The organism is Kitasatospora sp. NPDC087271, assembly GCF_044744605.1.
Classification (GTDB): Bacteria; Actinomycetota; Actinomycetes; order Streptomycetales; family Streptomycetaceae; genus Kitasatospora.
The window spans coordinates 1-55,533 of the sequence record NZ_JBIUYQ010000008.1; the positions used below are offsets into that span (position 1 = coordinate 1).

The 55,533-nt window shown below is 72.8% G+C and carries 53 protein-coding genes (1 of these 53 only partly in view); 33 read left to right on the forward strand and 20 right to left on the reverse strand.

What is annotated here, in order from left to right:
* Window positions 1-273: 273 nt before the first annotated feature.
* Both ACIO9K_RS15555 and ACIO9K_RS15560 read left to right on the forward strand, forming a co-directional pair.
* Window positions 274-1,566 carry a glycosyltransferase family 39 protein gene (locus ACIO9K_RS15555; RefSeq protein WP_400330156.1) on the forward strand — a complete coding sequence of 431 codons (1,293 nt, stop codon included), beginning with the start codon at window positions 274-276 and terminating at the stop codon, window positions 1,564-1,566.
* Window positions 1,567-1,629: 63 nt separating this feature from the next.
* A complete protein-coding gene (locus ACIO9K_RS15560; protein ID WP_363579938.1) occupies window positions 1,630-2,121 on the forward strand; it encodes a MarR family transcriptional regulator in 492 nt (163 codons plus the stop codon).
* A gap of 65 nt (window positions 2,122-2,186) precedes the next feature.
* Here the strand turns inward: ACIO9K_RS15560 and ACIO9K_RS15565 are convergent, their stop codons facing one another.
* Complete coding sequence (locus tag ACIO9K_RS15565) at window positions 2,187-2,816, reverse strand: hypothetical protein (protein ID WP_371518320.1); 630 nt, start codon at window positions 2,814-2,816, stop codon at window positions 2,187-2,189.
* A 292-nt stretch (window positions 2,817-3,108) separates the two neighbouring features.
* On the opposite strand from ACIO9K_RS15565, the gene hemL reads away from it, so the two are divergent.
* The 7 genes from hemL to ACIO9K_RS15600 all read left to right on the forward strand — a co-directional run bounded on the left by hemL (window position 3,109) and on the right by ACIO9K_RS15600 (window position 10,165).
* Complete coding sequence (gene hemL / locus ACIO9K_RS15570) at window positions 3,109-4,437, forward strand: glutamate-1-semialdehyde 2,1-aminomutase (protein WP_363579939.1); 1,329 nt, start codon at window positions 3,109-3,111, stop codon at window positions 4,435-4,437.
* A gap of 88 nt (window positions 4,438-4,525) precedes the next feature.
* Complete coding sequence (locus ACIO9K_RS15575; RefSeq protein ID WP_079136296.1) at window positions 4,526-5,173, forward strand: histidine phosphatase family protein; 648 nt, start codon at window positions 4,526-4,528, stop codon at window positions 5,171-5,173.
* Between the two features lie 162 nt (window positions 5,174-5,335).
* Window positions 5,336-5,941: a TlpA disulfide reductase family protein gene (locus tag ACIO9K_RS15580; protein ID WP_363617831.1), complete on the forward strand. Its 606-nt coding sequence runs from the start codon at window positions 5,336-5,338 to the stop codon at window positions 5,939-5,941.
* Window positions 5,938-6,711, forward strand: coding sequence for a cytochrome c biogenesis protein CcdA (locus ACIO9K_RS15585; protein WP_363579941.1), 774 nt, complete (start codon window positions 5,938-5,940; stop codon window positions 6,709-6,711). The genes ACIO9K_RS15580 and ACIO9K_RS15585 overlap by 4 nt, the downstream gene beginning before the upstream one ends.
* 2 nt (window positions 6,712-6,713) lie before the next feature.
* Complete coding sequence (locus tag ACIO9K_RS15590; protein WP_363617833.1) at window positions 6,714-8,510, forward strand: cytochrome c biogenesis protein ResB; 1,797 nt, start codon at window positions 6,714-6,716, stop codon at window positions 8,508-8,510.
* Window positions 8,511-8,513: 3 nt separating this feature from the next.
* On the forward strand, window positions 8,514-9,638 hold the full coding sequence (ccsB, locus tag ACIO9K_RS15595) for a c-type cytochrome biogenesis protein CcsB (RefSeq protein WP_063348874.1): 1,125 nt from the start codon (window positions 8,514-8,516) through the stop codon (window positions 9,636-9,638).
* A gap of 140 nt (window positions 9,639-9,778) precedes the next feature.
* A complete protein-coding gene (locus ACIO9K_RS15600) occupies window positions 9,779-10,165 on the forward strand; it encodes a hypothetical protein (protein ID WP_363579943.1) in 387 nt (128 codons plus the stop codon).
* A 54-nt stretch (window positions 10,166-10,219) separates the two neighbouring features.
* Here ACIO9K_RS15600 and ACIO9K_RS15605 read toward each other — a convergent pair whose 3' ends face one another.
* Window positions 10,220-11,338, reverse strand: coding sequence for a ScbA/BarX family gamma-butyrolactone biosynthesis protein (locus ACIO9K_RS15605; protein WP_363629287.1), 1,119 nt, complete (start codon window positions 11,336-11,338; stop codon window positions 10,220-10,222).
* A 350-nt stretch (window positions 11,339-11,688) separates the two neighbouring features.
* Here ACIO9K_RS15605 and ACIO9K_RS15610 point away from each other — a divergent pair, with 350 nt between their 5' ends.
* Entirely contained in the window at window positions 11,689-12,351 is a 663-nt protein-coding gene (locus ACIO9K_RS15610; protein WP_363617837.1) for a ScbR family autoregulator-binding transcription factor, read from the forward strand.
* 72 nt (window positions 12,352-12,423) lie between these two features.
* Here ACIO9K_RS15610 and ACIO9K_RS15615 read toward each other — a convergent pair whose 3' ends face one another.
* From ACIO9K_RS15615 to ACIO9K_RS15630, 4 genes are all read right to left on the reverse strand, one after another.
* Complete coding sequence (locus ACIO9K_RS15615) at window positions 12,424-13,041, reverse strand: ScbR family autoregulator-binding transcription factor (protein WP_350878465.1); 618 nt, start codon at window positions 13,039-13,041, stop codon at window positions 12,424-12,426.
* 226 nt (window positions 13,042-13,267) lie between these two features.
* On the reverse strand, window positions 13,268-13,477 hold the full coding sequence (locus ACIO9K_RS15620) for an acyl-CoA carboxylase subunit epsilon (RefSeq protein WP_063348879.1): 210 nt from the start codon (window positions 13,475-13,477) through the stop codon (window positions 13,268-13,270).
* 83 nt (window positions 13,478-13,560) lie between these two features.
* Entirely contained in the window at window positions 13,561-15,162 is a 1,602-nt protein-coding gene (locus tag ACIO9K_RS15625) for an acyl-CoA carboxylase subunit beta (protein ID WP_063348880.1), read from the reverse strand.
* Window positions 15,163-15,613: 451 nt separating this feature from the next.
* Window positions 15,614-16,021, reverse strand: coding sequence for a PLD nuclease N-terminal domain-containing protein (locus tag ACIO9K_RS15630; protein WP_363579946.1), 408 nt, complete (start codon window positions 16,019-16,021; stop codon window positions 15,614-15,616).
* A 90-nt stretch (window positions 16,022-16,111) separates the two neighbouring features.
* Between ACIO9K_RS15630 and ACIO9K_RS15635 the strand changes: the two genes are divergently transcribed.
* Entirely contained in the window at window positions 16,112-17,569 is a 1,458-nt protein-coding gene (locus tag ACIO9K_RS15635) for a menaquinone biosynthesis decarboxylase (protein WP_363579947.1), read from the forward strand.
* A gap of 82 nt (window positions 17,570-17,651) precedes the next feature.
* Entirely contained in the window at window positions 17,652-18,548 is an 897-nt protein-coding gene (gene mqnP / locus ACIO9K_RS15640; protein WP_363579948.1) for a menaquinone biosynthesis prenyltransferase MqnP, read from the forward strand.
* Window positions 18,549-18,596: 48 nt separating this feature from the next.
* Here the strand turns inward: mqnP and ACIO9K_RS15645 are convergent, their stop codons facing one another.
* The 6 genes from ACIO9K_RS15645 to ACIO9K_RS15670 form a co-directional block, all read right to left on the reverse strand.
* Window positions 18,597-18,854 (reverse strand): hypothetical protein, encoded by a 258-nt coding sequence (locus ACIO9K_RS15645; RefSeq protein WP_400330169.1) that lies wholly within the window; start codon window positions 18,852-18,854, stop codon window positions 18,597-18,599.
* Window positions 18,851-19,201, reverse strand: coding sequence for a hypothetical protein (locus ACIO9K_RS15650; RefSeq protein WP_363579950.1), 351 nt, complete (start codon window positions 19,199-19,201; stop codon window positions 18,851-18,853). The genes ACIO9K_RS15645 and ACIO9K_RS15650 overlap by 4 nt, the downstream gene beginning before the upstream one ends.
* A 36-nt stretch (window positions 19,202-19,237) precedes the next feature.
* Complete coding sequence (locus tag ACIO9K_RS15655) at window positions 19,238-20,029, reverse strand: hypothetical protein (RefSeq protein WP_400330172.1); 792 nt, start codon at window positions 20,027-20,029, stop codon at window positions 19,238-19,240.
* Window positions 20,030-20,236: 207 nt separating this feature from the next.
* Window positions 20,237-20,632: a glycine cleavage system protein GcvH gene (gcvH, locus tag ACIO9K_RS15660; RefSeq protein WP_400330175.1), complete on the reverse strand. Its 396-nt coding sequence runs from the start codon at window positions 20,630-20,632 to the stop codon at window positions 20,237-20,239.
* A gap of 116 nt (window positions 20,633-20,748) precedes the next feature.
* On the reverse strand, window positions 20,749-21,504 hold the full coding sequence (locus ACIO9K_RS15665) for an alpha/beta hydrolase (protein ID WP_363579953.1): 756 nt from the start codon (window positions 21,502-21,504) through the stop codon (window positions 20,749-20,751).
* Between the two features lie 65 nt (window positions 21,505-21,569).
* Window positions 21,570-22,796 (reverse strand): FAD-dependent oxidoreductase, encoded by a 1,227-nt coding sequence (locus ACIO9K_RS15670; RefSeq protein ID WP_400330178.1) that lies wholly within the window; start codon window positions 22,794-22,796, stop codon window positions 21,570-21,572.
* Between the two features lie 102 nt (window positions 22,797-22,898).
* Here ACIO9K_RS15670 and ACIO9K_RS15675 point away from each other — a divergent pair, with 102 nt between their 5' ends.
* The gene (locus tag ACIO9K_RS15675; RefSeq protein ID WP_350878474.1) at window positions 22,899-23,672 is read left to right on the forward strand and encodes a TetR/AcrR family transcriptional regulator; all 774 of its coding nucleotides are present in this window, start codon (window positions 22,899-22,901) and stop codon (window positions 23,670-23,672) included.
* A 113-nt stretch (window positions 23,673-23,785) separates the two neighbouring features.
* Here ACIO9K_RS15675 and ACIO9K_RS15680 read toward each other — a convergent pair whose 3' ends face one another.
* From ACIO9K_RS15680 to ACIO9K_RS15690, 3 genes are all read right to left on the reverse strand, one after another.
* Entirely contained in the window at window positions 23,786-25,846 is a 2,061-nt protein-coding gene (locus ACIO9K_RS15680; protein WP_400330181.1) for a hypothetical protein, read from the reverse strand.
* Window positions 25,847-26,094: 248 nt separating this feature from the next.
* A complete protein-coding gene (locus ACIO9K_RS15685) occupies window positions 26,095-26,805 on the reverse strand; it encodes an MOSC domain-containing protein (RefSeq protein WP_400330184.1) in 711 nt (236 codons plus the stop codon).
* Between the two features lie 128 nt (window positions 26,806-26,933).
* Window positions 26,934-27,677, reverse strand: coding sequence for a cyclase family protein (locus ACIO9K_RS15690; protein ID WP_400330187.1), 744 nt, complete (start codon window positions 27,675-27,677; stop codon window positions 26,934-26,936).
* A gap of 66 nt (window positions 27,678-27,743) precedes the next feature.
* Between ACIO9K_RS15690 and ACIO9K_RS15695 the strand changes: the two genes are divergently transcribed.
* From ACIO9K_RS15695 to ACIO9K_RS15720, 6 genes are all read left to right on the forward strand, one after another.
* On the forward strand, window positions 27,744-28,418 hold the full coding sequence (locus ACIO9K_RS15695) for a UbiX family flavin prenyltransferase (protein ID WP_350878478.1): 675 nt from the start codon (window positions 27,744-27,746) through the stop codon (window positions 28,416-28,418).
* Window positions 28,419-28,537: 119 nt separating this feature from the next.
* A complete protein-coding gene (locus tag ACIO9K_RS15700) occupies window positions 28,538-28,996 on the forward strand; it encodes an Lrp/AsnC family transcriptional regulator (RefSeq protein WP_063348891.1) in 459 nt (152 codons plus the stop codon).
* A 3-nt stretch (window positions 28,997-28,999) separates the two neighbouring features.
* Window positions 29,000-30,007 (forward strand): threonine/serine dehydratase, encoded by a 1,008-nt coding sequence (locus ACIO9K_RS15705; protein ID WP_363617859.1) that lies wholly within the window; start codon window positions 29,000-29,002, stop codon window positions 30,005-30,007.
* A 121-nt stretch (window positions 30,008-30,128) separates the two neighbouring features.
* Complete coding sequence (gene mqnE, locus ACIO9K_RS15710) at window positions 30,129-31,292, forward strand: aminofutalosine synthase MqnE (RefSeq protein WP_063348893.1); 1,164 nt, start codon at window positions 30,129-30,131, stop codon at window positions 31,290-31,292.
* 111 nt (window positions 31,293-31,403) lie between these two features.
* Window positions 31,404-32,651: a L,D-transpeptidase family protein gene (locus ACIO9K_RS15715; protein WP_363617861.1), complete on the forward strand. Its 1,248-nt coding sequence runs from the start codon at window positions 31,404-31,406 to the stop codon at window positions 32,649-32,651.
* 285 nt (window positions 32,652-32,936) lie between these two features.
* Window positions 32,937-33,881, forward strand: coding sequence for a beta-ketoacyl-ACP synthase III (locus ACIO9K_RS15720; RefSeq protein ID WP_363579960.1), 945 nt, complete (start codon window positions 32,937-32,939; stop codon window positions 33,879-33,881).
* 215 nt (window positions 33,882-34,096) lie between these two features.
* On the opposite strand, the gene ACIO9K_RS15725 is transcribed toward ACIO9K_RS15720, so the two are convergent.
* Entirely contained in the window at window positions 34,097-34,744 is a 648-nt protein-coding gene (locus ACIO9K_RS15725) for a TetR family transcriptional regulator (protein WP_030055725.1), read from the reverse strand.
* 436 nt (window positions 34,745-35,180) lie between these two features.
* Here ACIO9K_RS15725 and ACIO9K_RS15730 point away from each other — a divergent pair, with 436 nt between their 5' ends.
* Window positions 35,181-37,592, forward strand: a complete 2,412-nt coding sequence (locus tag ACIO9K_RS15730; RefSeq protein ID WP_400330194.1) for a PQQ-binding-like beta-propeller repeat protein — start codon at window positions 35,181-35,183, stop codon at window positions 37,590-37,592.
* Between the two features lie 49 nt (window positions 37,593-37,641).
* Here ACIO9K_RS15730 and galE read toward each other — a convergent pair whose 3' ends face one another.
* On the reverse strand, window positions 37,642-38,628 hold the full coding sequence (gene galE, locus ACIO9K_RS15735; protein WP_400330197.1) for a UDP-glucose 4-epimerase GalE: 987 nt from the start codon (window positions 38,626-38,628) through the stop codon (window positions 37,642-37,644).
* 209 nt (window positions 38,629-38,837) lie between these two features.
* On the opposite strand from galE, the gene ACIO9K_RS15740 reads away from it, so the two are divergent.
* Window positions 38,838-39,923 (forward strand): S1C family serine protease, encoded by a 1,086-nt coding sequence (locus ACIO9K_RS15740; protein ID WP_400330504.1) that lies wholly within the window; start codon window positions 38,838-38,840, stop codon window positions 39,921-39,923.
* A 120-nt stretch (window positions 39,924-40,043) separates the two neighbouring features.
* Here ACIO9K_RS15740 and ACIO9K_RS15745 read toward each other — a convergent pair whose 3' ends face one another.
* On the reverse strand, window positions 40,044-41,213 hold the full coding sequence (locus ACIO9K_RS15745; RefSeq protein WP_363618047.1) for a sensor domain-containing protein: 1,170 nt from the start codon (window positions 41,211-41,213) through the stop codon (window positions 40,044-40,046).
* Between the two features lie 429 nt (window positions 41,214-41,642).
* Here ACIO9K_RS15745 and ACIO9K_RS15750 point away from each other — a divergent pair, with 429 nt between their 5' ends.
* The 11 genes from ACIO9K_RS15750 (at window position 41,643) to htpX (ending at window position 52,773) form a co-directional block, all read left to right on the forward strand.
* A complete protein-coding gene (locus ACIO9K_RS15750) occupies window positions 41,643-41,984 on the forward strand; it encodes an NADH-quinone oxidoreductase subunit A (protein ID WP_371522778.1) in 342 nt (113 codons plus the stop codon).
* Window positions 41,975-42,610: an NADH-quinone oxidoreductase subunit B family protein gene (locus ACIO9K_RS15755; protein ID WP_363579962.1), complete on the forward strand. Its 636-nt coding sequence runs from the start codon at window positions 41,975-41,977 to the stop codon at window positions 42,608-42,610. Before ACIO9K_RS15750 ends, ACIO9K_RS15755 begins: the two co-directional genes overlap by 10 nt.
* On the forward strand, window positions 42,607-43,818 hold the full coding sequence (locus ACIO9K_RS15760; protein ID WP_400330200.1) for an NADH-quinone oxidoreductase subunit C: 1,212 nt from the start codon (window positions 42,607-42,609) through the stop codon (window positions 43,816-43,818). The genes ACIO9K_RS15755 and ACIO9K_RS15760 overlap by 4 nt, the downstream gene beginning before the upstream one ends.
* Entirely contained in the window at window positions 43,815-44,774 is a 960-nt protein-coding gene (nuoH, locus tag ACIO9K_RS15765; RefSeq protein ID WP_371518357.1) for an NADH-quinone oxidoreductase subunit NuoH, read from the forward strand. The genes ACIO9K_RS15760 and nuoH overlap by 4 nt, the downstream gene beginning before the upstream one ends.
* The gene (locus tag ACIO9K_RS15770; protein ID WP_400330203.1) at window positions 44,771-45,340 is read left to right on the forward strand and encodes a NuoI/complex I 23 kDa subunit family protein; all 570 of its coding nucleotides are present in this window, start codon (window positions 44,771-44,773) and stop codon (window positions 45,338-45,340) included. The genes nuoH and ACIO9K_RS15770 overlap by 4 nt, the downstream gene beginning before the upstream one ends.
* Entirely contained in the window at window positions 45,337-46,044 is a 708-nt protein-coding gene (locus ACIO9K_RS15775; protein ID WP_363617869.1) for an NADH-quinone oxidoreductase subunit J, read from the forward strand. The genes ACIO9K_RS15770 and ACIO9K_RS15775 overlap by 4 nt, the downstream gene beginning before the upstream one ends.
* Window positions 46,044-46,415: an NADH-quinone oxidoreductase subunit NuoK gene (gene nuoK / locus ACIO9K_RS15780; protein ID WP_350876976.1), complete on the forward strand. Its 372-nt coding sequence runs from the start codon at window positions 46,044-46,046 to the stop codon at window positions 46,413-46,415. The genes ACIO9K_RS15775 and nuoK overlap by 1 nt, the downstream gene beginning before the upstream one ends.
* Entirely contained in the window at window positions 46,412-48,478 is a 2,067-nt protein-coding gene (locus tag ACIO9K_RS15785; protein WP_400330207.1) for an NADH-quinone oxidoreductase subunit L, read from the forward strand. Before nuoK ends, ACIO9K_RS15785 begins: the two co-directional genes overlap by 4 nt.
* 62 nt (window positions 48,479-48,540) lie before the next feature.
* Entirely contained in the window at window positions 48,541-50,121 is a 1,581-nt protein-coding gene (locus ACIO9K_RS15790) for a NuoM family protein (RefSeq protein ID WP_400330210.1), read from the forward strand.
* A gap of 56 nt (window positions 50,122-50,177) precedes the next feature.
* Entirely contained in the window at window positions 50,178-51,749 is a 1,572-nt protein-coding gene (locus ACIO9K_RS15795) for an NADH-quinone oxidoreductase subunit N (protein WP_363617875.1), read from the forward strand.
* 160 nt (window positions 51,750-51,909) lie between these two features.
* Window positions 51,910-52,773, forward strand: coding sequence for a zinc metalloprotease HtpX (gene htpX, locus ACIO9K_RS15800; RefSeq protein ID WP_350876984.1), 864 nt, complete (start codon window positions 51,910-51,912; stop codon window positions 52,771-52,773).
* A gap of 27 nt (window positions 52,774-52,800) precedes the next feature.
* Here htpX and ACIO9K_RS15805 read toward each other — a convergent pair whose 3' ends face one another.
* Entirely contained in the window at window positions 52,801-54,255 is a 1,455-nt protein-coding gene (locus ACIO9K_RS15805) for a PLP-dependent aminotransferase family protein (RefSeq protein WP_400330215.1), read from the reverse strand.
* Here ACIO9K_RS15805 and ACIO9K_RS15810 point away from each other — a divergent pair.
* Window positions 54,254-55,159, forward strand: coding sequence for a DMT family transporter (locus tag ACIO9K_RS15810; RefSeq protein ID WP_400330218.1), 906 nt, complete (start codon window positions 54,254-54,256; stop codon window positions 55,157-55,159). The two genes, ACIO9K_RS15805 and ACIO9K_RS15810, sit on opposite strands and share 2 nt — an antisense overlap.
* A 31-nt stretch (window positions 55,160-55,190) precedes the next feature.
* On the opposite strand, the gene ACIO9K_RS15815 is transcribed toward ACIO9K_RS15810, so the two are convergent.
* Window positions 55,191-55,533, reverse strand: the 3' portion of a protein-coding gene (locus ACIO9K_RS15815) for a hypothetical protein (RefSeq protein ID WP_400330221.1). The gene runs 197 nt beyond the window's last position; only the last 343 of its 540 coding nucleotides appear in the window; its start codon lies beyond the right edge, outside the window; the stop codon is at window positions 55,191-55,193.

Sequence of the window (55,533 nt, forward strand, 5' to 3'; positions counted from 1 at the left end):
CGCCTGCGCCTGCTCCTTCGTCCGAGCCCGCTCCCGCTCCGGCGCCGCAGCCGGCGCCGTCGACCGGCCAGCCGCCGGCCGATCAGGCGCCCGCCCCCCCCCCCCCCCCCCCCCCCCCCGCCCCCCCCCCCCCCCCCCCCGCCCCCCCCCGCCACGGGGTTTTCGGGGCGGGCGGGCGTTCGCGGGGCAGGTGGGGACGTGCCGTAGGCTCACCTGAAATCGCTGCGCCGTAGCCGCGCGGACCACCAGCGTGGCGGGGAGTACCCAGAGCAGATGAGCACGGCATCGAGCACCGAGTCGTCCAGCACCGAGCCCGGCGCGCCCGCGGCGCCGGAGGCGGAGCGGCCCGCGGAGCGCTCCGAGGAGCGGGCGGGCCGGCGGCCCGGGCGGTTCGGCACCCTGGTGGAGCGCTTCGCGCCCGCGCTCGGGGCGTACGCGGTGGTCAAGGCCATCGGCCTCACGGTCTTCATGCTGCTGCTGTCGCACACCGGGGACTACCTCAAGAAGAACCCGGGCCGCGGCGGCGGCGCCCAGCCGTGGGACGTGCTGGGCACCTGGGACGGCGTCTGGTACCAGCGGATCGCCGAGAACGGCTACGACCCGCAGCTGCTCCCGATGCACGGCTGGCCGCTGGCCTCCTACTACGAGAACTCGGCCGCCTTCTTCCCGCTCTACCCGTGGCTGATGCGGCTGGTCGGCGCGGTCACCGGGCTCGGCCCGTACGGCTCCGGGATCGCCGTCTCGGTGATCGCCTCGCTCGTCGCGGCGGCGGGGATCTTCGCGATCGCGGAGCGGCTCGGCGGCTTCCGGGCGGGCGTGATCGCCGCGGTGATCTGGGGCCTGTTCCCGGGTTCGGGGGTGGAGTGGGCGGTCTACTCGGACTCGCTGTTCGTCGCGCTGTCCGCCTGGGCCTGCTACTGCGTGATGACCCGCCACTGGCTGACGGCCGGCGCGCTGGCGCTGGTGGCGGGCCTCAACCGGCCGACCGCCGCCGCGCTGATCGCCGCGGTGTCGATCGCCGCGCTGGTGGCGCTGATCCGGCGCACCGACGGGGTGGCCCGGCCGCTGACCGCGATGCTGATCACCCCGTGGGGCCTGATCGGGTACGTCGTCTGGGTCGGCTACCGGATGGGCGACTGGGGCGGCTACTTCAAGCTCCAGCGGGGCGCCTGGAACCGCTACTTCGACGGCGGCGCCTCCACGGTCCGCACCGTCATGGACGTGATCACCGGGCACTGGAACTTCTGGCAGTCCAACCCCACCCCGGACCTGATCGCGATCGCCCTGCTGATGGCCCTGCCCGGACTGCTGGTGCTGCTGTGGCGCACCCGGCCGCCGCTGGTGCTGGTGGTCTACACGGTGCTCACCATCGCCACCGCGCTGAGCAGCAACCAGATCTTCGGCAACATCTCGCGCTACCTGCTGCCGGCCTTCCCGCTGTTCATCGGCCTGGCGGTGGCACTGCGCCGGGTGCGGACGTCCTCGCTGGTCGGCCTGCTCGCGATGCCGGTGGTGGCGGCGGGCTGGTACGCGGGGTATGCGCTGTTCGAGTTGGGCATCCCGTAGACCCGGAGTTGGTTGCCAACGGGATCATCCGGCAGCGGACGGGCCGTTGCTAATCTCGGACGTATGACGACGACCCCGCCCGTGCGCCAGATCCGTGACATCTCCGGCCTGCTGGACCACGCGAGCCACGTGCTGGCGACCCGGATGGCGGCCGCCTTCACCGAGCTCGGGATCACCCCCCGCGCGTACTCCGTGCTGTTCCACGCGCAGGAGACCGAGCGCACCCAGATCCAGCTGGCCGAGCTGTCGGACCTGGACAAGACCACCATGGTGGTCACCGTGGACGAGCTGGAGAAGGCGGGCCTGGCCGAGCGCCGCCCGTCCGCGACCGACCGCCGGGCCAGGATCATCTCCGTCACCGAGGCGGGCGAGCGCGCCGTCGAGCGGGGCACCGCGATCGCCGACCGGGTGCACCGGGAGGTGCTGGAGTCGCTGCCCGGCCCGGAGCGGGACGTGTTCGTGTCGGCGCTGACGCGCCTGGTGGACGGGCCGCTGGCGGAACCGGTGGAGAGCGAACGGGCGGTACGGCGGGCGCGCCGCGCCCGGACGAGCTGACGCGAGGTCACATCCCTTCGTCCCGGCCGCCGTTCGGCGGGCGGGGCGAAGGATTCCGGGAAGTCCTACGGCCAGACCAGGCAGTACAGCTGGTGCCCGGCCTCGTGGAGGCGGTTGGCGAAGTCCTGCCACTCGTGCAGCATGCTGTAGATCACGAAGGCGTCGCGCGGTCCGCGCCGGTCGGGGACGGTGGACCAGATGAAGGCGGCGGCGCCGAGTTCGGTCTCGTCGGCCTTGCGGAGCGGTTCGACGACGTTCTGCGGGAGTTGGACGACGGCGTAGTCGGGGTGCAGCACGACGAGTTCCAGCGGCGGGACCTGGTGCAGCGGGACGCCCTGGATGCCGGTGAGGACCATGGCGCTCATGGTCTCCGGCTTGATCTTGGTGGAGAGGTGGCCGTTGGGGGAGCCGCTGGTCTCCATCAGGTCGCCGAGCCGCCCGAGCGAGCCGAGTTCGCCGGCGTCCAGGCCGAGCCCGCCCGGTCCGAGGGCGGTGGGGACTCTGGCGGCGGTGGCGCGGTCCGGTGCGCCGAAGTACTTGTACGTCACCCCCACGCGTCCCTCACCCCGCCTCTCGCCGCCGCGGCGGCCACGACCCGTGCCCGCTCCCTTACCCCCGCGTGCGGTTTCGGCGGGCCTGCGGGAGCCCCCCGCAGCCTCGTCGTAGCCGTCCTGCGCCTCGGACACTCGGACCATCCTCACCGGAATTCGCCGGAATCGACAGACCCCCGCACGTCCGGCGTCCCTCCGGACGTGCTCCTTACCCGTCATGCGCCGCCGTACCCACTCGCGGTACGCGGCAGTCCTCTCCACACCCCTGCACACAACCGGAACACTTGCGCACTCTGAGTGCACAGTCTGACTGGTCCGTGCTCCGGAGCAGTCAGCGGCCCCGTCTGTACGGACCACCGTACAGACAACGGTGCCCGGATCATCGTTCCAGATGATCGGGTCCGACATGCAGAGCTCAAGGACACGATTTGAGACCATGTCTCCCGTGAGCTACCCCTACGAAGCCCCCCAGTCCCAGTCGCTGTTCGACCGCGCCTCCGTCGTGACGCCCGGCGGCGTCAACTCCCCGGTGCGCGCCTTCCGCGCGGTCGGCGGCACGCCGCGCTTCATGGTGTCCGGCACCGGCCCCTACCTCACCGACGCCGACGGCCGCGAGTACGTCGACCTGGTGTGCTCGTGGGGCCCGATGATCCTCGGCCACGCGCACCCCGCGGTGATCGACGCCGTCCAGCAGGCGGTCACCCGCGGCACCTCCTTCGGCACGCCCGGCCAGGGCGAGGTCGAGCTGGCCGAGGAGATCGTCGGCCGGGTCGCCCCGGTCGAGCAGGTCCGCCTGGTCTCCTCCGGCACCGAGGCCACCATGTCCGCGATCCGGCTGGCCCGCGGCTTCACCGGGCGCGCGAAGGTGGTGAAGTTCGCCGGCTGCTACCACGGCCACGTGGACGCCCTGCTGGCCGCCGCCGGTTCGGGCGTGGCCACCTTCGGCCTGCCGGACACCCCGGGCGTCACCGGCGCCCAGGCCGGCGACACCATCGTGCTGCCCTACAACGACCTGGCCGCCGTCGAGCAGGCCTTCGCCGCCCACCCGGGCGAGATCGCCTGCGTGATCACCGAGGCCTCGCCCGGCAACATGGGCGTCGTCCCGCCGCTGCCCGGCTTCAACGCGGGCCTGGCCCGGCTCTGCCGGACGAACGGCGCGCTGTTCGTCTCGGACGAGGTGATGACCGGCTTCCGCGTCTCCAAGGCCGGCTGGTACGGCCTGGAGGCGGCGAACGAGGGCTGGGCGCCGGACCTGCTGACCTTCGGCAAGGTCATGGGCGGCGGCTTCCCGGCCGCGGCCTTCGGCGGGCGCGCCGACGTGATGGCCCACCTGGCCCCGGCCGGCCCGGTCTACCAGGCGGGCACCCTGTCCGGTAACCCGATCGCCACCGCGGCCGGCCTGGCCCAACTGCGCGGCTGCACCGACGAGGTGTACGCGACCGTGGACAAGGTCGCCGCCGAGATCTCCGGCCTGGTGTCGGAGGCGCTCACCAAGGAGGGCGTGACGCACCGGCTGCAGACCGCCGGGAACATGTTCTCGGTGTTCTTCACCGAGGCCGCCGTCACCAACTACGACGAGGCCAAGACCCAGGAGGCGTACCGTTTCACCGCCTTCTTCCACGCGATGCTCGCCGAGGGTGTCTACCTGCCGCCGTCCGCCTTCGAGTCCTGGTTCGTCTCGGCGGCCCACGACGAGCGGGCGATCGAGCGGATCGCCGCCGCCCTTCCGGCCGCCGCCCGCGCGGCCGCCGCGGCCACGGTCTAGGCCGGACAGGACCCAGGCCCCGATCCATCCCTGCGAGCCCCAGGAGTACTGAGAAGTGAGCGCCAAAGAGATCACCGTCGTCCATCTGATGCGGCACGGTGAGGTGCACAACCCGGAGGGCATCCTGTACGGGCGCCTGCCGGGCTACCGGCTGTCCGAGCTGGGCCGGGAGATGGCCGAGCGGGTCGCCGAGGACCTGGCCGGCCGGGACATCACCCACGTGGTGGCGTCCCCGCTGGAGCGGGCCCAGGAGACCGCCGGGCCGATCGCCAAGGCGCACGGCCTGGACGTCGCGGCGGACGAGCGGCTGATCGAGGCGGACAACATCTTCGAGGGCAAGACCTTCGGCGTCGGCGACGGCTCGCTGCGGAACCCGGGCTACTGGAAGTACCTCACCAACCCGTTCAAGCCCTCCTGGGGCGAGCCCTACCTCGACCAGGTGGTGCGGATGATGGGCGCGCTCGGCGCCGCCCGGGACGCCGCGCGCGGGCACGAGGCGGTCTGCGTCAGCCACCAGCTGCCGATCTGGATCGTCCGCTCCTTCGTCGAGCGCCGCCGGCTCTGGCACGACCCGCGCCGCCGGCAGTGCTCGCTGGCCTCGCTGACCAGCTTCACCTTCGAGGGCGACAAGATCGTCTCGGTCGGCTACCGCGAGCCGGCCCGCGACCTGCTGCCCGCGCACCTGATCGGCAAGGGCGGCAAGGACAAGCCGGTGGGCAAGAGCTTCGGCGCGTGAGCCCGCGGGGCCGTTGGTAAACCCCGCGTAAGTATGGGATCGGGCCGCCCGGCGAGAGCCGGGCGGCCCGACTCCGTCACAGGTCAGAGGGGGTGCGACGCGCTAGGGAGGACCCCGGCGAACCTGCCCGGAACTCCATGCGAAACTTTTCACATGTCTGCCATGGCGCGCCCCCGTCCCCGTGTCGCCGCAGCTGCCGCCACTGTCGCCGCCGCTGCGCTCGTCCTCACCGGCTGTTCGTCCTCGGGCTCGTCGGGCAGCGGCGAAGGCCAGGTCGGCTTCGTCACCGTCAAGGGGACCAACCTGTCGAAGGTGGACACCGGCAAGCGCGGGAGCGCACCGGACATCTCCGGGGAGACCCTGGACGGCGGCCAGACCAAGCTCTCGGACTACCACGGCAAGGTCGTGGTGCTGAACGTCTGGGGCTCCTGGTGCGGGCCGTGCCGGGCCGAGGCGAAGAGCCTCCAGGCCGTCTCGGAGAAGTACAAGGACCAGGGCGTCCAGTTCCTCGGCGTCAACACCCGGGACAGCGACAAGACCAACGCCGTCCGCTTCGAGCAGGAGCAGGGCGTCACCTACCCGAGCATCTTCGACCCGGCGGGCACCCAGCTGCTCAAGTTCCCCAAGGGCAGCCTCAGCCTGCAGTCGCTCCCGACCACCCTGATCGTCGACCGCGACGGCAAGCTGGCCGCCCGCGCCGTCGGCGGCACGACCCAGGACGCGCTGGAGTCCATCCTCCAGCCGGTGGTCGCGGAGCCGAAGCAGTGAGCCTGCCGCTACAGCTCGCCGACAACACCGGGACCCTCCAGAGCGGGGCACTGCTGGTGGCCGCGCCGATCGCGCTGGCGGCCGGGCTGGTGTCGTTCTTCTCGCCCTGCGTGCTGCCGCTCGTCCCCGGCTACCTGTCGTACGTGACCGGCTTCTCCGCCGCCGACCTCGCGGACGCCCGCGGTGCGCGGCGCGGCCGGATGCTGCTCGGGGCGACGCTGTTCATCCTCGGCTTCACCGCGGTCTTCGTCTCGGGCGGGGCGCTGTTCGGCCAGTTCGGCGACACCCTCCAGGCGCACAAGCGGGTCATCTCGATCGTGCTCGGCGCGCTGACCATCGTGATGGGCCTCGCCTTCATGGGCCTCGTCCCTGGCCTGAGCATGCGCGAGGTGCGCTCCCACCGCCGCCCGGCGGTCGGCCTGCTGGGCGCCCCGCTGCTCGGCATGGTGTTCGGCGTCGGCTGGACGCCCTGCATCGGCCCGACCCTGGCGACCGTCCAGAACCTGGCCCTGAACCAGGCCGACGCGGAGCGCGGCGCCCTGCTGATGACCTTCTACTGCCTGGGACTGGGCGTACCGTTCATCGTGGCCGCGCTGGCCTTCCGCCGGGCCCTGGGTGCCTTCGGCTGGGTCAAGCGGCACTACCCGCTCGTCATGCGGATCGGCGGCGGCATGCTCGTCGCGGTCGGTCTGCTGCTCGTCACCGGCATCTGGGACTCGACGATGAGCGAACTGCAGTCCTGGACCGCCGACTTCTCGATCGGAATCTGACCGTGAGCAAGACCACGACCGAGGCCGAGCTGCCCCCGGCGCCGGACGACGCGGCCGCCGAGCGGCTCAGCAGCGCGCCGGTCGAGTCCGAGGGCCCGACCGGCATAGGGGTGTTGGGCTGGGCGCGCTGGATGTGGCGCCAGCTGACCTCGATGCGGGTCGCGCTGATCCTGCTCTTCCTGCTGTCGCTGGCCGCCATCCCGGGCTCGCTGATCCCGCAGTACCAGAACGGCCAGGGCCTGCTCAAGGTCGAGGCGTGGAAGACGCACCACACCACGGTCGCGCCGATCTACGAGAAGCTCCAGCTGTTCGACGTCTACAGCTCGGTCTGGTTCTCCGCGATCTACATCCTGCTGTTCGTCTCGCTGGCCGGCTGCATCGTCCCGCGCACCTGGCAGTTCGTCGGCGTGCTGCGGGCCCAGCCGCCGGCCGCGCCGCGCAACTTGACCCGGATGCCGGTCTACGCGGCCTGGCGCACCGAGGCGGACGCCGACGCGGTGAACGCCGCCGCCCACCGGCTGCTGCGCAAGCGCCGGTTCCGCGCCAACCTGGCCGGCGGCTCGGTGGCCGCCGAGAAGGGCTACCTGCGCGAGGTCGGCAACCTGCTCTTCCACATGTCGCTGTTCGCGCTGCTCGGCGGTTTCGCCTGGGCCAGCCTGGCGTCCGGCACCGGCGGCAAGCTGATGGTCGAGGGCGAGGGCTACTCCAACACCATCACCCAGCTCGACGACTTCAACGGCACGCGGTTCTACGGCACCGAGGACCTCGACCCCTTCTACCTGAAGCTGAACGGGTTCACTGCCAAGTTCCAGGACAAGGGCGACCAGATCGGCGCCGCCCGGCAGTTCACCGCGAACGTCGAGTACACGGCGGGCGAGGACACCTCGAAGCTCAAGCAGGGCACGATCGAGGTCAACCACCCGCTGGAGATCGGCGGCAGCAAGGTCTTCCTGATCGGCCACGGCTACGCCCCGGTCATCACCGTCAAGAACGGCAAGGGCGACGTCGTCTACCGGGGTGCCGTGCCGTTCCTGCCGCAGGACAGCAACCTGACCTCGACCGGTGTCGTGAAGGTCTCCGACTACGGCGCTGGCCCGGACGGCAACCCGACCCAGATGGGCTTCTCCGGCTTCTTCCTGCCGACCGCGCCGCTGAGCTTCGAGGGCACCGGCCCGGTCTCGCTCTACCCCGGCGACGCCGCCCCCGAGCTGGTGCTGAACGCCTTCGCGGGCGACCTGGGCACCGACTCCGGCCTGCCGCAGAACATCTACCAGCTCAACGACCGCAAGCTGACCCAGCTGACCCAGGACGGCCAGCCCGCCAAGGCCCGGCTCAAGCCCGGCCAGGCCTGGGACCTGCCGGACGGCTACGGCAGCGTCACCTTCGAGGGCTACAAGCAGTGGGCCAGCTTCAACGTCTCGCACCGCCCGGGCAACACGATCGCCCTGACCGGTGCGGTGCTGGCGATCCTCGGCCTGATCGGCTCGCTGTTCGTGCAGCGCCGCCGGATCTGGGTGCGCGCGGTCGCCCTGCCGGGCGGCGGCACCCAGGTGGAGCTGGCCGGTCTGGCCCGCAGTGAGTCGGCGAAGATCGCCGAGGAGCTGGCCGAACTCGCGGTGGACCTCCAGGACGACGCCCCGGCGTCGGAGGACGAGGACGACGCCGCACCCGAAGGCCCCGCGCCCGAGGATCCCGCAGCCGAGGATCCCGCAGCCGAGGCCCCCGGACCCGAGGCCGCCGCGGCTTCGGACGCACCCGCAGAACCCGCAGTCCCTGCCGACCAGAACTCCAAGGAGTAGACGGTGCATCTCGCCTCGGGGGTCGACCCACAGCTGGCCGACCTCTCCAACAAGCTGATCTATTCGGCGATGGTGGTCTACACGCTCGCCATGTTCGCCCACATGATCGAGTGGACCTTCGGCAGCAAGGGCGCCGTCGCCGTCCGCTCGACGGAGCAGTCGGGCAGCCTGTCCGAGACCGTCGCCGGGACGAAGGGCGCGAAGAAGGTCACCGTCACCGTGGCGGGGGCCGGCGGCGGCACCACCACGCTCACCCGCACCGCCCTGGCGGGCGAGGGCGCGACGGTGGTCACCAGCGGGCGCGGCGCGGACGAGGAGGACGGTCCGGGCGCGGCCGGCAACAGCACCCGGGCCGACCTGGCCGGCCGGATCGCGGTCTCGCTCACCGTGCTGGGTGCCCTGCTGCACGCCGGCGGCATCGTCACCCGCGGCCTCTCGGTCTCCCGCTGGCCGTGGGGCAACATGTACGAGTTCTCCTGCGCCTTCGCCTTCGCCATGACGGCGGCGTACCTGGTGCTGCTGGCCTCGAAGAAGAACGTCCGCTGGCTCGGCCTGCCGGTCGTGCTCGCGGGGCTGCTGACCCTCGGCATCGCCACCACGGTGCTCTACACCGACTCCGAGCAGCTCGTCCCGGCGCTGCACTCGCCGTGGCTGGCGATCCACGTCTCGACCGCGATCTTCTGCGGCGGCGCCTTCTACGCGGCGTTCATCGCCACGCTGCTCTACCTCGGCAAGGACTCCTTCGACAAGCGGATCGCGGCCGGCCTGACCACCGGCCCGCTGGGCACCCCGGCGTCGGTCTGGCGCCGGCTGCCCGCCGCGTCCACCTTCGACAAGCTGTCCTACCGGATCAACGCCCTGGTCTTCCCGCTCTGGACCTTCACCATCATCGCGGGCGCGATCTGGGCCGAGGCGGCCTGGGGCAAGTACTGGGAGTGGGACCCGAAGGAGACCTGGTCGTTCATCACCTGGGTCGCCTACGCCTGCTACCTGCACGCCCGCGCGACGGCCGGCTGGAAGGGCCGCAAGGCGGCCTACCTGGCGCTGGCGGCCTTCGCCTGCTGGCTCTTCAACTACTACGGCGTGAACATCTTCGTCACCGGCAAGCACTCCTACGCGGGGATCTGACCGGGGCACACAGTCACCCACCGGCCCGGCTCTCCGCAGAAGGTAGCCGGGCCGAGGTGCGACAGGGGTAGTTCGTGCCGGCCGCCGGCCGGCACGGGGAGGAACGAGGAGGAAATCGCGCAATGGAGTGCGACGAGGTCATGCTGACCGTCCGAATCACCGCCGCCGAGCGCACGTTGCTCCGCCGGCTCGCCCAGGGACACCGCAGCGACGTGTCCGAGGTGGTGGCCGACGGCCTGCTGGACATCATCCCCACGCTCAGCTCGCCGGTGGACGCCTACCGCCTGCTGGGCGCCCTGGCGGCGCCGGCGCCGTGCGCGCTGACGGTCTGGCTGCCGACCCCGCTGGCCGACCTGCTGGTGCCCGGCGCGGCACGGATCGCGCAGGTCACCGAGGTCCGGATCGAGTCGGCCAGCGCGATGCTGGGCGCGGCGCTGCGGCTCTGGCTGGCCCAGGACCCGGTCCGGCTGGCCACCAACCTCAGCGTGATGCACGCCGGTCGGCCGTCGGCGCTGGTCGCCGCCTAGCGGGCGGTCGAGGGAGCCCAGGGGGTGCTCAGGGGGCGCTCGGGGGAGGCCGGTTCAACTGGCCAGTGGCAGCCGGGGGCTGCCGATGCCCTGGCCGGCGGGGCGGTCGTCGAAGGCCTCCCGCCGGGCGGGCACCGTCGGCGGCTCTCCCGGTCTGTCGCCCGGTCTGTCACCCCGCCTGTCGGCCGGCCTGTCCGCCGATCCGTCGGCGGGCCCGTCGATCGGTTCGGTGAGCAGCCGGCAGTCGGCCGCCGTCCGCCCGTCCTGGACCAGCAGCACCCGGACGGGCAGCCGGCGGCCGTCCGGCGCCTGCTCGTGGACCGCCTGGACGAGGCAGGGCCGGTCCAGCTCGATGTAGCGGTCGAAGGACGTCACCAGCTCGACCGGCACCACCGGTTCGGGGTGGCGCAGCCGCTGGGCGGCCTGCCGGGCGGCCTCCAGCACCAGCATCCCGGGCACGTGGTCCAGCTCGTGGTCGAACAGCACCGGGTGCCCGGCGTCGGTGCGCAGCAGCCAGGTGTCGGGCCGCAGGGTGGGGCTGAGCACGACGTCCGTGGGCTGTGCGCGGCCGACCAGTTCGGGCGCGGTGGGCGCGGGCGGCCGGGGCAGGGTGGCGGCCCGCCGCTCGGGGCCGCGCAGCCGGGCGTAGGAGGCGGGGGAGACGACCCGCAACTGGCCGGAGCCGTGGCCGATTGGGTGGCCGTCCCGGGATATGTCGATGTGCACCCGCAGCGAGACCAGCCGCCCGTGCCGCATCCGGACGTCCTCGCAGCCGACCGCGAGCATCAGCGAGGCCGGTCCGGTGGTGACGGCCAGGCCGCGCAGGCCGTCCGGGCCGAGCGCGTAGGAGAGGTCCTCCATGACGAAGTGGTGGCCGCGCGGCACTCCGAAGCCGGCGTGGCCGATCAGCAGTCCGGCCTGCCGGATGGTCTCGGCCATCAGCACCGGGTCGTGGAAGCGGTCCCCGGGCAGGCGGTAGAAGGCGTGCAGCCGGGGCCACTGGGCGCCGAGCAGGAAGTCGTACGGACCGGTGGCCTGCCAGCCGGTGAGGAACACCTCGGACACCGAGGTGCGGTGCACCAGGTGGCGGGAGACGGTCCGCTCGTGGAAGTCGTAGCCGGGACCGGGGTGGGCGTACGGACCGTGGGCGTCCGGCTCTACGATCAATGGCATGACGGGCCCTACTCCAGGGTGGCGGTCGAGCGGCCGGTACGGCCGCCTGAAAGAAAACATACAGACCACCCGGTTTCTCTTCTGCGTCTGGGGTGGCCCCTGCCGCGCAGCCCGACGCGACCACGCTACCCGCCCTCTGGACTGGGGTAATGGCCGCCCAGGGGGTGGCAGGCCCGGGGCGGGGGTGCTCCCCACTGGACGGCGGGGTCGGCGAAGGAGCTAGATTAGATACCAACCATGCGGTTTCGGTCGGCGCCGTCCGCATGCGAGGCGTCGCCCCCAACGGCGGCGCGCTGACAGCAGCGGGGCGGGCGGGGGGAAACGCGTCCGGCCGAGTCCGGAGGGGCCCAGTGGTCAAGCAGGAACGCGCGGGGCGGACCAGGCGTGCCGTGCTGCTCGCCGCGGCGGACACGTTCGCCGGCGTGGGCTTCGAGGCCGCCAGCCTGGTCGACATCAGCCGCCGGGCCGGGGTGAGCAAGGGGGCCCTCTACTTCCACTTCGTCTCCAAGCAGGCCCTCGCCGACGGCGTGCGTGCCGCCGCCGGGCGCGAGATCGGCTCGGCCGCGCTGCGCGCCCTGCGCTCCGGCGGACCGGCCCTCCAGGGCCTGATCGACTTCTCGCACGAACTCGCCCGGCTGCTGCGCGAGGACGTGATGGTCCGGGCCGGCGTCCGGCTCGGCCGCCAGGGCCCACCCCGGGCCGACACCCCGGACGGCCCGCCCGGCGCGGACGCCGCCTGGCGCAGCCTCACCGCCGTCGTCCACCGGCTGCTGGACCGCGCCGCCGAGGCCGGCGAGCTGCGCCCCGGGCTGGACCGCCGGGCCGCTGCCGAACTGCTGACGACGATGGCGGCCGGCCAGGTGCTGCTCGCCGCCGAGGAGGCCGACCGGCCCGGGCCGGAGGCCGTCGGCCGGCTCTGGGCGGCCGCGCTGCCGGCCCTGGTGGCGGTGGAGCACTGCGCCGGCTACCGGCTCCGAGCGGCCGTGGGCGGACAGCTCCGGCAAGCGCCCTGAGAAACGCCCGGGAGGCGTCGCGGGAGGTGCCCCGGAGCGCCCGGCGTGATCCGGAGGAGAGCCCCTGAGCCCCTAGGAGGGCACGCGCTCGGCGACGCTCAGCCTGGCGAGCGCGTGCGGCTGGACCAGGCCGGGCAGCACCAGCGTCCACAGGTCGGACATCCGCTGGATCAGGTCCCGCCGGTCGGTCAGCACCTGGGAGCTCAGCTGGATCCCGGTGACGGCCCCGGTGATCACCCCGGCGGCGGCCGCCAGATCGATCCCCGGGTGGAGGTCCCCGGCGTCCCGGGCGCGTTCCAGCAGCCCGCGGGCCACGTCGGACCAGCCCTGGTAGGCGGCGATCTGCGGCTGGGTGAAGCTGCCGTGCTCGATCGTCAGCCGGATGCTGCCGCGCACCAGCGGGTCGTCCTGGAGGGCGTGGGCGAAGGCGTACCCGAGGTCGATCAGGGTCTGCACCGGGCTGTCCGAGGACGGCTGCCAGGTGCCCAGCCAGGCGCCCTGCCCCTCGATGACGGCGAGCGCCAGCTCCTCCTTGGAGCGGAAGTGGAAGTACAGCGCACCCTTGGTGACACCGGCCCGGTCCAGGATCTCGGACATCGTGGCGGCGGCGTAGCCCCGCTCGTCGAACACCTCGGCCGCCGCGAGGAGTACCGTCTGGCGGGTCGCCAGCGCGCGGGCCTGCCTGGCCATCGCAGCCTCCCTGGATAGTTCTGGTCCATCGGCAGCGGCCGATCCTATGGGGGCCGACGGGGCGGCGGGCCGCATACCGTCCAGTAGGTATTCTACCGAGCCGCGCCGGGGCGGAGCGGACACCCGGTGGTCGGACCGGCCGGGCCCGGTGGTCCGGGCCGCCGGGAAGGCCGGAAGGCCGGCCACCCGGGTGGGGTGACCGGCCGTCGCGGGAGGTTCCGGGCCGTCAGGCGGCCTGCTGCCAGCTGACCGGCGAGTAGTAGGCCGGGCGGCGCTCCAGGCGCTGCCAGTTGGCGATCGGCTCGACCTGCGCGGTCGCGGCGGCCTGCTGCGCGACGGCCGCCCGGGCCATCAGCACGGCGGTGAGGGCGGCCAGCTCCTCGTCGGAGAGCGAGCCGCGGACGATACGGACGAGGGGTTCGGCGGAAGCAGTCATGGTCTGGTTTTCTCCCCCGGTGGCTTGTGGTGTGTGGTGGTCGCTCGGAACTGCGTGCTGCGGGCCGCGCGTGGGCGCGGGCGTTACATCGGCGGGTTGCCGTGCTTGCGGCTGGGCAGGTCGGCGTGCTTGGTGCGGAGCATGGCCAGGGCGGAGGCGATCACCTGGCGGGTCTCGGCGGGGTCGATGACGTCGTCGACGAGGCCGCGTTCGGCCGCGTAGTACGGGTGCATCAGTTCGTTCTTGTATTCCTTGATCTTCTGGGCGCGCATGGCGTCGGGGTCTTCGGCGGCGTTGATGTCGCGGCGGAAGATGACGTTGGCGGCGCCTTCGGCGCCCATGACGGCGATCTCGTTGGTGGGCCAGGCGTAGGAGAGGTCGGCGCCGATGGAGCGGGAGTCCATGACGATGTAGGCGCCGCCGTAGGCCTTGCGCAGGATGAGCTGGATGCGGGGCACGGTGGCGTTGCAGTAGGCGTAGAGGAGTTTGGCGCCGTGGCGGATGATGCCGTCGTGCTCCTGGTCGACGCCGGGCAGGAAGCCGGGGACGTCGAGCATGGTGACGAGGGGGATGTTGAAGGCGTCGCACATCTGGACGAAGCGGGCGGCCTTCTCGCTGGCGTTGATGTCGAGGACGCCGGCGAGGGACTGGGGCTGGTTGGCGATGATGCCGGTGACGTGGCCGTCGATGCGGGCCAGGACGCACAGGACGTTGGTGGCCCAGCGTTCGTGGACTTCGAGGTATTCGCCGTGGTCGACGATCTCCTCGATGACCTTGCGCATGTCGTAGGGGCGGTTGCCGTCGGCGGGGACGAGGTCGAGGAGGGTGTCGTTGCGGCGCTCGACGGGGTCGTCGTTGACGGCGGGGGGCGGCATCTCGCGGTTGTTCTGGGGGAGCAGGGAGAGGAGGTAGCGGACTTCCTCGATGCAGGACTGCTCGTCGTCGTAGACGAAGTGGGAGACGCCGGAGACGCCGGCGTGGACGTCGGCGCCGCCGAGGCCGTTCTGGGTGATCTTCTCGCCGGTGACGGCCTGGACGACGTCGGGTCCGGTGATGAACATCTGGGAGGTCTCGCGGACCATGAAGACGAAGTCGGTCAGCGCGGGGGAGTAGGCGGCGCCGCCGGCGCAGGGGCCGAGCATGACGGAGATCTGCGGGATGACGCCGGAGGCCTTGGTGTTGCGCTGGAAGATGCCGCCGTAGCCGGCGAGGGCGGTGACGCCCTCCTGGATGCGGGCGCCGGCGCCGTCGTTGAGGGAGACCAGGGGGGCTCCGGCCGCGATGGCCATGTCCATGATCTTGTGGATCTTCTGCGCGTGGGCCTCGCCCAGCGCGCCGCCGAAGATCCGGAAGTCGTGCGCGTAGGTGAAGACGGTCCGCCCGTGCACGGTGCCCCAGCCGACGATCACACCGTCGGTGTGCGGCTTCTTCGCCTCCAGGCCGAAGCCCTGGGCGCGGTGCCGGCGCAGCGGCTCGACCTCGCGGAAGGAGCCCTCGTCCAGCAGCAGGTCGATGCGCTCGCGGGCGGTCAGCTTGCCCTTCGCGTGCTGGGCCTCGGTGGCCTTCTCGCTGGGGCCGCGCCGCACCTTCTCGCGCAGTTCGTGCAGCTCGGCGACCCGCCCGCGGGCGTCGGCCGCGACCTCGGGGACCTCGCCGTCGACTGGCGCCTCATGCACAACCGTCATCTCGAACCACTCCAAGGGTGAGGGAACTGTCCGACAGCCAACGTCTGCTGTGCCCCCGGCTGCGAATCACTTTCTTCACTTATGACTGTACGAGGGGCCGTGCGTTGGTTTCGGCGTCGATTCCGTACAAGGTCAGGTCCGTTTAGATGTCAGGCCTGCACAGAAGGGGTGGTGTCGAAGCCGGAGCGCTGGGTGTCTGTTCGAATACCGGGGGCTGTCGGTCAGGTGATGGCCCGATGATCTGAACATGAAGAAAAGTGCAGGTCAGGGCTGTTGTTCAGTAATGTAGGGCGGCCCTCTTGCGCCTTGCTCAAGCCCCGCTCAAGTCCGGTCGGGCGCCGGTTCGGATCCGTGCTAGACGGCGCCGAGTCGTAGGGAAGCGCCAAAAACACCACAGCCCACCCGATGCCGTCCGGGTGGGCTGTCCGGGGGATGCCCCCAGTGGCTCCGATCAGCTCTTTCGGCCGTCCTCGGGCTCGTCCTCGCCCCGCAGCTCCTGCTCGCGGCGGCGCAAATCGGCCTCCCACTGCTTCAGCATGTCCTCGTGATCCTTGTCGCTCTTCTTCAACGAGGCGAGGAATTCGGGGTCGTCGTCCGGTGCGAGCGGGCGGCCGTCGCGCCGGACCGGCTGCCCCGGACGGCCGTCGGCGTCGTCGGGCGCCCCGGTCCGCAGGAGGCCGCGCTGCTTGCCGGCCACCAGCCAGGCGATCGGGCCCACCGGCGGGAACAGCAGCACGATGAGCACCCACACCGGCTTGGGCAGGTGCTTCACCTGGTCCTCGGGGGTGGTCAGGCAGTCGATGAACGCCCACACCCAGAGCGCGAGCGGAAGGATGATGGTCAGAAGAATTCTCAGCACGGCGGCGATCTCCCTGCGGGGCGGTCGGGGCGGGTGCCTTCCCGGGGCCCTTGACGGAGCCAGGCTATCCGGTGGCGGATACTGACAGGCATGGCATACGACGATCTCCGCTCGTTCCTGCGGGCACTCGACCGTGAGGGCGACCTCAAGCGCATCAAGGCAGAGGTGGACCCGCACCTGGAGATCGGCGAGATCGTCGACCGGGTCCAGAAGGCCAAGGGCCCCGCGCTGCTCTTCGAGAACGTCAAGGGCTCGTCGATGCCGCTCGCGATGAACGTCTTCGGCACCGAGCGGCGCCTCGCCAAGGCGCTCGGCCTCAAGGGCCCGGACGACATCTCGGAGAAGATCGCCGGCCTGCTCAAGCCCGAGCTGCCGCAGGGCTTCACCGGCTTCCGGGACGCCTTCGGCAAGCTCGCCTCGATGGCGCACGTGCCGCCCCGGCACGTGAAGTCCGGTGACGCGCCGGTCCAGGAGGTCGTGCTCACCGGCGACGACGTCAACCTGGACGAGCTGCCCGCCCTGTTCACCTGGCCGATGGACGGCGGCTCCTTCTTCAACCTGGGCCTCACCCACACCAAGGACCCGGACAGCGGCATCCGCAACCTCGGGCTCTACCGGCTCCAGCGGCACGACCGCCGCACCATCGGCATGCACTGGCAGATCCACAAGGACAGCCGCAACCACTACGCGGTGGCCGCGAAGCGCGGCGAGCGGCTGCCGGTCGCGATCGCCTTCGGCTGCCCGCCCGCCGTGACCTACGCGGCCACCGCGCCGCTGCCCGGCGACATCGACGAGTACCTGTTCGCCGGCTTCGTCGCCGGGGAGCGGGTGAAGATGGTCGACTGCAAGACCGTCCCGCTCCAGGTCCCGGCCGACGCCGAGGTGGTGCTGGAGGGCTGGCTGGAGCCCGGCGAGATGCTCCCCGAGGGCCCGTTCGGCGACCACACCGGCTTCTACACCCCGCAGGAGCCGTTCCCGGCGCTGAAGATCGACTGCGTGACGATGCGCCGCCGTCCGATCCTCCAGTCCATCGTGGTCGGCCGCCCGCCGACCGAGGACGGCCCGTTGGGCAAGTTCACCGAGCGGTTCTTCCTGCCGCTGCTGAAGATCATCATCCCGGACATCGTCGACTACGACCTGCCCGAGGCCGGCGGCTTCCACAACTGCGTGATCGTCTCGATCGACAAGAAGTACCCCAAGCACGCTCAGAAGACGATGCACGCCATCTGGGGCGCCCACATGATGTCGCTGACCAAGCTGATCATCGTGGTGGACTCCGACTGCGACGTGCACGACTACCAGGAGGTCGCCTGGCGGGCCTTCGGCAACGTCGACTACAGCCGCGACCTCACCGTCGTCGAGGGCCCGGTCGACCACCTCGACCACGCCTCCTACCAGCAGTTCTGGGGCGGCAAGGCCGGCATCGACGCGACCCGCAAGCTCCCCGAGGAGGGGTACACCCGGGACGGCGGGTGGCCCGAGATGGTCTCCTCGGACCCGGCCACCGCCGAACGAGTGACCCGTCGCTGGAAGGAATACGGACTGTGAGGAGATACGGCACTATGGGGTCGGACCAGACGCAGGGGGCTGCCGCTCCCCGCACCGGCGGGGGTCTCCCGGAGTACGGACTGTGAGCACCGCTGCGGTCGAGACGCCCGGGCGCACGAAGGCCTTCCTGCGCCTGGTGATGATCGAGCACTCGGTCTTCGCCCTGCCCTTCGCCTACACCGCCGCACTGACGGCCATGTTCCTCGCCGACAAGCGGGTGCACTGGGGCGAGCTGTTCATCGTCACCGTCTGCATGGTCGGCCTGCGCACCTTCGCCATGGCCGCCAACCGGATCATCGACCGCGAGATCGACGCCCGGAACCCGCGCACGGCCTCGCGCGAACTCGTCACGGGTGCGGTGTCGCTGAAGACGGCGTACGCCGGCTCGGCCGTGGCACTGATCGTCTTCCTCGGCGCGGCGGCGATGCTCAACCCGCTCTGCCTGGCGCTCGCGCCGGTCGCCGTCGTGCCGATGGTGGTCTACCCGTACGGCAAGCGCTTCACCGACTTCCCGCAGGCCATCCTGGGCCTCGCCCAGGCCATGGGCCCGGTCGGCGCCTGGCTCGCGGTGACCGGCACCTGGTCGTGGGACGCCCTCGTACTGGGTGTCGCGGTCGGCGTGTGGATCGGCGGCTTCGACCTCATCTACGCCTGCCAGGACGTCGAGTCCGACCGGCACGGCAAGGTGCGGTCGGTACCGGCCCGCTTCGGCATCCCGGCGGCCATCCGGGGCGCGCGGGTGTGCCACCTCGTGACGACGCTCCTGCTGGGGTGGTTCGCGCTCCGGACCCACGCCGGCGCGGCGTTCTGGGTCGGCCTGGTCGTCGTCGCGGGGGCGTTCGTCTACGAGCACACCATCGTCAAGCCGAACGACCTGTCGAAGCTGAACCGGGCCTTCTTCCAGACCAACGGCTTCGTGGGCATCTCGCTGTTCGCCTTCGCCCTGCTGGACCTGATCATCCGTGGGCTCGGGGTCTGAGCCCCGCGGAGTCACTTGCGTGGACCCTGTCGCCTTGGGAGACCTGGATCAGGTGAGCGGCGGGGTCAACTGGCAGACGACGACGAGTTCGAGTCGGGGGACGATGTAGTAAGTGATCAGTCCTCCGGCGACGTCGAGGCACTGCATGGGCTCGCCACTGCCCTCGTACGTGGTGCCATCCAGGTAGAGCGCTTCGGCTGCCCGAACCAGTTCGGCGGCCTTCTGCTCGACTGCCGAGAGGAAACCGGCCGGTGCCCCGCCGGTGACGTGCTCCTCGCTGGGCAGGTACTCCCAGCTCCAGCTCACCCGTTCACCGCCGAGAAGGCGGACCGGTACAGCACGGCGACCTCCGTGGCGTGTCGGCGGCACTCCTCAACGGTTGCGGCGTGGTTGGCCAGGTAGTTCTCCCGGTGGTAGGTCTGCGCCGTGGCCGGGACCCGCTCGATCTCCACCACGGTGGCCCAGTGGGCAACGAACGCGCGGATCGGGTTGACGCTGCCTGCCTCGATGGCCGCCGCCATGGCTCTGGTCTGCCCCTCCACCATCTCCGGAAGCCGGTCGGCAGCCACCACGGCGAGCGCGGCCTTGATCGCCGCGGGGGTCTTCTCAGGCCGAGGGATGAGTTCGGTTCCATTCGACACCGGCTGGCTCACAGGGCGCTCCTCTCGTCTCGTCCGAGCCTAGCCGGGTCAGCGGAACAGCGCGGCGTGATCCGTGGCCCAGGTGCGGAAGTTGCGGGGCGGGTGGCCGGTGAGGTCCTGGACCGTCGTGGTGGCCGGGTTCGGGGTGGTGATGCGGGCGTGGATGAAGTCCAGTGCGCTGTCGACGACCGCTCCGGGCCGGCCGGTGGCGGACATGCGGCGGCGGGCCGCCTCGCGGGGGATCTCCTGCCACTTCACCGGGCGGCCGGCGGCCTCGCCGATGATGTCCACCTGTTCCGCCTGGGTGGGGCACTCCGGGCCGGTGAGCAGATAGCGCGCGCCGTCGTGGCCGTCCTCGGTGAGGGCGCGGACGGCGACCGCCGCGATGTCCCGCTCGTCCACCGGGTTCAGTCCGGCCGCGCCGCCGTAGCCCTGCACGGCGCCCCCGGAGCGGATCTCCTCCGCCCACTGGAGCGCGGCGGTGAACCCGTGCGCCCGCAGCACCGTGTGCCGGACCCCGCTCCCGGCGAGCAGCGCCTCCACCTCGCCCTCGGCCCGGACGGCCGGCGAGGAGAGGAGCACGACCCGCCCGACCTCCCGGGCCAGCACCCCCACCGCGTCCGCCGCCTCGTCCGCCGTGGGGAACGGCCACCCCAGCAGCACCGCTCCCGCCCCCTGGACCGCCGCCTCCAGCGATGCCGGGTCGAGCAGGGCCCGCTGAGTCAGCGTCCGCACCCGCACCCCGGCGGCGGCGAGCTGCAGCCCGACGTGTCGCTCGACCGCTCCGGGGACGCCGACCGCCAGCACAGGCGACGTGCCATCAACTCGATTCTCTGTCATGTCTCGAACGTAGGCGAGAAGTATGAGACGCCCCATGCGTGCGGGTCTCCGGTTCATGCGCCATCGTCTACCAGGCGCGCGCCAACTCGCGTGCGCCCCCGAGTGCTTCGCGCACCGACCTCGCCCTGGCCTCCGCCGACTGACCGGGTGCCGGCTGCGCACAGGAAGTCGGCGAGTCCGACTTCCTGTGCGCTCGGCCCGGGGCGGCTACTCCGAACGGTCGGAGATGAAGGCCTCGTACTGGGCGGCCGTGAACAGCTGCTTCAGCTCGTCAGGCCTGGTGGCGGTGAGCTCGACGATCCAGCCGTCGCCGTACGGGTCCGTGTTGATCAGCTCGGGCTCGTCGCTCAGGCTCTCGTTCACCGCGGTGACCGTTCCGGTGAGCGGCATGAAGAGCTCGCTCACCGACTTGACCGACTCCACCGTGCCGAACGCTTCGTCGGATTCGAGCTGCTTTCCCCCGGTGGGGATGTCGACGAAGACGATGTCACCGAGCTGCTTCTGCGCGAAATCGGTGATGCCCACCTGGGCCTTGTCCTTGCCGGTGGTCCGCACCCACTCGTGGTCCTTGGTGTACTTGAGGTCTTTCGGGACGTTGGCCATGGAGATCTCCGCGAGATCGAGGTGACTGCACTGACGGATCGTCAGTCATGCGGAGGAGCCTGCTACAGGTCCCCGCCCCTCACCGCGAAGCGCACCCGGTCGGGTGAAGGCGGGTGTCAGTTGTGCAGGAAGGACTCCAGTGAGGTGGCCAGCGCCACCGGCGTCTCGTACATCGGGTAGTGGCCGCTGCCGCCGAGCTCCTCCAGTTCGGCGTTGGGGTAGTGGGCGAGCCAGGTGCCGCGCATCACGTCGGCGGTCAGGGCGAGGTCGTGTGCGCCCACGATCACCTTGACGGGGACGGGGTTTCCGCTGATGCGGCGTTCCAGGTCGGCCGTCGCCCAGTCCCGCACGTACCCGCCGAAGGCCTCGGGCGTGGAGAGTCGGAGCGACTGGTCGACCATGCGGTCCAGCCAGACCCGGCCCGCCCGCTGCCCGGTGACCAGGTCGAGGATTGCGTACCGCTTCTCGCGGTCCTCGGCGGCGCCGTAGAACAGCGCCTCGCCGTCCGCGTCCAGCGGGTAGGCCCCGGCGGGGACGGGTGCCAGGCCGACGAGCTTGCGCACCCGCAGCGGCGCCTCGGCCAGCACCTGCTGCGCGGCCTTGCCGCCCATCGAGTGGCCGATCAGCGAGAAGCGGTCCCAGCCGAGTTGGTCGGCCAGGGCGAGCGTGTCGGCGGCGATCTCGGCGAGCGTGTAGGAGCCGGTGACGTCCTTGCGCTCCCCGTAGCCCCGGTAGTCGAGGAACGCGTAGCTGAAGGCCCTGCCGTCGAGGTAGTCGAGGAAGGGCCCCCAGCCCGCGCTGGTGCCGAACCAGTCGTGCAGGACCAGGACGTGGTGGTCGCCGGTGCCGGTCGAGCGGTGAGGGATCGTCATGCCCTCGGTCCTTCCCCGGAAGCCTCCCGCCCGAACGGCCGGTCTCCGGCCCGTACGGCGGCCGGCTACGCCGGGGGTCGTCGGGCGAAGGCCGGGGCGTGTTCGGGGCGGGGGCCGAAGGCGATCAGGCGGGAGATGCCCAGCCGGACCGCCGGGACGTGGCGGACGAGCGCGGCGAATCCCATCGGCGGGCCGGACCGCCGGCCGGTGAGCGCCGGGGCGAACATCACGCCGTGCAGGATCCGCTGCAGCCGCTGGATGACCACGGTCGGCATCTGGCGCCGCCGTTGCACCCGGGCGAGTGCGGCGGTGGTCGGGCGGCCGCGCAGCAGCGGCTCGGCGAGCAGGGTGGCGGCCGCGACGGCGTCCTGGATGGCGAGGTTGATGCCCACCCCGCCGGCCGGGGACATCGCGTGGGCGGCGTCGCCGATCAGCAGCAGGCCGTCGGTGTACCAGCGGTCCAGCCGGTTGAGCCGGGCGTCGAGCATGTGGACGTCGTCCATGCCCGCCAACTGGTCGACGCGGTCGGCGTACTGGGGCAGCAGCCGGGCGATCCGCTCGCGGAAGCGCTCCACGCCCTCGGCGCGCAGCTGCGGGTCGGAGCCCTTGGGCTTGAAGTAGGCGATCTGGAAGTAGCCGTCGCGGGCGATGCTGAGGGCCAGTTCGCCGTTGCCGAAGCCGGCGACGAGGCTGGGCGGCGCGGCCTGCTCCTCCGCGTGCCGGGGCAGGCGGAACCACCAGACGTCGAAGGGCACCGGGTACTCCTCGGCCACCAGGCCGGCCGCCTTGCGCAGGGTCGAGTGCCGGCCGTCGGTGCCGACGGTGAGGTCGGCGCGGAGCTCGCCCTGCTCGCCGTCCCGGGTGCGGTAGCGCACGCCGGCCACCCGGCCGTTCTCCTGGATCAGCCCGGTGGCCTCGGTGTTCATCCGCAGGGTGAAGGTGGGTTCCTGCCGGGCTTCCTCGACCAGGAAGTTGAGCAGGTCCCACTGCGGCATCATCGCGATGTAGTTGTACGGCGCGGGCAGTCGGTCGTAGGCGCTCAGTGGGACTTGGCCGACGCCGGGCACCGGCACCACCAGGTTGCCGAGCCGGCTCTGCGGCAGCGCGGCGAACTTCCGGCCGAGGCCGAGTTCGTCCATCAGTCGCACGGTGGAGGCGTGGACGGTGTCGCCGCGGAAGTCCCGCAGGAAGTCCCCGTGCTTCTCCAGCACGGTCACCTCGACACCCGCCCGGGCCAGCAGCAGGCCCAACATCATTCCGGCCGGTCCGCCCCCGGAGATCACGACGCTCATGGCTCTCTCCCTTGCTGTGCTCGGTTGATCACCTTCCGTGTGGAACTTGCATTTACAGAGTCTCTGGAACCGTCTCAGGTGTCAAGTAGTATGCTGCTTCACATGAAGGATCTGGTGGCGGCCGCCCTCGCGGCGGCGAAGGACCGGGGCCAGGACGTCGCGGACGTCCCGCTGACGGCGATCGCCGCGACGGCCGGAATCTCCCGCAGTACCCTGCTGCGCAGGCTCGGCGGCTGCCGGGCACCGCTGGACGAGGCGGTCCGGCAGGCGGGCGTCGACCCGGGCGGACGGCCGCCGGTACGGGAGCGCGCGATCGCGGCGGCGGCCGGGCTGGTGGCCGAACGCGGCCTGGGCGGGGTCACCCTGGACGCCGTGGCGGACCGCGCCGAGTGCTCGCTGCCCAGCCTGCACACCGTCTTCGAGGGCCGGGACGGCCTGCTCACCGCCGTCTTCCTCCAGTACGGCCCGCTGCCGGACCTGGAAGCGCTCGCCGCGAACCCGCCGGAGTGCCTGGAGGACACCGTCCGGGCACTTCACCGCGCCTTCGCCGCGGCCTTCGACCGTCGGCCCCGGGTCATGCCGGCGGTCTTCGCCGACCTGTTCGCCCGGCCGGACGGCCCCGCCTCCCGGATGATGGCGGCCCACCTGCCGCGACTGTTCGACGGCCTCGGCCGGCTGCTGCTGCCGCACGTCGAGGCCGGACGGCTGCGGCCGCTGCCGCTCCCGGTGCTGGGCCAGCTGCTGTTCGGCCCGCTGATCAACCACATCCTGCTGCGGCCGGTCCACGAACCGGTGCTCGGCGCCGGACTGCCCTCGCTGGAGGAGTCCATCGACCTCTTCGCCGAGGCCTACCTGCGGGCGGTCGCCCTGCCGTAGCGGCGCCGGGAGACTGCCTGATCCGTTCCTGGGCCCTGGGACGTGTCCCCCGGAAAGCGCCGAGCCCCGGCTCGCCGGGCGGAGCCGGGGAGCCGGGGCTCGGACGGGGGTGGTCAGGCGCTGCGGCGGCGGCGCGCGACGAAGAGCGCGCCGATGCCGCTGACGAGCAGGGCGGCGGCGCCCGCCGCGGTCCTGATGACGCCGTCCGACCCGGTGTGGGCGAGCTGGCCGCCCGCCAGCTGGGCGGTGGTGCCCGTAGTGCCCGTGGTGCCGGTGGTGTCGGTCTCGTCGGCGGTGCCGGTGGTGTAGGTGGTCCGGATGACGGGGCCGGTGTCGACGCCGGAGGTGTCGGCGGTCGCAGCGGTGAGCTGGATCGCGCTGCCCTGCGGGCCCGCGTCGGCGGCGTGGGCGGTGCCCTCGTTGATGAGGGCGGACGGGTTGACGAAGGTCTGGCCGACCTTGGCCTCGGCGGTGTAGGCGAGGCGGACGTGCTTGGTGATGGTCGCGCCTGCCGCGAGGCCGTCGCCGCTGAGGAGGTAGCGGGCGGGGCCGCCGGACTGGGGGCCCGGGGTGCCGGGCACGGTCTCCCAGGCGCCGTCGGCCTTCTGCATCTCCAGGACGCTGTGCGGGTCGACCCACAGGATGGTGGCGAGCTTGCCGAACCGGGAGGCGCTGGGGTTGTCGACGGTGACGTCGAACTCGACCGGGGCGCCGCCGACGACGGCGGTGGTCGGCGCGTTCCTGAGCTGGACGGCCAGCGACTTCACCGCGACGTCCTTGGTGGCCTCGGCGAGCACGGTGTCCTCGGCCGCCGGGTCGACGACGGCGGAGTAGAGCTTGGTCGGCTGGTTGTAGCCGCCCGCGTCGTTGTTGCCCACGGCGGCGAGCCGCAGCTGGACGGTCCTGGTGGCGCCGGCGGGGACGGTCAGGCCGGTGACCTTGCCGCTGAAGTTGAAGGTCCTGTCGCTCTGCTCGAAGGTCAGCTCGACCGGCTTCCAGGTGCCGTCGGCGTCGCGGTACTCGATGGCGAACGCGTCGCGCACCCGGGCGTGCACGTTGCTCACGTTGAGCTTCAGGGTGAACGGGGCCTCGGCGGTGCCCGGGTTGGTGACGGTCTCGGAGAACTCGACGGGCTCGCCGCCGAACCCGATCGAGGACGGCTCCTGGACGGTCAGCGCCGGCTTGGCGGTGGCCGGGGCGGCGGTGACGTCGATCGCGACGAACTGGGGGCCGACGATCGCCTGCATGGCCCCGCTGCCCTGGTCGACCATCGCCCACGGGTGGATGTAGGCCGTGCCGAGCGGGGCGTCGGCGGTGAACGCGAAGCGGACGTGCCGGGTGTCGCTGCTGCCGGCGGCGATGGTCCTGTCGTCGGTGAGGTGGTACGTGACCCGGTCGGAGCCCGGCTGGCTGCTGGGGGTGCCGGTGATGTTCTCCCAGGTGCCGTCGGCCTTCCGCACCTGGAGCGTGCTGTGCTTGTCCGCCTCCACGACCTTGTCGACGGTGGTGTAGCGGGAGGCGCTGGGGTTGGTCACGGTGACGTCGAACTCGACCGGGGCGCCGCCGGCGACGGCGGTGGTCGGCGCGTCCTTGACCTGCACGGTGAGGGCCTTGGCCGCGACCTGGTCGGTGCTCCCGTCGAGGACGGTGGTGCCGGTCGCGTCGAGGACGGCGGAGCTGAGCGTGACGGTCGAGTCCTGGTTGGACCAGTAGGCGGCGAGCTCGGTGGTGAGGCGCAGCTGGACGGTCCTGGTGGCGCCGGCGGCGACGGTCAGGCCGGGGACGGTGTCGGCGACGGGCTTCCAGGTGCCGTCCGCGTCGCGGTAGTCGACCTTGATGGCGTGCGTCGCGATGGGGCCCGCGCCGCTCGTGCCGATCCTCAGGGTGAACGAGGCCTCGGTGGTGCCGGGGTTCGTGATGGTCTCGGTGAACTCGACCGGCTGTCCGCCGCGGCCGACCGTCGCCGGCGCGTTGACCTTCAACGACGGTTTGTCGGCCGTGGCCGGCGCGGCGGGGGCGGTCGCGGTGCCCTCTGCGGGGGCGGTGGCGGCGGCCGGCGCCTGGGAAGCGTACGCGGCCGGGGAGGAAAGCACCGCGCCGGTGGCCAGCAGCACGCCGAGGGTGGCGGCGGTGAGGACGGTGGAGCGGGAACGACGGGCGCGGACAGCAGACAAGGAAATACCCCCCGGGGTTTTCTGCCGTCGGTATTTCAGCCGCCGGCCGGTACATGTGGTGGAAGTCGGACCCGAAGTTCGAGGGCGTCGCCCCCAGCGCCTCTCGCGGTCCGGGTTCGGCGGGCTTCCCCGCCTCTCACTGACATAGACGTGCGGCGGCCGCTGGGGTTGCAGCTGATCCAGAAGTTTTTTCGAAAATCTCTGAGACCGCCCTGACCTGCGGTTCTTCTCCCCGGCTCCCGCCGGTCTCAGTGCAGCGCGAGCTCGTCGCCCACGCTCAGCCGCCCGGGGGCGGCGACCTCGGCGAGGGCGTCGAGCCGGCCGTCGTGGGCGTGCACGATCGCCTTGAGGATCTCGGGGGCGTGCGGCAGCCCCGGCTGCGGGGCGCCGGTCATCGCGCAGCGCTCGCTGGAGCGGACGAAGGCGAGGCGGGCGCCGGTGCCGCCGTGGCCCTCCCGGCCGAACCAGCGGTCCTCGACGAAGGGCGGGGTGCCCGGGGGCGTCCGCAGCAGGATGTTGGGGCGGAACCGGCGCTCGTCGACCACCGTGAAGGGGGCGGCCTCGCGGACCCAGTCCAGGGTGGCGGTGGTGAGCACGCTGACCGGCAGCTGGTCGAAGTGGGAGACGGCGTCCTCGCGGGCGAGTTCGACGTCCTCGCGCTGGAGGTAGGCGCGCAGGAACGCGGCCGGGTCGGCGACCGGGCGGCCGAGCGGGTCGAACAGTTCGGGGCCGTCGATCCGGTGGCCGAGGCGGGCGGAGAGGCGGAGCAGGCCGTCCATCCGGCGGAAGCGGCGGGTGTTCTTGCCCGAGCCGAGCTTGCCGTCCGCGTCGCGGACGGCGTAGAGGCGGTCGCCGGCCAGGCCGCGCTCGTCCACCTCGACGGAGTCGAGCCGTTCGCCGCCGGTGGACTTCACGGGGTAGCGCCAGAGTCGCTCGATCACTCCGATGATCTCTGCCATGGGCGGACAGCGTAGCGGCGGCGCCGGGGGATGGTCTAGACCAAGTCCCGTGCGGCGACTGGCCGGAGCGGCCCAGGGCGTGTCTTCGAACCCCCGTCGGCGCGCGGGCGGGGGCTTGGAGACACGTCCTAGCCCAGCCGGGCCACCGCCCGGACCGGCGCACCGTCCGCCGCCGCCAGCCGCAGCGGGAACAGTGACACCTCGACCGGCCGCCCGGCCTCCTGGGCGTCCAGCAGCGCCCGCAGATCGGTCAGGTTCTCGGCGATCACCCCGCCGCCGGGCGCCCCCAGCAGCACCCGGTGCGCGGCGAGGGTCGGCTCGTCGGCGCCGGGCTGGTCGTGCTCGTCGGTGAGGTCCGCGAGCAGCGCGGCGACCGCCGGGTCGCCCGGGCCCGGGTCGGGGGTGGGGTCGACGCTCAGCGCGTCCACCCCGACGGTCCGCACCCCGGTGGCGATGATCGCCTCGGCGGCGGCCGCGGTCAGGCTGGGGTGCGCGAGGTAGGCGTCGGTGCCCCAGTGCCGGGCCCAGCCGGTGGCGAGCAGCAGGACGGACCCCTCGCCGACGCGCGCCAGGGCGGGCGCGAGCAGCTCGGGGGTGACGGCGGCCCGGGGCTCCAGCCCGCGCAGGTCGGCGAGCACCGCGGGGCCGGTGAACCGCTCCAGCGGCAGCCCGTCCAGGGTCGGCCAGGTGACGTCCACGTGGTACGGCGCGTCCACGTGCGTCCCGGACTGCGAGCCGAGGTGCAGGGCCAGCACGTTCACCCCGGCGGTGGCGGTGGTGAGCGCGGGCTCCAACAGGACGGCCGGATCGCCGGGGTAGACCGGCATCGCGGTGGTCACCTGATGGGTGAGGTCGACGAGGGTCGCTGCCATGCCCCCATCCTTCCAGGGGAGCCCGCGGATGAGGCCCGACCGGGTGAGTCCGGATAGAAATGGGACATGGGAACAGTCAAGCGTCAGCCGTGGGTGGTCGGGGTCTCTGGTGCGTCGGGGACGCCGTACGCCGCCTCGGTGATCCGGGCGCTGCTCGCCGCCGGGGAGCCGGTGGACCTGATCGTCAGCCGAGCCGCCCGGCTCACCATCCTCGACGAGACCGGCATCTCCTTCCGGGACGCCCACTGGCGCGCCGACCTGGCCGCCTGGCTGGGCTCCGACGAGGGCCTGGACGACGTCCGCTACTGGCCCGCCGGGGACTTCGCGGCCGGCCCGTCCAGCGGCTCGTACCCGGCCAAGGGCATGCTGGTGGTGCCCGCGACCACCGGCGCGGTGGCCGGGATCGCGCTCGGCCTGAGCAAGGACCTGCTGCAGCGGGTGGCCAGCGTCACCCTCAAGGAGCGCCGCCCGCTGGTCGTGTGCGTGCGCGAGACGCCACTCAACGGGGTGACGTTGAAGCACCTGGTGGAGCTCGACGCGCAGGGCGCCGTCGTCCTCCCCGCCTCGCCCGGTTTCTACGCCGGCGGCTCGACCGTGCGGGAACTCGTCGACTTCGTGGCCGGCCGGGTGCTGGACGCGGTCGGCGTCCCGCATTCCCTGTACCTGCGCTGGGAAGGGGAGTTGGGGGCGGCGGCCCGCCGGGCCGACGAGAACGGCAGCGTGTCGACTGAGGGGGAGTGAGGAGGCCGGGGGCGGGAGAGTATCTTCTCTGCGATATCCGGGTTGTTCCGCGCATGGCGCCTTGGAATCCGGATAATGATCTGTGGGTCTGGTGAGGTTCGGAAGGACGCGGACGGTATATGGACACGGTGGACAGACAGCTCATCCAGGCGCTCCGGGAGAACGGCCGCGCGTCCTACGCCGAGCTGGGCCGGCTGGTCGGACTCTCCGGCCCGAGCGTCACGGACCGGATCAACCGACTGGAGCAGGCCGGCGTCATCACCGGCTACCGCGCGACGGTCAATCCGGCCTCGCTCGGCTTCGGCGTCACGGCCCTGATCGGCCTTCAGCTGACCGACGCCGCCGATCACGAGGACGTCGCGCACCGGCTCAAGGACCTCAACGAGGTCGAGGACTGCTGGTTCATCGCGGGTGACGACTCCTACATGCTCAAGGTCCGGGTGGCCGACGTGGCGGGCCTGGAGTCGGTGGTCAAGCGGATCTCGGGCACGAAAGGCGTGGCCCGCACCCGCACCACCGTCGTACTCTCCACGAAGTGGGAGAACCGGGTGAGCGAACTCCCTCCCGAAGGAGAGTGACGGATGGCACTGGTCGGTCTGGAGGAGCTGCGCGCCGCTCGGCAGCGGATCGCGGGGGTGGCCGTGCGCACCCCGCTGGTTCCCGCCCCGTGGGCGGACGAGGGGGAGCGCCGGCTCTGGCTGAAGCCCGAGAACCTCCAGCCGACCGGGGCCTTCAAGACCCGCGGCGCGTACAACCGGCTGGCCGCGCTCACCGAGGCCGAGCGGGCCCGCGGCGTGGTCGCCCAGTCGAGCGGCAACCACGCGCAGGCGGTGGCGTACGCGGCGGCGCTGCTCGGCGTCAAGGCCGTGATCGTGATGCCGGACACCTCGCCGGCGGTGAAGGTGGAGTCCACCCGGGGGTTCGGCGCCGAGGTGGTCCTGGTGTCGCCGGAGGAGCGGGACACCCTGCCCGCCGAGCTGGCCGAGCGGCACGGCTACGTCTGGGTGCCGCCGTACGACGACCCGTTCATCATCGCGGGCCAGGGCACGGTCGGCCTGGAGATCGCCGAGGACGCCCCGGCCGGGCTGGACACCGTCCTGGTGCCGGTCAGCGGCGGCGGCCTGATCTCCGGGACGGCGGCCGCGCTCAAGCTCACCCGCCCGGGCATCCGGGTGATCGGCGTGGAACCGGAGCTGGCCGCCGACGCCCAGGCCAGCTTCCGGGCCGGCCGCCGGCTGGCCTGGCCGGTCGCCGACACCTACCGGACCATCGCGGACGGCCTGCGCACCCCGTCGGTCGGCGAGCTTCCCTTCGAGCACCTGACCGCGTACGTGGACGACATCGTCACCGTCACCGAGGACGAGATCCGCGCCACCGTCGCCCTGCTGGCCCGTCGCGGCCGGCTGGTCGCCGAGCCCTCCGGCGCGGTCGCCCCGGCGGCCTACTTCCACCGCGCCGCCGAGACCGGGGGCCGGACGGTCGCGGCCGTGGTCAGTGGTGGCAACATCGACCCTGTGCTGCTCGCTGAGCTGCTGTCGGACCGTCCCGGGCCGAAGGGCGCGCCGGTGCCGAAAGCGACGAGCGACTAGCGCGGCAGGAGCGCCGGAGCGAGGAGCGTCGGCACCGGGTCGGAGCGGCCCGGGGGCGAGCGGACGAGTGACGTACGCTCGGTCCGGCAAGGAATCGAAGTCGGAGGAGGCGGGGCACCGCATGGACGCAGGGCTGAAGCGCGAGCTGGAGGCGAAGGTCTACGCGGGTGAGCGGCTGACCCGCGAGGACGGGATCGCGCTCTACGAGAGCGACGACCTGGCCTGGCTGGGCGGTCTGGCCCACCACGTGCGGACGCGGAAGAACGGCGACGTCGTCCACTTCAACGTCAACCGCCACCTCAACATGACCAACGTGTGCAGCGCGTCCTGCGCGTACTGCTCGTTCCAGCGCAAGCCGGGCGAGAAGGACGCCTACACGATGCGCATCGAGGAGGCCGTCCGGCTCGCCAAGGCGATGGAGGTCGACTCCCTCACCGAGCTGCACATCGTCAACGGCCTGCACCCGACCCTGCCCTGGCGCTACTACCCGCGCTCGCTGCGGGAGCTCAAGGCGGCCCTGCCGAACGTCTCGCTGAAGGCCTTCACCGCCACCGAGATCCACTGGTTCGAGAAGATCAGCGGCCTGCCCGCCGACGAGATCCTGGACGAGCTGATCGACGCCGGCCTGGAGTCGCTGACCGGCGGCGGCGCGGAGATCTTCGACTGGGAGGTCCGCCAGCACATCGTCGACCACGACACCCACTGGGAGGACTGGTCGCGGATCCACCGCCTCGCCCACAGCAAGGGCCTCAAGACGCCGGCCACCATGCTGTACGGCCACATCGAGGAGCCCCGCCACCGGGTGGACCACGTGCTGCGGCTGCGCGAGCTGCAGGACGAGACCGGCGGCTTCCAGGTCTTCATCCCGCTGCGCTACCAGCACGACTTCCACGACTCCAAGGACGGCGTCGTGCGCAACAAGCTGATGGCCCGCACCGAGATGGCCACCGGCGCCGAGGCGCTGAAGACCTTCGCGGTCTCCCGGCTGCTCTTCGACAACGTCCCGCACGTCAAGGTCTTCTGGGTGATGCACGGCGTCACCACCGCCCAGCTGGCGCTCAGCCACGGCGCGGACGACATGGACGGCTCGGTGGTCGAGTACAAGATCACCCACGACGCGGACAACTTCGGCACCCCGAACAAGCTGGGCCGCGACGACCTGCTCGACCTGATCCGCGACGCCGGCTTCCGCCCGGTCGAGCGCAACACCCGCTACGAGATCATCCGCGAGTACGAGGGCCCGGACCTGGGGCGCCGTGAGGCCCCGCAGGCGATGCGCCTCTGACCGTCGACCTCCCCGCCGCCCGGGCCCCGGCCCGGGCGGCGGCGTTTCTTCACCGCCCCCGCACCTGCCCCGGGTTTACCAACCGGTACACCGTTTGGCAGGATCGGCGGTATGTCCGGTTCTCATCGCGCCACCACGTACCCGTCGTACGAGCCGATACCGGAGCCGGTGTACGGGGCGCCGCAGCAGCCGTACGGGGCGGGTGAGCCGTACCAGCAGCCCGTCCGGCAGGACCACTACGGCGAGTACGGGCAGCTCCCGCAGGCCCCTGACGGGTACTTCGAGGCGTACGAGCAGCCGTTCCAGCCGTCCCAGCCGTACGCCGCCGGGCCCGACCCGCTCGTCGCCCCCGAGCCGGTGTACGCCCCCGGGCCGGCGTACGACGCCGAGCCGGTGTACGCCCCCGAGTCGGTGTACGACGCCGAGCCGGTGTACGCGTTCGAGCCGGAGCCCGTCCGGCAGCCCACGCCCCCGCCCGCCGCGGTCCCCGTGGGCGCCCGGGCGGCCGCCCGGGGTCACCGCCGGAAGGCGAAGAAGAAGCGCCACGGCAAGGCGGTGATGGCCGGCACCGCGCTGCTGGTCGCGGCCACCGCCGGCTGGTACACCGTCGGCCAGGACGACGCCAAGCCCGTCGCCGCGGCCGCCGACGGCCCCGGCCCGGAGGGCGTCAGCACGCCCGACCAGCCGGCGCCCGCCGCCCGGGCCGCCGCCGACCGGCAGACCCAGCCCCCGGCCGCCGACCGCAGCCAGGTCCGTTCGGACGGCTCGGTCGCCGCGATACCCGGCCTCGGCGCCGACTTCGTCGCGAAGATCCCCGCCGAGACCACCCAGGTGGTGCTCGCCTCCGGCCAGGACAAGAACGGCAACAAGAACACCGTCACCCTGTGGACCCGCACCCCCGGGGGCCGCTGGCTGGCCGGCGAGACCTGGCAGGGCCACAACGGCAACAACGGCTGGACCGCCGACCACAACGAGGGCGACCTGCGCAGCCCGATCGGCGTCTTCGCGCTCACCGACGCGGGCGGCCGCAAGGCCGACCCGGGCAGCAAGCTCCCGTACGACAAGGACCCGAGCTTCGTGGTCTCCGGGACGGGCTTCTTCGGCGACCAGCTGGCCGGCTCCTTCGACTACGTGGTCGCGATCAACTACAACCGGGTGCCCGGAAACTCCCCGCTGGACCCGCGCCGCCCGATGGGGGCGAAGAAGGGCGGCGGGATCTGGATCCACGTCGACCACGACGGCCCCACCCACGGCTGCGTCTCGATCCCCGAGGACAAGATGGCCGAGCTGATCCGCACCCTGGACCCGGCGGCCCACCCGGTCATCGTGATGGGCGACGCCACCTCGCTGTCCGCCTGACCCCGGCGTTCCGGCCCCGGCCTGATCCTGGCCTGACCCCGGCCTTCCCTCGGCCCGACACCGGCCCGACACCGGCGTTCCGGCGGTGTCCGCGCGGCGTTCCGGGCGGTGCGGGGCCCGTCACCGGCGGCGGTGCCCGCCCCCTCGTCCGCCTCGGCGTCGACCCCGGCGCGTCCGGAGGCCAGTCGCCGCAACGCCCCTTGTCGGGCTCCTACAGATCGCGGGGGCGGATCCTGTAGCCGGGCGCGCCCCGCTGACCAGTGGGTAACCCGGTTCCATGGCACTATGAGCGGTTCGCGCATTGTGGCACTCGGCCACTACCAGCCCCCCAAGGTCCTCTCCAACGACGACCTGGAGGCGCTCGTCGACACCAACGACGAGTGGATCCGTAGCCGGGTGGGTGTCAGAACCCGGCACATCGCCGAGGGCGAGACCCTGGTCGACCTCGCCACCGAGGCCGCGCAGAAGGCGCTCGCCAAGAGCGGCCGGACGGCCGACGAGATCGACCTGATCGTGGTGGCCACCTGCACCGCGGTCGAGCGCAGCCCCAACACCGCCGCCGCCGTGGCCGCCCGGCTCGGCGTCCGGGCGCCCGCCGCGTACGACATCAACACGGTCTGCTCCGGCTTCTCGTACGCCCTGGCCACCGCCGACCACGCGATCCGGGCCGGCGCGGCCCGCCGCGCGCTGGTGATCGGCGCCGAGCGGATGTCCGACACGCTGGACTGGACCGACCGCACCACCTGCGTGATCTTCGGCGACGGCGCGGGCGCCGCGGTGGTCGAGGCCCAGGAGGACGGCGCCGAGCCCGGCATCGGCCCGGTGGTCTGGGGCTCCGAGCCGGAGAAGGGCGACGCCGTGGTGATCACCGGCTGGGACCCGGTGATCAGCCAGCAGGGCCAGTCGGTGTTCCGCTGGGCCACCACCCAGCTCGCCCCGCTGGCGCGCCGGGCCTGCGAGCAGGCCGGGATCGACCCGTCGGAGCTGAAGGGCTTCGTGCCGCACCAGGCCAACCTGCGGATCATCGACTCGATCGCCGCCAAGCTGGGCCTCACCGACGCGGTGGTGGCCCGGGACGTGGTCGACTCCGGCAACACCTCGGCCGCCTCGATCCCGCTGGCCTTCTCCAAGCTGGTCGAACGCGGCGAGCTGTCCCCGGGCGACCCGGTCCTGCTCTTCGGCTTCGGCGGCGGGCTCGCCTACGCCGGCCAGGTGGTCCGCTGCCCCTGACGGCGCGGAGCCGGGCGTCCGAGGGCCCCTGAGGGGCCGCAACGCGAACATGCCGGTGGGCGGGCACCCTGTGTGAGGGGTGCCCGCCCACCGGCATGTCTGGCGCGCGTGCGGTACGTCGGCGGACCTCCCCCGAGGACACGGCCGCCGTCCGTCGTACCCCGGACAGGAGGCCGGGGCTGCGCGCGGAGCGGATGGTCGGTTGAGCGGATGGTCTACTTGGGCGGCTTCTTGCCGGTGACGCCCAGGTACACCAGGGGAGCGAGGTTGGGCTTGAGGTCCTTGACCTTGACGCCCCAGGAGGTGAAGGCCTTCTGGTGCTCGGCCGCCGAGGCGAGCAGCGAGACCAGGGCCCCGGCGACGGCGTTCGGGTCGAGCGACTTGTCGGCCTGGCCCTTCGCCTGGAGTTCCTTGACGGCCTCCGCGAGCGGCTTGGCGACCGCGTTGAGGACCGTCATGCGGATCTTGAAGAACCGCTTGTCCCCTTCGGCGGCACCGAGCGTGACCACTCGGAGAATGGCGTCGTTCTTGCGCCAGAAGGCGAGGAATCCGTCGACCAGTTCTTCCGAAGTGGTCGGACCGGACTTCCCTGCCCAGGACTTTCCGGCCACCAGCTCTTTGAGGGTGTCGGCGTCCTTGGCCATTTCCTCGGCGATTTCGAGGACAGCGCCCTCGACATCCGGGAAGTACTGGTAGAAGGTCGCGGGGGAGGTACCCGCCATACGGGCGACGTCGATGACCTTGACGTCCCGGTACGGCGACGTGCTGAGCATCTCGCGGAGGCAGTCGAGCAGCTTCTGCCGCGTTTCCTGTCCGCGTCGCCCGGCGACGCGACCGTCGACGGTGCGAACTTGTCCTGTCATGCCGTCAGCTTACCGTGGCACGATCTTGGCGCGATTCGGTGATGCGACTATTACTCCGCACGGGGGGTTGCTATAGGGGCATGAACCACTTCGGACGGATATTCACCGCGCTCCGCAGGTGTCGTTGAAGCCCCCCCGTGTGCCTTTGACCCCACAGCGTGACGGCGAGTCCGCTGAGGGGTGGTCGAGTGACAGAGCGTGACGATCGGCGGCGTCGGAAGATCGGCGCCGAAGTGGAGGGTCCGGGCGTCCGGGTGCAAACCGCGGCCGGAACGGGCGTCAGAATCCGGCCGTTCCGTCATCACCGGCCGGACGGCGGCGCTCCCGGGGCCGCCGTCGGCTCTGGGCGGGGGAGGTTGGAGATGGGCCGGGCGGCATTGGAGAATCGGGTCCGGCACCACGCGGCGGGTGCGGAAAACGGGGAGGTGGCAGCGGAGTGGACCAGCTGACGGCGCACGATCCGAGGCGGATCGGGCCCTTCGAGGTGCTGGGGCGGCTCGGCGCGGGTGGGATGGGGCTGGTCTACCTGGCGCGCTCCGCCTCCGGCCGGCGGGTGGCCATCAAGACCGTCCGGGCGGAACTGGCCGAGGACGAGCTGTTCCGCGTCCGCTTCGCCCGCGAGATCGAGGCGGCCAAGACGGTCGGCGGTTTCTACACCGCGGCCGTGGTGGACGCCGACGCGGACGCCCGGGTGCCCTGGCTGGCCACCGCGTACATCCCGGCCCCCTCCCTGGAGGACCTGGTCGAGGAGTGCGGTCCGCTGCCGGTGGACGCCACCCGCTGGCTGATCGCGGGCATCGCCGAGGCGCTGCAGTCCATCCACGCGGCCGGGCTGATCCACCGGGACCTCAAGCCCTCCAACGTGCTGGTGGTCGAGGACGGCCCGAAGGTGATCGACTTCGGCATCGCCTCCGGCGTCTCCAGCACCCGGCTCACCATGACCAACGTCGCGGTCGGCACCCCCGCCTACATGTCCCCCGAGCAGGCCAAGGACAGCCGTAACGTCCGGGGCGCCAGCGACGTCTTCTCGCTCGGCTCGCTGATGGTGTTCTGCGCGACCGGGCACCCGCCCTTCGGCGGCTCCAACCCGGTCGAGACGGTGTTCCAGCTGCTGCGCGAGGAGCCGGACCTGTCCGGGATGCCGCGCGAGCTGATGGACCTGGTCCGCGCCTGCATGCGGCCCTCGCCCGAGCACCGGCCCAGCCCGGCGCAGATCCAGGCCGAACTGGCCCCGCACCTGTTCTCCCGGGACGACGCCGCCGGCGAGGTCGGCGACTGGCTCCCCGTGAACGCGCTGGAGCTGATCGAGCGCAAGCGCGGCCGCCGCCCGAGCGTGCCGCCCCGGGCCGTCCAGCTGCCGGCCGGCGCGCCGCCGCCCCCGGCCGGGCCGCCGCAGGCCGGCCCGCTCCAGCCCCACCGGCCGCCGCAGCCGCACCAGCCGGTCCCGGTGCAGCGCCCCGGCCTGGACGACCCGCGCACCCGCCCGGGCGGGGGGCACGCGCCGCCGCCGTCCGGGCCGGTGCACACGGGGCCGCGGCGGGGCCCGGTGTCCGACGGCGAGATCCCGACCGCGAAGATCGCCTCCCCCAACAAGCACCGCGCGCCGGGCGGCGGCGGGGCCGTCGAGGTGCGGCTGTCCGGAGCCTCGGTGCGGATAGGCCCGGGGCCGCGGGCCGAGCACGAGCAGACCGGCCCGGGCACCGCCCCGGCCGAGACCGACTGGGTCCGCCGGGTCACCCCGCCGCCGGTGCCGGCCGCCCGCTGGCGCCCCTGGCGGTTCCGGATGTCCAACGACGTCTGGGGCACCCCCGTGGTCGCCGACGGCACGCTCTTCGTCTCCAGCTTCGAGGTGCACGCGCTGGACATCGCCTCCGGCGAGCGGCGCTACAAGACCCGGGACGTCGCCTGGGCGCTCGCGGTGGACGCCGGCCGGGTGCACGCGGCCGACGGCCCGCACCTGTACACCGTGGACGTCGCGGACGGCACCGAGCGCTGGCGCACCTCACTGGACGGCTGGGTCTACTCGCTCTCCGCCGCCGACGGGGTGCTGTGCTGCGGCGTCCGCGGCGGCGGCGTCCAGCTGCGCTCGGCCGCCAGCGGTGCCGAGCTGTGGCGGGCCGACGACGCCCAGCAGGACTACGAGAACCCGCAGTCCGGACCGGTCCTGGTGGCCGGCGCGGCCTACTACTACGGGGCCGGGCGGCTGCGCTGCGTCGACCCGCACGGCGCCGGCCTGCGCTGGTCCTTCCCGGTCGGCGAGGACGTGCCCTCGCACCCGGTCGAGCGCGGCGGCGTGCTGTACGTGACGGCCGGCCCCAGGGTGTACGCGCTGGACGCGGCCAGCGGGGCCGAGCGCTGGCGCTTCGAGGCCCCGGTGGTGCTGTTCACCCCGCCCGCGCTGGACGCCGACGCGGTCTACGTGGCCGACTACCTCGGGACGGTGTACGCGCTGGACGCGGCCACCGGCCGGGACCGCTGGCGCGGGGTCACCGGCAACCGCCAGGGCGCCGAGCCGGTGGTGGTAGGGGACGGCATGGTGCTGGTCGGCAGCGGCGGGGTGCTGTACGCCTTCGAGGCGGCGAGCGGCCGGGAGCGCTGGCGCTACACGGCGCGCGGCGAGATCGTCGGCTCCCCGGCGGTGGCCGACGGCCTGGTGCACCTGGGCAGCCGGGACCACTCGCTGCACACCCTGGACCTGGCGAGCGGTCAGCTGCGCTGGGAGCTCGGCACCAAGGGCGAGCTGACCGGCTCGCCGGTCGCGGTCGGCGGCCGGGTCTTCGTCGGCTCCAAGGACCGCTGCGTGTACGCGCTGGACGCCTTCTACGGCACGGCCGTCCCGGCGCGCTGAACCGGCGCGGCGGCGGGGCGGGCGCCCCGCCGCCGTCGGACGCGTCCGGTCAGGCCTTGCGGGCCCCGGGGTGGCGGCTGCACCAGCCGTCCCACGCGGAGGCCACCATCTCCGCCACGTCGTGGCGGGCGCCCCAGCCCAGCTCGCGGCGGATCAGGTCGGCCGAGGCCACCACCCGCGCGGGGTCGCCGGCGCGGCGCGGGGTCACCTCGGGGGTGGTGTCGTATCCGGTGACCTTGCCGATCACCTCCAGCATCTCCTTGACGCTGACGCCCTCGCCGCGGCCGATGTTGAGCACCAGCGAGGTCTCGCCGACCGGGTCGGCGGCCAGCCGCTTGGCGGCGGCGACGTGGGCCGAGGCGATGTCGGAGACGTGGATGAAGTCGCGGACGCAGCTGCCGTCCTGGGTCGGGTAGTCGTCGCCGAAGACCCGCGGGGCCTCGCCGGCGGTGAGCCGCTCGAAGACCATCGGGATCAGGTTGAAGACCCCGGTGTCGGACAGCTCGGGGGAGGCCGCGCCGGCCACGTTGAAGTAGCGCAGCGCCACGGTGGAGATGCCGTGGGCCTTCCCGGCCGCGGCGACCAGCCACTCGCCGGCCAGCTTGGTCTCGCCGTACGGGCTCATCGGGGCGCACGGGGTCGACTCGGTGACCAGGTCGACGTCCGGCATGCCGTAGACGGCGGCGGAGGAGGAGAAGAGGAAGCGCTTGACCCCGCCCTCGGCGGCGGCCTCCAGGACGGTCTGCAGGCCGATCATGTTCTCCCGGTAGTAGAAGAACGGCTGCTCGACGGACTCGCCGACCTGCTTCTTGGCGGCGAAGTGCAGGATGCCCTCGATCGCGTGCTCGCGGATGGCGGCGTCCAGGACGGCCCGGTCCAGGGTGGAGCCCTCGACCAGGGCGACGCCCTCCGGCAGGCGGGAGGCGTCGCCGGTGCTGAGGTCGTCCAGGACGGCGACGCGCTCACCGGCGTCGAGCAGCTGGCGGACGACGTGCCCGCCGATGTATCCGGCACCGCCGGTGATCAACCAAGTCATGGGCCGATTCTAGGGTGTTCGGGTTTCCGTGGTGAGTGCCGGGCGAGTCGAACCGTCAAATCGGACAAATCGGTGAAATGCTGACAAAGATTTCCGTGCTCCCAGCGTGGTGACGAATCGGAGGCAGCCAGGTGAGCCGAAAGAAGGAACACGCCCGCCCCCTGCCGGCCGGGCCCCGGCCGACCGGACCCAGGACGGTCCACGGCCGGCTGCTCGTACCCGGCGCGGTGGCCGTACTGACCGCGCTGGCGCTGGCCGGGTGCAGCAGCGGCTCCTCCACGTCCGCCTCGTCGGCCGCGGGCTCCCCGTCGGGCTCCGGCTCGGCCAGGCCGGCCTCGTCGGCCCCCGCGCGGTCGGCCGACGGGAACCAGTTGCAGGACGACTACCAGCGGGTCATCGCCGACGTGCTGCCCTCGGTGGTGCAGATCACCACCGGCGACAGCCTCGGCTCCGGGATCGTCTACGACGACAAGGGCGACATCGTCACCAACGCCCACGTGGTGGGCACCGCGACCACCTTCACCGTCACCCTCGCCAACAGCACCAGGTCGCTGGACGCCACCCTGGTCGGCAGCTACCCCGACACCGACCTCGCGGTGATCAAGCTGAGCAGCCCGCCGAGCGGCCTCAAGCCGGCCGCCTTCGGCGACTCCGGCAAGGTCCAGCTCGGCCAGATCACCCTGGCCATGGGCAGCCCGCTCGGCCTCTCCAGCAGCGTCACCCAGGGCATCGTCTCGGCCACCGGACGGACCGTCTCCGAGCCCAGGGGCGGCGGCTCGCCCGGTGCCACCATCGGCAACATGGTGCAGACCTCGGCCGCGATCAACCCGGGCAACAGCGGCGGCGCGCTGGTCAACCTGGACAGCCAGGTGATCGGCATCAACACGCTCGCGGCGACGGAGCCCGAGGCCAACGGCGCGGCCGCGCCCGGCATCGGCTTCGCCATCCCGGCGTCCACCATCACCAACATCACCGACCAGCTGATCAAGCAGGGCAAGGTCACCAACTCCGGCCGGGCCGCGCTCGGCATCACCGCCCGGACCAGCTTCAACCAGCAGTTCAAGCCTGCCGGCGCGGTCATCGTGGCGGTCACCGCGGGCGGCCCGGCCGCCTCGGCGGGGATGCAGGCCGGCGACGTGATCACCAAGATCGGGGACGCCGCGGTCGACTCGCTGAACGCGCTCACCACCGCGCTCGCCTCGCTCACCCCGGGCGACAAGGTCACCGTCGCCTACACCAGGGACGGCAGCAGCCAGACCGCCACCGTCACTCTCGGCACCCTGGAGAGCCCCTAAGGGCCCGTCCGGCCGGGCCGCACGCCGCGCAGGGGCTCCGCGGACCGGCCGCCCCACCGGACCGGCGCCGGGACCTCGTCACTGCCTCGACGAGGTCCCGGCGCCGTGCCGCGCTCCGGCTCAGCGGCGGGCGGTGCGGGTGCGCCAGGGCAGTTCGACGGTGATGCTGCTCGGGCCGCCCTCCGGGCTCTGCACCAGGAGCACCCCGTCCACCGCGCGGATCCGCTCGGTCAGCCCGGCCAGGCCGCTGCCCGGGTAGGGGGCGGCGCCGCCCTTGCCGTCGTCCTGGACCAGCACCATCAGCTGGTTGTCGGAGCGCCAGACGTCGACCGAGGCGGTGCGGGCCCCGGCGTGCTTGGAGACGTTGGTCAGCAACTCGCTGACGGTGAAGTACGCGATGCCCTCGACCGCCGAGTCCGGGCGCTCGGCCCGGCCGTCCGGCCCCTTCAGGTCGACGTTCACCTTGACCCCGCCGGGGACGGTGCAGCGGGCGGCGACCGCGGACAGGGCCGCGTCCAGGCCGCGGTCGGTGAGCACCGCCGGGTGGATGCCCCGGGCCAGGTCGCGCAGCTCCTGGAGGGCCAGCTTCACCTCGCCGTGCGCGTTGTCGACCATCTTCGTGGCGGCCGCCACGTCGTCCTCGGTCTCGACCTCGCGCAGCCGCTCCTTGGCCATGCCCAGGTCCATGGCCAGCGCGACCAGGCGGGCCTGGGCGCCGTCGTGCAGGTCGCGCTCGATCCGGCGCAGGTCGGCGGCGGCGGTGTCGACCACCGTGCCTCGGTCGTCCTCCAGCTCGCGCACCCGCTCGGCCAGGGCGCCCGGGAAGAGCAGCGACTCGATCAGGATCCGGTCGATCGCCGCCAGCGCCCGGATCACCCAGGGCAGCACCGGCCACATCACGGTGACCGCGACCAGGGTCACCGTGAAGCTCAGGATGCCCCAGGGCAGCATCAGCACGTTGTAGAGCGCCGAGCGCCAGTTCAGCAGGTCGGTCAGGTGGGCGATGGTGAAGCCCACCACCCCCGGCCGGCGCGGCCGCACCGGCTCCGGCTCGTGGATCGCGGAGTCGTACGCCGCCCGGGCCCGCCGGCGGCCCAGCCCGCCCAGGGAGCGGGAGACGGCCAGCCCGCCGGCCAGCAGCGGCAGGCCGACCACGGTGATCGACATCCCCAGGCCGGCCGTGAGCGTGATGGCGGTGAGCGCGAAGCCGGCGACGCCGAGCGGCAGGTTGAGCAGCAGCTGGCCGACCTGCCGCCACATCCGCGCACCGTACAGCGGCGAGCGGCCCATCTGAGCGTCCTGCTCCTTGATGGCGTCCACGGTGCGGCGGTGCAGCGGCTTCATCTGGATCTACCGTCCCTCTTGGTCGAGCTGGTGGACCAAGCTTCCCGAACCCGGGGCGGAAGATGCCATGGGGGTGATACATCTTCCGGGACGGGGGTTATCCCTACCCCCGTCCTGGTCGTCGGGCCACTGCCCGGTGCTCGCGGGAGTGTCCACCGGACGTCTTGCGGAGCGGGCAGGGTTCGGGCGGAGCGGAGCCGTCCCCTTAGACTCACGCATTGGCCATGATTATGACCGTGCGAGGAAACGTCGTAGAACTGCCTTGAGGGGCTGTTCACGGCCGAGGTGGAGGGCGAAGGCATGGAGGGGCAGCATGCGGCTGCCGTCGCGGCCGACCCGGCGGTCGGCGGCGGCTACTTCGACGCGTACGCCGCGATGGGCCTGCTGGCCGTCGTCGGGGTGCTCTTCGTCGCCGTGGCGTTCACGGCCAACCGACTGCTGCGGCCGGTGGTCTACTCGCCCGAGAAACTCCTCGCCTACGAGTGCGGGGTGGACCCGGTGGGCGAGGACTGGGCGCACACCCAGATCCGCTACTACGTGTACGCCTTCCTGTACGTGATCTTCGCGGTCGACGCGATCTACCTGTTCCCGTGGGCGACGGTCTTCGCCACCGCCGGATACGGCGCCGGAACGCTGATCGAGATGTTCCTCTTCATCGGCTTCCTCGCGGTCGGCCTGCTCTACGCCTGGAAGAAGGGCGTTCTGGAATGGACGTGACGCACACCCACTCGCACGGCGCCCAGGGCGGCCCGGTCCCGCTCGGCCTCCCGGACCCGTCGCGCCCCGGCGCCGTCGAGCGCCGTGGCATCGGCCCGCTGGCCCGGCTCGCGCCCGACCCGGTCAAGGTCGTGCTCAACTGGGGCCGCCGCTACAGCCTCTGGTGCTTCAACTTCGGCCTGGCCTGTTGCGCGATCGAGTTCATCGCCGCGTCCATGGCCAAACACGACTTCATCCGGATGGGTGTCATTCCGTTCGCGCCCGGACCCCGTCAGGCCGACCTGATGATCGTCTCGGGGACGGTGACCGACAAGATGGCGCCCGCCGTCAAGCGCCTCTACGAGCAGATGCCCGAGCCGAAGTACGTCATCTCCTTCGGCGCCTGCTCCAACTCCGGCGGCCCGTACTGGGACTCCTACTCGGTGACCAAGGGCGTGGACCAGATCATCCCGGTCGACGTCTACGTGCCTGGCTGCCCGCCCCGGCCCGAGGCGCTGCTCCAGGGCATCCTCAAGCTCCAGGAGAAGATCGCCGCCGAGTCGCTGCCCGACCGCTACACCGCGCCCGCGGCGGCGCTGCGCCGCCCGCTGGTGACGGGGCCTTCGACCGAGGGAGGGGTCTCGTGACTTCCGCCGAGCAGTACGCGGCGTCGGTCGGGGAGTGGGCGACCGGCGCCGAGGCTTACGGGCTGGTCACCGTCGACGTCCCCGCCGAGCACTGGATCGAGGCGCTCACCGGTGCCCGCGACACGCTCGGCCTGGGCTACTTCGACTGGCTGAGCGCCGTCGACGAACTGGCCGAGGGCTTCTCCGTGGTCGCCCACCTCGCCTCCGCCGACGCCCCGGGCGTGCGCCACCTGGCGCTGCGCACCCGGGTGCCGCGGGACAAGGCCGCGCTGCCCACCGCCGTCCCGGTCTACGCGGGCGCCGCCTGGCACGAGCGCGAGACCCACGAGATGTTCGGCATCGACTTCCCCGGACACCCCTACCTCGCCACCCTGCTGCTGCCGGACGGCTTCGAGGGGTACCCGCTGCGCAAGGAGTTCGTGCTCGCGGCCCGGGTCGCCAAGGCCTGGCCGGGCGCCAAGGAGCCGGGCGAGTCCGACCACGGCGACGGGCCCGCCCGGCGCAAGATGCAGCCGGCCGGGGTGCCGGACCCGAACGAGTGGGGGCCGCTGAAGGGCACCCTGCCGCCGGTCGCCGAGCGGCCCGCGCGCGGTGCGCGGGCGGCGGGCGCGGTCGGGCGGACGCCCCGGGCTGCTGGGGCTGCTGGTGCTGGTGCCGGTGCCGGTGCTGCTGCCGGTGCCGAGGGCGCGGCGGTGCGGGCGGACCGGCCGCGGCGGACCAGGACGGTGGCGGAGGGGTCGGCGAGTCAGGCGGGGGCCGAGGCTGCCGGTGCCGGTGCTCCGGCTGCTGCTCCGGCTGCTGCTCCGAGCGCTGCTCCGGCCGCTGCTCCGGCCGCCGGCGAGGCGGCGCCCGTGGTGCGGGCGGACCGGCCGCGCCGGGTCAGGTCGGTGTCCGACGGATCGGTCAGCCAGGCTGCGGAGCCGGCGCCCGCCGAGGCCGCCGAGGCCGCTGCGCCTGCCGAGCCGAAGGCCGGGGGCGCGGCGTCGCCGCGGACCCGGTCCTCGGACGCGCCCTGGCACAACCCGGTGCCCGCACACGACGAGCCCGCGAAGTCCGCCGAGGCGCAGGCCCCGGCCGAGCCCGCGAAGCCTGCGGAGGAGCCTGCCGAGGAGCAGGCGCCCGCCGAGCCGGCGAAGCCCGCCGCGCCTGCGGGCGAGCAGGACGAGACGTCGGCCGGACCGGCCGGCCAGGACGGAGACGGCGCGTGAACCTGCTCGACACGGTGCTGCGCTGCGTCGCCACCCTGGTCGTCTTCCTCACCTTCCCGCTGGTCATCGGCCAGACCGAGCACAAGGTCATGGCGCACATGCAGGGCCGGCTCGGCCCGATGTACGCGGGCGGCTTCCACGGCTGGGCGCAGCTCGTCGCGGACGGCGTGAAGTTCGCGCAGAAGGAGGACATCGTCCCGGCCGGGGCGGACCGCCGGATCTTCCAGCTGGCGCCCGCCGTCTCGCTGCTGCCGTACCTCTTCGTGCTGCTGGCGATCCCGGTCGGCCCGAACGGCTTCGTCGGCCAGGCGATCGACGCCGGCCTGTTCTTCGTGCTGGCCGTGATGGGCGTCGGAGTGATCGGCAAGCTGATGGCCGGCTGGGCCTCGGCGAACAAGTTCTCGCTGCTCGGCGGCCTGCGCACGGCCGCGCAGCTGATGTCGTACGAGCTGCCGATGGTGCTGGCGGCGGCCTCGGTGGCGATGGCCGCCGGCACGCTCTCGCTGCCCGGGATCGTGGACGCCTGGGAGTGGTACTGGCTGCCCTGGCAGCTCATCGGCGCGTTCGTGTTCTTCACGGCCGGTCTGGCCGAGCTCCAGCGCCCGCCGTTCGACATGCCGGTCGCCGACTCGGAGATCATCTTCGGCGCGTACACCGAGTACACGGGCCTGCGCTTCGCACTGTTCCTGCTGTCCGAGTACGTGGGCATCCTGGTGGTGTCGGCGCTGACCGCGGTGCTCTTCCTGGGCGGCTGGCACGGCCCGCTGGCGGACCAGCTCGGCTGGCTCTGGATGATCCTGAAGACCTTCGCGCTGGCCTTCGTGGTCATCTGGTTGCGGGTCACCTACCCGCGTCTGCGCGAGGACCAGCTGATGCGCTTCGCGTGGACCGTGCTGATCCCGCTCGCCCTCGTCCAGCTGGCCCTGACCGGCGTCATCAAGGTGGCGATCTCATGAGTTTTCCCGGTGCCGGCCTGGCCAAGGGCCTGGCCGTGACCCTGCGGACGATGACGAAGAAGACCGTCACCGCGCAGTACCCCGATGTGCAGCCGGTGCTGCCGCCGCGTTCGCGCGGCGTCATCGCGCTGCTGGAGGAGAACTGCACGGTGTGCATGCTCTGCGCGCGCGAGTGCCCGGACTGGTGCATCTACATCGACTCCCACAAGGAGACGCTGCCGGCCGCCGAGCCGAACGCGCGGGCCCGCACCCGTAACGTGCTGGACCGGTTCGCCATCGACTTCTCGCTCTGCATGTACTGCGGGATCTGCATCGAGGTGTGTCCCTTCGACGCGCTGTTCTGGTCGCCCGAGTTCGAGTACGCCGAGACCGACATCCTGGAGCTGACCCACGAGCGGGACAAGCTCCGCGAGTGGATGTGGACCGTCCCGGCGCCGCCGGCGCTGGACCCGGCGGCCGAGGAGCCCAAGGAGATCGCCACCGCGCGCAAGGCTGCGGACAAGCTGGCGGCCGCCGCGATCGCCGCAGCCGCCTCGGCGGCCTCGGATGAGGGGGAGGCCCAGTGAGCGCCGCCGCCCTGCTCGCGGCGACCGGCTCGCTGGAGCCGGCCGCCCGTTCGTTCCTGTCCCCGACCGGGGTGGAGATCGTCTTCCTGCTGGTCGGCATCGCCGTGCTCGGCTCGGCCGTGGTCGCCGTCAGCACCAAGCAGCTGGTGCACGCCGCGCTCTGGCTGGTGGTCGCGCTGGGCGGGCTGGCGGTGGAGTTCCTGCTGCTCACCGCCGAGTTCATCGCCTGGGTGCAGGTGCTGATCTACCTCGGCTCGGTGATCGTCCTGGTGCTGTTCGGGCTGATGCTCACCAAGGCACCGATCGGGCGCTCGCCGGACGCCGACTCCAAGAACCGCTGGGTGGCCCTGGCCGTGGCGCTCGCCTCGGCCGGGACGCTGGTGACGCTGGTCGTCGACGCCTTCCGGACCTCCTGGATCGACCTCGGCGCGGGGGGCGGCTCGGCCGCCGTCACCGGGGCGAGCCTGTTCCGCCACTGGGTGCTGCCCTTCGAAGCCCTTTCCGTGCTGCTGCTGGCGGCGCTGGTCGGCGCGATCGTGCTGTCGCGCGGGTCGAAGCGGCGGGTGCCGCCGCCCCGGGCGGGCCGGCTGCGCGCCGGCCGGCCGGTGGGCTCGAACGGGACCGTCGCCGCCACCGTGCCCCGGCCGGCGCCGGAGAGCCCGGCGGCCGCAGAGGCTGCGCCGTCCGCGCCGGAGGAGAGCTGATGCACCTCGCCTACCCCGTCGTCCTCGCCGCGCTGCTGTTCAGCGTCGGCGTGTACGGCGTGCTCGCCCGGCGCAACGCCGTCCTGGTCCTGATGTCCGTCGAGCTGATGCTCAACGCCGTCAACCTCAACCTGGTCGCCTTCGACACCTGGCTGCGCGACTCGCTGCACGCCGGCCAGGCGCTCACCCTGTTCACCATCACCGTCGCCGCCGCCGAGATCGGGCTGGGGCTCGCCATCGTCCTGCTGCTGTTCCGGGCCCGGGGCACCGCGGACATCGACCGGGCCACCGCGCTCGGCGATCCGGCGGAGCCGCTCGCCGAGGAGACGCCGGCCGGAGCCGAGGCGCTGAAGGGCCAGGCCGCCGCATGAACCTCGCCCTGCCCGCCCTCGTCCCCGCGCTGCCCGCACTCGGGGCCGCCGCGACCCTGGCCGTCGGCAAGAAGGCGCCCGGCCTGGCCCGGCCGCTGGCCATCGTGCCGGTCGCCGTCTCGGCCGTGCTCGCCCTGGTCGTCGCCCTCCAGCTCGGCACCGGCCAAGCGCTGGACGCCGCCACCCGGCTCACCCCGACCGGCGGCCCGGACATCGCGCTCGCCCTCCACCTGGACGGCTTCAGCTCGCTGATCTCCGTGCTGGTCGGCCTGGTCGCCACCTGCGTGCAGGTCTACTCGACCGCGTACCTCAGGAAGGACCCGCGCTACCCGTCGTACGCCGCGCTGGTCTCGCTGTTCACCGCGGCGATGTTCCTGGTGGTCTACTCGGGCGACCTGATCGTGCTGCTGGTCGGCTGGGAGGTCATGGGCATCTGCTCGTACTTCCTGATCGGCCACCACTGGGAGACCGAGGACGCCCGCTCGGCCTCGCTCAAGGCCTTCCTGGTCACCAAGCTCGGCGACGTGCCGTTCCTGTTCGGGATCTTCCTGCTCGGCGCGGACGCCGGCAGCTTCCGGATCCCCGACGTGCTGGCCGCCGCGACCGACGGGCGGCTCGGCCACCCGACGCTGATCGCCCTGCTGCTGCTCGCCGGGGTGGCCGGCAAGAGCGCGCAGTTCCCGCTGCACACCTGGCTCCCGGACGCCATGGCCGGCCCGACGCCGGTCTCCGCGCTGATCCACGCCGCCACCATGGTCGCGGCCGGCATCTACCTGGTCGCCCGGCTGCTGCCGGTGTTCCTGCTGTCGGGTGCGGCGCTGGTCGTGCTGGCCGTGATGGCCGCCGTGACGATGATCGGCTCGGCGCTCTGCGCGCTCGCCCAGGACGACCTCAAACGGGTGCTCGCCTACTCCACCGTCGGCCAGCTCGGCTACATGGCCGGGGCGCTGGCCGCCGGCGACCGCGAGGCCTCCGTCTTCCACCTGGTCAGCCACGGCGCCTTCAAGGCGCTGCTGTTCCTGGCCGCCGGCGTGGTGATCCACGCCGCGCACACCAACTCGATCTCCGCGATGTCCCGGATCCCCGGGCTGCGCAAGCGCGTCCCGGACGCCTACTGGACGATGGGCATCGCGCTCGTCGCCCTGGTCGGGCTGCCGCCGTTCTCCGGCTTCTTCAGCAAGGAGGCGGTGCTGACCGCCGCCGAGCACGCCGCCAACGGCGAGGCGCTCACCAACGGGCTCGGCCCGGCCTCGGCCGTGCCGGAGGCCGCCGGGTGGATCGTGCTGATCTCCGCCGGACTCACCGCGCTGCTCACCGCCGCGTACGCGACCCGGCTCTTCCTGGTCAGCTTCCACAGCCCGCAGGCTGAAGGGGCGCAGGCTGCCGCAGCGTCTCAGGCCGGAGCGTCGCAGGCCGTGGCGCCTGCGGCCGGGCACGAGGCGGACGCGCCGTACTCGCCAGAGCTCGACGAGGCCGACCCGGCCACCGCCGAGCCGCCCGCGATGCGCTGGCCGCTCTGGGTGCTGGCCATCCCGACCATGGGCTTCGGCGTCGCCGGGCTGCGCTCGGACTGGCTGCCCGCGCTGCTGGACGGCGGCTCGCTGCGCCCCTCGGCCGTCACCGCCGTCATCGGCACCGGGCTCGCCGTGGTCGGCGTGCTCGCGGCGTACGGCGCCTGGCGCTCGGCGACCGCGCGGCTAGCCACCGGCCGCCCGGCCCCGGCCGACGCCGGCCGGGTGCCCGAGCAGGCCGGAGCCCCGGCCGCCGAGGTGATCGTCGCCGACCCCGGGCGCACCCTGCTCGGCCCGCTGTTCGGCCCGGCCCGGCACGGCTTCGGCGTCGACCGGCTGTACCACGCGCTGTTCGTCCGCCCGGTGACCTCCGCCGCCCGGCTGGTCCGCTTCCTCGACCGCGAGGTCGTCGAGACCTACGTGCGCGGCAGCGGGGTCGGCGCCAACCTGCTCGGCCGGGCCGTCCGGCTCGCGCAGACCGGCAACGCGCAGACCTACCTCAGCGCGCTGCTCGCCGGCGTCGTCCTGCTGGCCGTCCTGGTGGCGGTGTAGCGGATGCCGTACCCCCTCTCCCCGGTTCCCCCGATTCCGACCGCCGCCCGTAGGAGCCCCCGATGAACGCAGTCCTCATCGCCCTCCTGGTGCTGCCGCTGCTCGGCGCCGCGCTCACCCTGGCGCCGGTGTTCGGCCGGGAGCCGGCCGCCGCCGACCGGCGGGCGCTGCGGCTGAACACCGTCGTCACCGGCGCGGTGCTGCTGCTCACCGTCGCCCTGGCGGCCGGATTCGACCACGACGAACCCGCCCGGATGCAGGCCACCACCGACGTGTCCTGGATCCCGGCCCTCAACGTGCGCCTCCACCTCGGCGTGGACGGCGTCTCGCTGCCGCTGATCGTGCTGACCGCACTGCTCACCTTCCTCTGCGCGCTGTACTCGGAGAAGCGGCTGCCGGGCGGGGACGCCCGGGGCGAGGCCGCTGATGGGCGCCGTCCGTCGGCGAAGGCCTTCGTCGGGCTGTTCCTCCTCCTCGAAGTCGGCATGCTCGCCACCTTCGCGGTGCTGGACCTCCTGCTCTTCTTCCTGGCCTTCGAGATCGTGCTGATCCCGATGTACTTCCTGATCGCCCGCTGGGGGAGCGGCGCGAAGGCCCCGGCCGCCAACCGGTTCATCCTGTACACGCTGCTCGGCTCGGCCGTGATGCTGCTCGGCTTCCTGCTGATCGGCAGCAAGGCCGGGACCTTCGACATGCAGGCCCTGGCCGCCGCGCACGGCAACGGCCTGAGCCACACCACCCAGGTGATCGCCGCCCTGGCGATCATGGTCGGGCTCGCGGTCAAGGCCCCCGCCTGGCCGCTGCACAGCTGGCTCCCGGACGCGCACACCGCCGCTCCGACGGTCGGCTCGGTGCTGCTCGCCGGCGTGCTGCTGAAGATGGGCACGTACGGTCTGGTCCGCGTCCTCCTCCCGGTCGTGCCCGACGGCACCGCGACGCTCGCCCCCTACCTGGGCGCGTTCGCCGCCGTCGGCATCGTCTACGGATCACTGGCCTGTCTGGCGCTGGCCCGCCCCGGCGCCAGGGGCGACCTCAAGCGCCTGATCGCGTACTCATCCGTCGGCCACATGGGCTTCGTGCTGCTGGGCATCGCCTCCCTCACTCCGGTGGGCGTCAACGGCGCGCTGTTCGCCAACATCGCCCACGGTCTGATCACCGGTCTGCTGTTCTTCCTCGTCGGCGCCCTCAAGGACCGCTACGGCACGGCGGACCTCGACACCCTCTCCGGCGCCACCGGCGCCGCCCTGTACGGCCGCGCCCCGCGGATCGGCGCGCTGCTCGCCTTCGCCGCCGTCGCCAGCCTCGGCCTGCCCGGCCTGGCCGGCTTCTGGGGCGAGCTGCTCGCCATGTTCGGCGCGTTCGACCCGGCCGACGGCCTGTCGCGCCCCGCGTTCGTCACCTACATGGTCCTGGCCGGTCTCGGCACCCTCCTCACGGCCGCCTACCTGCTGATCGTGGTCAAGCGCGTCTGCATGGGCGACCCCAAGCAGCCCGCCCCGGTGGACCAGGTCGCCGACCTGCGCCCGTACGAGGCCGTCAGCTGGACTCCGCTGGCCGCCCTCACCCTGCTCGCCGGCCTCTGGCCCGCGCTCCTGCTCGGCCTCTCCGACCCCGCCGTCAAGCACCTCCTCGGGGGTGGCTGACCGTGCTCGGAGCCCAGATCGCCGCACTCGGACCTCACTCCACGGGGCAGCACACTGTGACCTCCCTCGCCGTAGCCAACCCGGGCAGCCTGATCCAGTCCGTGGACTGGGTGGCGATCGCGCCCCCGCTGATCGCCGCGGTGGCCGCCCTCGCCGTCCTGCTCACCGACCTGTTCCTGCCCGAGCGGCACCGGAAGTGGCTCGGCCGCCTCGCCGCGGCCGGACTCGCCCTCGCCCTCATCGCACTCCTCCCCCTCACCGGGGGATCACCCCGGGCGACCTTCTGCGTGCAGAACGTAGCAGGGGGGTCTGACAACGCGGGCTGCTCGTACGTCGCCGACCACTTCGCCCTGGTGTTCCAGCTGCTCGCCCTCGGCGGTGCGCTGATCGCCGCGCTGCTCTCCGCGCACACCGTCGAGGAGGAGAAGCTGCCCGGCGGCGAGTACTGGTTCCTGCTGCTCTCCAGCGCCACCGGTGCCGCGCTGCTGCCCGCCTCCCGCGACCTCGCCACCATGGTGATCGCGCTGGAGGTCGCCTCGCTGCCCGCCTTCGCCCTGGTCGCGCTGCGCCGGGACGGCCGGGGCGCCGAGGCCGCGCTCAAGTTCTTCGTCTCCTCCGTCACCGCCACGGCCGTGATGCTGCTCGGCGTCGGCTTCGTCTACGCGGCCAGCGGCAGCCTGCACCTCGGCGCCGTAGCCCAGGGCCTGGAACACGCCCCCGGGCAGCTCAAGCCGCTGGCCGAGGCGGGCGCCGTGCTGACCCTGGTCGGCTTCGCCTTCAAGGTCGCCGCCGTCCCGTTCCACTTCTGGGTGCCCGACACCTACACCGGCGCCCCGCTGCCGGTGGCCGGTTACCTCTCGGTGGTCGGCAAGGCGGCCGGCCTGTCCGGCCTCGCGCTCGCCACCACCATCGCCTTCCGCCCGTACGCGCACACCTGGGGCCTGGCGCTCGCCGTGCTGGCCGCCGTCACCATGACGGTGGGCAACGTCGGCGCGCTGCGCCAGCGCTTCGACACCCGCTACAGCGCGGTGCGGCTGCTCGCCTGGTCGTCCGTCGGCCAGGCCGGCTACCTGCTGGTGCCGCTCGCCGCCGCCGGCTACGCGCCCACCGGGGTCGATCCGCTCGGCGCCACCGCCGCGTACGCGCTGATCTACGGCGTGGTGAACCTCGGCGCGTTCGGCGTGGTCGCGGCGGTCGGCCGCCGGGCCGGGACCAGCGTGGACGACTTCCGCGGCCTGTTCGCCCGGCGTCGCTGGACGGCCCTCGCGCTCGCCTTCTTCCTGCTCTGCCTGGCCGGGCTGCCCCCGGGCGTGATCGGCCTGTTCGGCAAGGTCGTGGTGTTCCGCGCGGCCGTCGACGCCGGGCTGGGCTGGCTGGCCGTCGTGATGGCCGTCAACGTGGTCGTCGCGCTGTACTACTACCTGCTCTGGACGACCCGGCTGTTCGCCCCGGCGCCGGGTGCCGAGGAAGGTGCCGAACCGGGCGCCGCTCCGGTCGGCGGGGCCGGGGCCGAAGGTCGGCTGCCGGCCACCCTGACCGCCACGCTGGGGCTCACCGCCTCGGTGGCCGTGGTCCTCTCCTTCGCCCCGCAGCTGGTCCTCCAGGTCGCCGGCGGAAGCCTGTTCTGAGCGCGCGCCCGCCCGGCCGGCCGCCGCGGTCCGGCCCGGCGGGGCGCCGCGGTGGTGTCACGCCGGTCACAAGGGAACAAGGCCCAGGCCCCCACCCGTTGACCGGGCAAGAGGGACGAGGCAGAAAGGGCTTCCCCACCGCACCATTGGAGGGCCTGACGTGCACCGCCGGCACAACGGACTGAGGACCGCCGTCCTGCTCGGCGGCCTCTCGGCGCTCATCTTGGTGATCGGCGGATTCTTCGGCCGAACCGGCTTGGTGATCGCCCTGCTGGTCGCCCTCGGCACCAACGCCTACGCCTACTGGAACAGCGACAAGCTCGCGCTGCGGGCCATGCGGGCCCGGCCGGTCAGCGAGATCGAGGCGCCACGGCTCTACCGGATCGTCCGCGAGCTCTCCACCGCGGCCCGCCAGCCGATGCCGCGCCTCTACATCTCCCCGACCCCCGCGCCGAACGCCTTCGCCACCGGCCGCAACCCGCGCAACGCGGCGGTCTGCTGCACCGACGGCATCCTGCAACTGCTGGACGAACGCGAGCTGCGGGGCGTGCTCGGGCACGAGCTGAGCCACGTCTACAACCGGGACATCCTGATCTCCTCGGTCGCCGGGGCGCTCGCCTCGGTGGTGATGTTCCTGGTGAACTTCGCCTGGCTGATCCCCTTCGGCCGCAGCGACGACGACGACGGGCCCGGCCTCTTCGGCATGCTCGCCATCATGATCCTCGGCCCGCTGGCGGCCGGGCTCATCCAACTGGCCGTCAGCCGCTCCCGCGAGTACCAGGCCGATGCCGACGGCGCCCGGATCACCGGCGACCCGCTCGCCCTGGCCGGCGCCCTGCGCAAGCTCGACGCCGGCACCCGCCGGCTGCCCCTCCCGCCGGAGCCGCAGATCCAGACCGCCAGCCACATGATGATCGCCAGCCCCTTCCGCCCCGGCGAGGCCGGCGCCCGGCTCTTCTCCACCCACCCGCCGATGGCGGAGCGCATCGCCCGGCTGGAGCGGATGGCGGGCTACGGGCGCTGAGGCCCGCGCTCCGCGCGGGGCCGGAGGTCAGGCCGGCAGGTCCTCGTAGGCCCGGCGGAGGCGGTGGATCCCCTCGGCGGTGTGCGCGGAGCTCTCGGCGGCCGCGTAGCTGAGGCGCAGGTGCGGGGCCGGGGGTTCGGCCGCGTGGTACGGGCGGCCGGGGGTGACCTGGACGCCGGCGCGCAGGGCGGCGGCGGTGAGGGCGCCGTCGTCGACGCCGTCCGGGAGCCGCAGCCACAGGTGGTAGCCGCCGGGCCGGTAGGTGCCGAGCAGGCCGGGCAGTTCGCGGTGCAGGGCGGCGACGGTGGCGGTGCGGCGGGTCCGCAGTTCCGCCCCGAGGGCGCGCAGGTGGCGGGCCCAGCCGGGGTCGGCGACCAGTTCCAGCGTCGCCTCCTGGAGCGGCCGGGGCACGAAGAAGCTGTCCACCACCTGGGTGGCCCGCAGCCGGGCCAGGGCCGGGCCGCGCGCGGTGAGCGCGCCGACCCGCAGATTGGGCGAGGCGGCCTTGGTCAGCGACCGCAGGTGCACCACGACCCCGTCCTGGTCGTCGGCGGCGAGCGGGCGCGGCAGCGCGGGGGCGTCCGCGTGGACGAGCAGGCGGGCGAAGTCGTCCTCGACGACGAACGCGCCGGCCGCCCGGGCGATCCGCAGCACCTCGGAGCGCCGGGTGGGGGAGAGCACCGCGCCGGTCGGGTTCTGGAACAGCGGCTGGCAGACGAAGACCCGCGCCCGGGTGGCCTCGAAGGCGTCGGCCAGCAGGTCGGTGCGCACGCCGTCGGCGTCGACCGGGACGGGGACGGGCCGCAGCCCGGCCGCGCGGACGACCGCCAGGATGCCCGAGTAGGTCGGCGACTCCACCAGGACGGGCGCGCCGGGCGCGGCGAGCGAGCGCATGGCCACGGTGAGCCCGCCCTGGCCGCCGGAGGTGATCAGGACGTCCCCGGCGCCGATCGGCCCGCCGGTGCCGCCGATGTCGCGGGCGAACCAGCCGCGCAACTCGGTGAGGCCGTCGGTGGGCGGCCGGTTCCAGGCGCCCGGGCGCCGTCCGGCCCGGGCGAGGGCGGTGGCCAGCAGGCGTTCGGGCAGCAGCGAGGCGTGCGGGTAGCCGCTGTTGAGGTCGATGACGTCGGGCGGGGGCACGCGGAGGGTGGCGAACACCGGGGCGGCCAGCAGGTCGCGGGGGTCGGAGTCGGCGCTGAGCGCGACCTCCTGCCAGGAGAGGTCGCCGGGACGGGCGGCGGGCGCGGCGGTGCCGGCCGGGCGCCCGGCGAAGGCCGCCGCCCGGAACACCCCGGCGCCCGGCCGGGAGACCACCAGGCCCTCGGCCGCGAGGACCGCGATGGCCCGGGAGACCGTCACCGGGCTGACCTGGTGGCGCTCCACCAGTACTCGGCTGGACGGCAGCTTTCGCCCCTCCGGATAGCGCTCGACCTCCCGTCGCAGCCTGTCGGCGAGTTCGGTCACACTGCTACGCTCGTTCATGACGGCACAAGATAGCGCTACCCGCCCGTCGGCGGTAGCACCGCGAAGCCCCGCCTCCGGCACCGCTCTGGCCGCCCTCGGGGTGGCCTCCTTCTCCCTCAGCTTCCCCGCCACCGCGTGGGCCCTGACCGGCTTCGGGCCGTGGACCGCGACCGGGCTGCGCGGCGTCGTGGCCGGCCTGCTCGCCGCGCTCTACCTGGCCGCCGTCCGCGCCCCACTGCCGCCCCGGCGGCACTGGCCCGCCCTGCTGGTGGTGTCGGGGGGCTGCGTGCTGGGCTTCCCGCTGCTGACCACGCTCGCCCTGCGGACCTCCTCGACGGCCCACTCCGCGGTGGTCATCGGCGTGCTGCCGCTGGCCACCGCGGTGTGCGCGGCGCTGCGCACCGGGCGCCGGCCGTCCCGGGCGTTCTGGGCGGCGGCGCTTGCCGGGGCGGCGGCGGTGCTCACCTTCACCCTGCTGCAGAGCCACGGCCGGCCGACCACCGCCGACCTCTACCTGTTCGCGGGGCTGCTGGTGTGCGCGGCCGGGTACGCGGAGGGCGGGCGGCTCTCCCGGGACCTGCCGGGCGCCCGGGTGATCGCCTGGGCGGTGGTGGCCGCGCTGCCGGTGACGCTGCTGACCACCGCCCTCGCGCTGCCCGCCGAGCCGGTCCACCTCGGGGCGAAGGCGCTGACCGGGCTGGCGTACACGGCGGCGGTGTCGCAGTTCGGCGGGTTCGTGCTCTGGTACCGGGGGATGGCGGAGATCGGGGTGCCGAGGGCCAGCCAACTGCAACTCGCACAGCCGCTGTTGACCCTGGTCTGGTCGGTGCTGCTGCTGGGCGAGGACCTGCCCGCGGCCGCACCGGTCACGGCGGTGGTGGTGCTGGTCTGCATCGCGGTCACCCAGCGGGCCCGGACCTGAGACGGGTCCGGGCGCGCGGACCACCGGGTCGTCAGAGCGCGGTGCCCTTCTGTGGGCGGTAGACGCAGAGCGCGCAGATGATGAAGACGTCCAGCGCGATCACCACGAGCGACCAGAGCGGGAAGTACGGCAGGACCAGGAAGCTGTCGAGGGCACTCAGCGAGGTGAAGAGGATACCGGCGTAGCGGGCCCAGGCGGCGCCCTTGAGCAGGAACGCGCCGGTCACCGCGACCAGCACGCCGACGACGATGTGGACCCAGCCCCAGCCGGTGAGGTCGAACCGGAAGACGTAGCGGGGGGTGTGGACGAAGAGGTCGTCGTTGGAGACCGCCATGATGCCCCGGAGGGCCTCCATGATGCCGTTGATCAGCATC

Bases quoted from the DNA above. Each gene is read 5' to 3' on its own strand.
- ACIO9K_RS15805 (WP_400330215.1), bottom strand. From the start codon at position 54,255: ATGAACGAGCGTAGCAGTGTGACCGAACTCGCCGACAGGCTGCGACGG.
- ACIO9K_RS15670 (WP_400330178.1), bottom strand. From the start codon at position 22,796: ATGAGCGTCGTGATCTCCGGGGGCGGACCGGCCGGAATGATGTTGGGC.
- ACIO9K_RS15580 (WP_363617831.1), top strand. From the start codon at position 5,336: ATGGCGCGCCCCCGTCCCCGTGTCGCCGCAGCTGCCGCCACTGTCGCC.
- ACIO9K_RS15615 (WP_350878465.1), bottom strand. From the start codon at position 13,041: ATGGCCAGGCAGGCCCGCGCGCTGGCGACCCGCCAGACGGTACTCCTC.
- ACIO9K_RS15635 (WP_363579947.1), top strand. From the start codon at position 16,112: ATGGCATACGACGATCTCCGCTCGTTCCTGCGGGCACTCGACCGTGAG.
- ACIO9K_RS15675 (WP_350878474.1), top strand. From the start codon at position 22,899: ATGAAGGATCTGGTGGCGGCCGCCCTCGCGGCGGCGAAGGACCGGGGC.
- nuoK (WP_350876976.1), top strand. From the start codon at position 46,044: ATGCACCTCGCCTACCCCGTCGTCCTCGCCGCGCTGCTGTTCAGCGTC.
- ACIO9K_RS15700 (WP_063348891.1), top strand. From the start codon at position 28,538: ATGGACACGGTGGACAGACAGCTCATCCAGGCGCTCCGGGAGAACGGC.
- ACIO9K_RS15565 (WP_371518320.1), bottom strand. From the start codon at position 2,816: ATGGTCCGAGTGTCCGAGGCGCAGGACGGCTACGACGAGGCTGCGGGG.
- ACIO9K_RS15755 (WP_363579962.1), top strand. From the start codon at position 41,975: ATGGACGTGACGCACACCCACTCGCACGGCGCCCAGGGCGGCCCGGTC.
- ACIO9K_RS15725 (WP_030055725.1), bottom strand. From the start codon at position 34,744: ATGACAGGACAAGTTCGCACCGTCGACGGTCGCGTCGCCGGGCGACGC.
- ACIO9K_RS15605 (WP_363629287.1), bottom strand. From the start codon at position 11,338: ATGCCATTGATCGTAGAGCCGGACGCCCACGGTCCGTACGCCCACCCC.
- ACIO9K_RS15625 (WP_063348880.1), bottom strand. From the start codon at position 15,162: ATGACGGTTGTGCATGAGGCGCCAGTCGACGGCGAGGTCCCCGAGGTC.
- gcvH (WP_400330175.1), bottom strand. From the start codon at position 20,632: ATGGCCAACGTCCCGAAAGACCTCAAGTACACCAAGGACCACGAGTGG.
- ACIO9K_RS15575 (WP_079136296.1), top strand. From the start codon at position 4,526: ATGCGGCACGGTGAGGTGCACAACCCGGAGGGCATCCTGTACGGGCGC.
- ACIO9K_RS15600 (WP_363579943.1), top strand. From the start codon at position 9,779: ATGCTGACCGTCCGAATCACCGCCGCCGAGCGCACGTTGCTCCGCCGG.
- ACIO9K_RS15720 (WP_363579960.1), top strand. From the start codon at position 32,937: ATGAGCGGTTCGCGCATTGTGGCACTCGGCCACTACCAGCCCCCCAAG.
- ACIO9K_RS15555 (WP_400330156.1), top strand. From the start codon at position 274: ATGAGCACGGCATCGAGCACCGAGTCGTCCAGCACCGAGCCCGGCGCG.
- ACIO9K_RS15745 (WP_363618047.1), bottom strand. From the start codon at position 41,213: ATGGGCCGCTCGCCGCTGTACGGTGCGCGGATGTGGCGGCAGGTCGGC.
- ACIO9K_RS15705 (WP_363617859.1), top strand. From the start codon at position 29,000: ATGGCACTGGTCGGTCTGGAGGAGCTGCGCGCCGCTCGGCAGCGGATC.
- ACIO9K_RS15790 (WP_400330210.1), top strand. From the start codon at position 48,541: ATGAACGCAGTCCTCATCGCCCTCCTGGTGCTGCCGCTGCTCGGCGCC.
- mqnE (WP_063348893.1), top strand. From the start codon at position 30,129: ATGGACGCAGGGCTGAAGCGCGAGCTGGAGGCGAAGGTCTACGCGGGT.
- ACIO9K_RS15770 (WP_400330203.1), top strand. From the start codon at position 44,771: ATGAGTTTTCCCGGTGCCGGCCTGGCCAAGGGCCTGGCCGTGACCCTG.
- galE (WP_400330197.1), bottom strand. From the start codon at position 38,628: ATGACTTGGTTGATCACCGGCGGTGCCGGATACATCGGCGGGCACGTC.
- ACIO9K_RS15715 (WP_363617861.1), top strand. From the start codon at position 31,404: ATGTCCGGTTCTCATCGCGCCACCACGTACCCGTCGTACGAGCCGATA.
- ACIO9K_RS15685 (WP_400330184.1), bottom strand. From the start codon at position 26,805: ATGGCAGAGATCATCGGAGTGATCGAGCGACTCTGGCGCTACCCCGTG.
- ACIO9K_RS15620 (WP_063348879.1), bottom strand. From the start codon at position 13,477: ATGACTGCTTCCGCCGAACCCCTCGTCCGTATCGTCCGCGGCTCGCTC.
- ACIO9K_RS15750 (WP_371522778.1), top strand. From the start codon at position 41,643: ATGGGCCTGCTGGCCGTCGTCGGGGTGCTCTTCGTCGCCGTGGCGTTC.
- ACIO9K_RS15665 (WP_363579953.1), bottom strand. From the start codon at position 21,504: ATGACGATCCCTCACCGCTCGACCGGCACCGGCGACCACCACGTCCTG.
- ACIO9K_RS15560 (WP_363579938.1), top strand. From the start codon at position 1,630: ATGACGACGACCCCGCCCGTGCGCCAGATCCGTGACATCTCCGGCCTG.
- hemL (WP_363579939.1), top strand. From the start codon at position 3,109: ATGTCTCCCGTGAGCTACCCCTACGAAGCCCCCCAGTCCCAGTCGCTG.
- ACIO9K_RS15690 (WP_400330187.1), bottom strand. From the start codon at position 27,677: ATGGCAGCGACCCTCGTCGACCTCACCCATCAGGTGACCACCGCGATG.
- ACIO9K_RS15695 (WP_350878478.1), top strand. From the start codon at position 27,744: ATGGGAACAGTCAAGCGTCAGCCGTGGGTGGTCGGGGTCTCTGGTGCG.
- ACIO9K_RS15785 (WP_400330207.1), top strand. From the start codon at position 46,412: ATGAACCTCGCCCTGCCCGCCCTCGTCCCCGCGCTGCCCGCACTCGGG.
- ACIO9K_RS15810 (WP_400330218.1), top strand. From the start codon at position 54,254: ATGACGGCACAAGATAGCGCTACCCGCCCGTCGGCGGTAGCACCGCGA.
- ACIO9K_RS15655 (WP_400330172.1), bottom strand. From the start codon at position 20,029: ATGACAGAGAATCGAGTTGATGGCACGTCGCCTGTGCTGGCGGTCGGC.